The 57,671-nt window shown below is 42.7% G+C and carries 57 protein-coding genes and 1 other RNA gene (2 of these 58 cut by a window edge); 14 read left to right on the top strand and 44 right to left on the bottom strand.

Annotation, left to right across the window (positions count from 1 at the left end):
- A protein-coding gene (locus NSQ26_RS00595; protein ID WP_499718776.1) for a 3-hydroxyacyl-CoA dehydrogenase/enoyl-CoA hydratase family protein crosses the window boundary here: on the bottom strand, positions 1 to 202 show its start. It extends 2,165 nt beyond the left edge of the window; 202 of the gene's 2,367 nt are visible here — the first part of the coding sequence; the start codon lies at positions 200 to 202; its stop codon lies off the left edge, out of view.
- A 243-nt stretch (positions 203 to 445) separates the two neighbouring features.
- Between NSQ26_RS00595 and NSQ26_RS00590 the strand changes: the two genes are divergently transcribed.
- Positions 446 to 727, top strand: coding sequence for a hypothetical protein (locus NSQ26_RS00590; RefSeq protein WP_499718775.1), 282 nt, complete (start codon positions 446 to 448; stop codon positions 725 to 727).
- A 16-nt stretch (positions 728 to 743) separates the two neighbouring features.
- Positions 744 to 1,070, top strand: coding sequence for a spore coat protein (locus NSQ26_RS00585; protein ID WP_499718774.1), 327 nt, complete (start codon positions 744 to 746; stop codon positions 1,068 to 1,070).
- A 160-nt stretch (positions 1,071 to 1,230) separates the two neighbouring features.
- Here NSQ26_RS00585 and NSQ26_RS00580 read toward each other — a convergent pair whose 3' ends face one another.
- The 5 genes from NSQ26_RS00580 to NSQ26_RS00560 all read right to left on the bottom strand — a co-directional run bounded on the left by NSQ26_RS00580 (position 1,231) and on the right by NSQ26_RS00560 (position 4,087).
- Positions 1,231 to 1,737: a ferritin gene (locus NSQ26_RS00580; RefSeq protein ID WP_090775178.1), complete on the bottom strand. Its 507-nt coding sequence runs from the start codon at positions 1,735 to 1,737 to the stop codon at positions 1,231 to 1,233.
- Positions 1,738 to 1,847: 110 nt separating this feature from the next.
- Positions 1,848 to 2,135 (bottom strand): RNA polymerase alpha subunit C-terminal domain-containing protein, encoded by a 288-nt coding sequence (locus NSQ26_RS00575; protein ID WP_499718773.1) that lies wholly within the window; start codon positions 2,133 to 2,135, stop codon positions 1,848 to 1,850.
- A 2-nt stretch (positions 2,136 to 2,137) separates the two neighbouring features.
- Positions 2,138 to 2,548, bottom strand: a complete 411-nt coding sequence (locus NSQ26_RS00570) for a nucleoside 2-deoxyribosyltransferase (protein WP_499718772.1) — start codon at positions 2,546 to 2,548, stop codon at positions 2,138 to 2,140.
- A gap of 16 nt (positions 2,549 to 2,564) precedes the next feature.
- Positions 2,565 to 3,494, bottom strand: coding sequence for a glutaminase A (gene glsA, locus NSQ26_RS00565; RefSeq protein WP_499718771.1), 930 nt, complete (start codon positions 3,492 to 3,494; stop codon positions 2,565 to 2,567).
- Between the two features lie 104 nt (positions 3,495 to 3,598).
- A complete protein-coding gene (locus tag NSQ26_RS00560) occupies positions 3,599 to 4,087 on the bottom strand; it encodes a helix-turn-helix domain-containing protein (protein WP_499718770.1) in 489 nt (162 codons plus the stop codon).
- Positions 4,088 to 4,216: 129 nt separating this feature from the next.
- On the opposite strand from NSQ26_RS00560, the gene NSQ26_RS00555 reads away from it, so the two are divergent.
- Positions 4,217 to 4,675 carry an NUDIX hydrolase gene (locus NSQ26_RS00555; RefSeq protein ID WP_499718769.1) on the top strand — a complete coding sequence of 153 codons (459 nt, stop codon included), beginning with the start codon at positions 4,217 to 4,219 and terminating at the stop codon, positions 4,673 to 4,675.
- Positions 4,676 to 4,695: 20 nt separating this feature from the next.
- On the opposite strand, the gene NSQ26_RS00550 is transcribed toward NSQ26_RS00555, so the two are convergent.
- From NSQ26_RS00550 to NSQ26_RS00540, 3 genes are all read right to left on the bottom strand, one after another.
- Positions 4,696 to 5,601, bottom strand: coding sequence for a nucleotidyltransferase family protein (locus NSQ26_RS00550; RefSeq protein WP_499718768.1), 906 nt, complete (start codon positions 5,599 to 5,601; stop codon positions 4,696 to 4,698).
- 134 nt (positions 5,602 to 5,735) lie between these two features.
- A complete protein-coding gene (locus tag NSQ26_RS00545; RefSeq protein ID WP_499718767.1) occupies positions 5,736 to 8,861 on the bottom strand; it encodes an MMPL family transporter in 3,126 nt (1,041 codons plus the stop codon).
- A gap of 28 nt (positions 8,862 to 8,889) precedes the next feature.
- On the bottom strand, positions 8,890 to 9,450 hold the full coding sequence (locus tag NSQ26_RS00540; RefSeq protein WP_245701087.1) for a TetR/AcrR family transcriptional regulator: 561 nt from the start codon (positions 9,448 to 9,450) through the stop codon (positions 8,890 to 8,892).
- Positions 9,451 to 9,674: 224 nt separating this feature from the next.
- Between NSQ26_RS00540 and NSQ26_RS00535 the strand changes: the two genes are divergently transcribed.
- Complete coding sequence (locus NSQ26_RS00535) at positions 9,675 to 12,362, top strand: collagenase (protein ID WP_499718766.1); 2,688 nt, start codon at positions 9,675 to 9,677, stop codon at positions 12,360 to 12,362.
- 124 nt (positions 12,363 to 12,486) lie between these two features.
- Here the strand turns inward: NSQ26_RS00535 and NSQ26_RS00530 are convergent, their stop codons facing one another.
- Together NSQ26_RS00530 and NSQ26_RS00525 are read right to left on the bottom strand one after the other, a co-directional pair.
- Entirely contained in the window at positions 12,487 to 12,903 is a 417-nt protein-coding gene (locus tag NSQ26_RS00530) for a putative glycolipid-binding domain-containing protein (protein WP_499718765.1), read from the bottom strand.
- Positions 12,904 to 13,117: 214 nt separating this feature from the next.
- Positions 13,118 to 14,938: a DNA ligase D gene (locus NSQ26_RS00525; protein WP_499718764.1), complete on the bottom strand. Its 1,821-nt coding sequence runs from the start codon at positions 14,936 to 14,938 to the stop codon at positions 13,118 to 13,120.
- 105 nt (positions 14,939 to 15,043) lie between these two features.
- Here NSQ26_RS00525 and ku point away from each other — a divergent pair, with 105 nt between their 5' ends.
- The 3 genes from ku (at position 15,044) to NSQ26_RS00510 (ending at position 18,131) form a co-directional block, all read left to right on the top strand.
- Positions 15,044 to 15,862 carry a non-homologous end joining protein Ku gene (gene ku, locus NSQ26_RS00520; RefSeq protein WP_499718763.1) on the top strand — a complete coding sequence of 273 codons (819 nt, stop codon included), beginning with the start codon at positions 15,044 to 15,046 and terminating at the stop codon, positions 15,860 to 15,862.
- Positions 15,863 to 16,084: 222 nt separating this feature from the next.
- Positions 16,085 to 17,749, top strand: coding sequence for a SulP family inorganic anion transporter (locus NSQ26_RS00515; protein ID WP_499718762.1), 1,665 nt, complete (start codon positions 16,085 to 16,087; stop codon positions 17,747 to 17,749).
- 37 nt (positions 17,750 to 17,786) lie between these two features.
- Positions 17,787 to 18,131, top strand: coding sequence for an ArsR/SmtB family transcription factor (locus NSQ26_RS00510; protein WP_499718761.1), 345 nt, complete (start codon positions 17,787 to 17,789; stop codon positions 18,129 to 18,131).
- Positions 18,132 to 18,211: 80 nt separating this feature from the next.
- On the opposite strand, the gene ssrA is transcribed toward NSQ26_RS00510, so the two are convergent.
- The 7 genes from ssrA to NSQ26_RS00475 form a co-directional block, all read right to left on the bottom strand.
- Positions 18,212 to 18,566, bottom strand: a transfer-messenger RNA (tmRNA) gene (gene ssrA, locus NSQ26_RS00505).
- Between the two features lie 74 nt (positions 18,567 to 18,640).
- Positions 18,641 to 19,108, bottom strand: a complete 468-nt coding sequence (smpB, locus tag NSQ26_RS00500) for an SsrA-binding protein SmpB (protein WP_499718760.1) — start codon at positions 19,106 to 19,108, stop codon at positions 18,641 to 18,643.
- Positions 19,109 to 19,284: 176 nt separating this feature from the next.
- The gene (gene rnr / locus NSQ26_RS00495; RefSeq protein WP_499718759.1) at positions 19,285 to 21,615 is read right to left on the bottom strand and encodes a ribonuclease R; all 2,331 of its coding nucleotides are present in this window, start codon (positions 21,613 to 21,615) and stop codon (positions 19,285 to 19,287) included.
- Between the two features lie 83 nt (positions 21,616 to 21,698).
- Positions 21,699 to 22,445, bottom strand: coding sequence for an alpha/beta hydrolase (locus tag NSQ26_RS00490; protein WP_499718758.1), 747 nt, complete (start codon positions 22,443 to 22,445; stop codon positions 21,699 to 21,701).
- Between the two features lie 79 nt (positions 22,446 to 22,524).
- The gene (secG, locus tag NSQ26_RS00485) at positions 22,525 to 22,755 is read right to left on the bottom strand and encodes a preprotein translocase subunit SecG (protein WP_499718757.1); all 231 of its coding nucleotides are present in this window, start codon (positions 22,753 to 22,755) and stop codon (positions 22,525 to 22,527) included.
- Positions 22,756 to 22,810: 55 nt separating this feature from the next.
- A complete protein-coding gene (locus NSQ26_RS00480; RefSeq protein WP_499718756.1) occupies positions 22,811 to 23,251 on the bottom strand; it encodes a hypothetical protein in 441 nt (146 codons plus the stop codon).
- Positions 23,252 to 23,253: 2 nt separating this feature from the next.
- A complete protein-coding gene (locus NSQ26_RS00475) occupies positions 23,254 to 23,835 on the bottom strand; it encodes a UbiX family flavin prenyltransferase (RefSeq protein WP_499718755.1) in 582 nt (193 codons plus the stop codon).
- 393 nt (positions 23,836 to 24,228) lie between these two features.
- Here NSQ26_RS00475 and NSQ26_RS00470 point away from each other — a divergent pair, with 393 nt between their 5' ends.
- Positions 24,229 to 25,434: an IS110 family RNA-guided transposase gene (locus NSQ26_RS00470; protein WP_499720090.1), complete on the top strand. Its 1,206-nt coding sequence runs from the start codon at positions 24,229 to 24,231 to the stop codon at positions 25,432 to 25,434.
- Between the two features lie 254 nt (positions 25,435 to 25,688).
- Here NSQ26_RS00470 and NSQ26_RS00465 read toward each other — a convergent pair whose 3' ends face one another.
- The 19 genes from NSQ26_RS00465 to NSQ26_RS00375 form a co-directional block, all read right to left on the bottom strand.
- On the bottom strand, positions 25,689 to 28,844 hold the full coding sequence (locus tag NSQ26_RS00465; RefSeq protein WP_499718754.1) for a lantibiotic dehydratase: 3,156 nt from the start codon (positions 28,842 to 28,844) through the stop codon (positions 25,689 to 25,691).
- 23 nt (positions 28,845 to 28,867) lie between these two features.
- Positions 28,868 to 30,100, bottom strand: a complete 1,233-nt coding sequence (locus NSQ26_RS00460) for an MFS transporter (RefSeq protein ID WP_499718753.1) — start codon at positions 30,098 to 30,100, stop codon at positions 28,868 to 28,870.
- Positions 30,084 to 31,214 carry a SagB family peptide dehydrogenase gene (locus tag NSQ26_RS00455; RefSeq protein ID WP_499718752.1) on the bottom strand — a complete coding sequence of 377 codons (1,131 nt, stop codon included), beginning with the start codon at positions 31,212 to 31,214 and terminating at the stop codon, positions 30,084 to 30,086. Before NSQ26_RS00455 ends, NSQ26_RS00460 begins: the two co-directional genes overlap by 17 nt.
- Positions 31,215 to 31,815: 601 nt before the next feature.
- Positions 31,816 to 33,012, bottom strand: a complete 1,197-nt coding sequence (locus tag NSQ26_RS00450) for a cytochrome P450 (RefSeq protein WP_499718751.1) — start codon at positions 33,010 to 33,012, stop codon at positions 31,816 to 31,818.
- A 52-nt stretch (positions 33,013 to 33,064) separates the two neighbouring features.
- Positions 33,065 to 34,084: a biotin synthase BioB gene (bioB, locus tag NSQ26_RS00445; RefSeq protein WP_499718750.1), complete on the bottom strand. Its 1,020-nt coding sequence runs from the start codon at positions 34,082 to 34,084 to the stop codon at positions 33,065 to 33,067.
- Positions 34,081 to 34,782: a dethiobiotin synthase gene (gene bioD, locus NSQ26_RS00440; RefSeq protein WP_499718749.1), complete on the bottom strand. Its 702-nt coding sequence runs from the start codon at positions 34,780 to 34,782 to the stop codon at positions 34,081 to 34,083. Before bioD ends, bioB begins: the two co-directional genes overlap by 4 nt.
- Positions 34,779 to 35,954 carry an 8-amino-7-oxononanoate synthase gene (gene bioF, locus NSQ26_RS00435; RefSeq protein ID WP_499718748.1) on the bottom strand — a complete coding sequence of 392 codons (1,176 nt, stop codon included), beginning with the start codon at positions 35,952 to 35,954 and terminating at the stop codon, positions 34,779 to 34,781. Before bioF ends, bioD begins: the two co-directional genes overlap by 4 nt.
- Positions 35,941 to 37,299 (bottom strand): adenosylmethionine--8-amino-7-oxononanoate transaminase, encoded by a 1,359-nt coding sequence (gene bioA / locus NSQ26_RS00430; protein ID WP_499718747.1) that lies wholly within the window; start codon positions 37,297 to 37,299, stop codon positions 35,941 to 35,943. The genes bioF and bioA overlap by 14 nt, the downstream gene beginning before the upstream one ends.
- Positions 37,280 to 38,065 carry a 6-carboxyhexanoate--CoA ligase gene (gene bioW, locus NSQ26_RS00425; protein WP_499718746.1) on the bottom strand — a complete coding sequence of 262 codons (786 nt, stop codon included), beginning with the start codon at positions 38,063 to 38,065 and terminating at the stop codon, positions 37,280 to 37,282. Before bioW ends, bioA begins: the two co-directional genes overlap by 20 nt.
- Positions 38,066 to 38,272: 207 nt before the next feature.
- Complete coding sequence (locus NSQ26_RS00420; protein WP_499718745.1) at positions 38,273 to 38,599, bottom strand: hypothetical protein; 327 nt, start codon at positions 38,597 to 38,599, stop codon at positions 38,273 to 38,275.
- 79 nt (positions 38,600 to 38,678) lie between these two features.
- Positions 38,679 to 38,963 (bottom strand): hypothetical protein, encoded by a 285-nt coding sequence (locus NSQ26_RS00415; protein WP_499718744.1) that lies wholly within the window; start codon positions 38,961 to 38,963, stop codon positions 38,679 to 38,681.
- Between the two features lie 87 nt (positions 38,964 to 39,050).
- Positions 39,051 to 39,365, bottom strand: coding sequence for a YciI family protein (locus NSQ26_RS00410; RefSeq protein ID WP_499718743.1), 315 nt, complete (start codon positions 39,363 to 39,365; stop codon positions 39,051 to 39,053).
- Positions 39,366 to 39,445: 80 nt separating this feature from the next.
- Positions 39,446 to 39,796 carry a DUF2200 domain-containing protein gene (locus tag NSQ26_RS00405; protein ID WP_499718742.1) on the bottom strand — a complete coding sequence of 117 codons (351 nt, stop codon included), beginning with the start codon at positions 39,794 to 39,796 and terminating at the stop codon, positions 39,446 to 39,448.
- An 85-nt stretch (positions 39,797 to 39,881) separates the two neighbouring features.
- Entirely contained in the window at positions 39,882 to 41,171 is a 1,290-nt protein-coding gene (eno, locus tag NSQ26_RS00400; RefSeq protein ID WP_090775294.1) for a phosphopyruvate hydratase, read from the bottom strand.
- Entirely contained in the window at positions 41,172 to 42,722 is a 1,551-nt protein-coding gene (gene gpmI / locus NSQ26_RS00395; RefSeq protein WP_499718741.1) for a 2,3-bisphosphoglycerate-independent phosphoglycerate mutase, read from the bottom strand. It lies immediately after the preceding gene.
- A complete protein-coding gene (gene tpiA / locus NSQ26_RS00390) occupies positions 42,719 to 43,474 on the bottom strand; it encodes a triose-phosphate isomerase (RefSeq protein WP_499718740.1) in 756 nt (251 codons plus the stop codon). Before tpiA ends, gpmI begins: the two co-directional genes overlap by 4 nt.
- Positions 43,475 to 43,485: 11 nt before the next feature.
- The gene (locus NSQ26_RS00385) at positions 43,486 to 44,670 is read right to left on the bottom strand and encodes a phosphoglycerate kinase (protein WP_499718739.1); all 1,185 of its coding nucleotides are present in this window, start codon (positions 44,668 to 44,670) and stop codon (positions 43,486 to 43,488) included.
- A gap of 66 nt (positions 44,671 to 44,736) precedes the next feature.
- On the bottom strand, positions 44,737 to 45,744 hold the full coding sequence (gene gap / locus NSQ26_RS00380; RefSeq protein ID WP_499718738.1) for a type I glyceraldehyde-3-phosphate dehydrogenase: 1,008 nt from the start codon (positions 45,742 to 45,744) through the stop codon (positions 44,737 to 44,739).
- Positions 45,745 to 45,804: 60 nt separating this feature from the next.
- On the bottom strand, positions 45,805 to 46,830 hold the full coding sequence (locus NSQ26_RS00375; RefSeq protein ID WP_090775299.1) for a sugar-binding transcriptional regulator: 1,026 nt from the start codon (positions 46,828 to 46,830) through the stop codon (positions 45,805 to 45,807).
- Positions 46,831 to 47,140: 310 nt separating this feature from the next.
- On the opposite strand from NSQ26_RS00375, the gene NSQ26_RS00370 reads away from it, so the two are divergent.
- Positions 47,141 to 47,584, top strand: a complete 444-nt coding sequence (locus tag NSQ26_RS00370; protein WP_090775300.1) for a GNAT family N-acetyltransferase — start codon at positions 47,141 to 47,143, stop codon at positions 47,582 to 47,584.
- Between the two features lie 463 nt (positions 47,585 to 48,047).
- Here NSQ26_RS00370 and NSQ26_RS00365 read toward each other — a convergent pair whose 3' ends face one another.
- The gene (locus NSQ26_RS00365; protein ID WP_499718737.1) at positions 48,048 to 48,287 is read right to left on the bottom strand and encodes a glutaredoxin family protein; all 240 of its coding nucleotides are present in this window, start codon (positions 48,285 to 48,287) and stop codon (positions 48,048 to 48,050) included.
- Positions 48,284 to 49,606, bottom strand: coding sequence for an RNA polymerase factor sigma-54 (gene rpoN / locus NSQ26_RS00360; RefSeq protein WP_499718736.1), 1,323 nt, complete (start codon positions 49,604 to 49,606; stop codon positions 48,284 to 48,286). The genes NSQ26_RS00365 and rpoN overlap by 4 nt, the downstream gene beginning before the upstream one ends.
- A gap of 257 nt (positions 49,607 to 49,863) precedes the next feature.
- Between rpoN and clpP the strand changes: the two genes are divergently transcribed.
- A complete protein-coding gene (gene clpP / locus NSQ26_RS00355; RefSeq protein WP_499718735.1) occupies positions 49,864 to 50,448 on the top strand; it encodes an ATP-dependent Clp endopeptidase proteolytic subunit ClpP in 585 nt (194 codons plus the stop codon).
- 94 nt (positions 50,449 to 50,542) lie between these two features.
- Positions 50,543 to 51,193 carry a hypothetical protein gene (locus NSQ26_RS00350; RefSeq protein WP_499718734.1) on the top strand — a complete coding sequence of 217 codons (651 nt, stop codon included), beginning with the start codon at positions 50,543 to 50,545 and terminating at the stop codon, positions 51,191 to 51,193.
- 34 nt (positions 51,194 to 51,227) lie between these two features.
- Here NSQ26_RS00350 and NSQ26_RS00345 read toward each other — a convergent pair whose 3' ends face one another.
- Genes NSQ26_RS00345 through NSQ26_RS00325 form a run of 5 tightly spaced genes read right to left on the bottom strand, consistent with a single transcriptional unit; the run spans position 51,228 to position 54,815 of the window.
- Entirely contained in the window at positions 51,228 to 51,488 is a 261-nt protein-coding gene (locus NSQ26_RS00345) for an HPr family phosphocarrier protein (protein WP_090775382.1), read from the bottom strand.
- A gap of 5 nt (positions 51,489 to 51,493) precedes the next feature.
- Positions 51,494 to 52,453: a DNA-binding protein WhiA gene (whiA, locus tag NSQ26_RS00340; RefSeq protein ID WP_499718733.1), complete on the bottom strand. Its 960-nt coding sequence runs from the start codon at positions 52,451 to 52,453 to the stop codon at positions 51,494 to 51,496.
- Positions 52,454 to 52,484: 31 nt separating this feature from the next.
- Complete coding sequence (gene mgfK, locus NSQ26_RS00335; protein WP_499720089.1) at positions 52,485 to 53,444, bottom strand: gluconeogenesis morphogenetic factor MgfK; 960 nt, start codon at positions 53,442 to 53,444, stop codon at positions 52,485 to 52,487.
- The gene (gene rapZ, locus NSQ26_RS00330; protein ID WP_499718732.1) at positions 53,444 to 54,334 is read right to left on the bottom strand and encodes an RNase adapter RapZ; all 891 of its coding nucleotides are present in this window, start codon (positions 54,332 to 54,334) and stop codon (positions 53,444 to 53,446) included. Before rapZ ends, mgfK begins: the two co-directional genes overlap by 1 nt.
- The gene (locus tag NSQ26_RS00325; protein WP_499718731.1) at positions 54,321 to 54,815 is read right to left on the bottom strand and encodes an NUDIX hydrolase; all 495 of its coding nucleotides are present in this window, start codon (positions 54,813 to 54,815) and stop codon (positions 54,321 to 54,323) included. Before NSQ26_RS00325 ends, rapZ begins: the two co-directional genes overlap by 14 nt.
- A gap of 187 nt (positions 54,816 to 55,002) precedes the next feature.
- Here NSQ26_RS00325 and NSQ26_RS00320 point away from each other — a divergent pair, with 187 nt between their 5' ends.
- The 3 genes from NSQ26_RS00320 to NSQ26_RS00310 all read left to right on the top strand — a co-directional run.
- Positions 55,003 to 56,034, top strand: coding sequence for a tetratricopeptide repeat protein (locus NSQ26_RS00320; RefSeq protein WP_499718730.1), 1,032 nt, complete (start codon positions 55,003 to 55,005; stop codon positions 56,032 to 56,034).
- A gap of 92 nt (positions 56,035 to 56,126) precedes the next feature.
- A complete protein-coding gene (gene trxB / locus NSQ26_RS00315; RefSeq protein ID WP_499718729.1) occupies positions 56,127 to 57,071 on the top strand; it encodes a thioredoxin-disulfide reductase in 945 nt (314 codons plus the stop codon).
- Between the two features lie 281 nt (positions 57,072 to 57,352).
- Positions 57,353 to 57,671, top strand: partial view of a C40 family peptidase gene (locus NSQ26_RS00310; protein WP_499718728.1) — the 5' end (the start) only. It continues 506 nt past the right edge of the window; only the first 319 of its 825 coding nucleotides appear in the window; its start codon is at positions 57,353 to 57,355; its stop codon lies off the right edge, out of view.

Genomic DNA, 57,671 nt, shown 5'->3' with positions numbered 1-57,671 from the left:
ATTTCGCAATCGCACTGTCAACTAAAGCATTACGAGACTTTGCTTTCGTGACCGTTGCCGCACCTCCACCATTGCCCTCTACATCTTTAGGCACCATGTCTAACAAAAGAACGGGTACACCTGCGTTTGCCAAATGTGCAGCAATGCCTGAACCCATCACGCCTGCCCCGATTACGGCTGCTTTTCGAATATGTCGGGTCATTGTACTCCTCCTCTCGAGAATCAAAAAACGAATGAACACTCATTCATTTTATTTGTAATAAAAAAGCGCTTTCTTTAAGCTCCCCTTAACTATATCGAAAATTGATACCGTTTGCAAGAAAAATTTTTCGTTTTTCTTTTTAAATTATGCTTGTATATATCGCTTTGCCACGCATAAAAATACACCTCCTGCTTTACACTATCACCTGTAGCAACAAGATCACAGAAAGAAGGTGCAAAACAATTGAATGAACAACCTATGCAGCAATCTAACATGAGCGGACAACAAGCACAAACAATGCCTGAGCCCCCAGCGATCATGACAGGGAAAGATTTAAATTACATGAACGACATGCTCGCTTGGAACTTAAATGCAATGAAAAAGGCCCATTTTTTTGCGCGCCACTGTCAAGATGCTGATATTAAACAAGCAATTGAAGACGCAGGACACATGCATCAACACCATTACGAGCAACTACTTACCCACTTACACGGACATACGCAAGACGGGCAATACCACCAATAGAAAGGAGCCAGAGATCATGAGCAAAAAAATTCAAAACCCAGCGATTCCGATCCCTGACACATCAAATATGACCGATCGCGATTTCATTACCGACATGTTAACGACGGAAAAATATATTACTGTCTCTTATGCGATTGCTGAACACGAAGCGAGTCACACTTCTTTATATGAAACGATCCACCAAATTAGCAACGAATCCAATCAAATGCAACGTCGCCTGTACGAGTGCATGTTTCAAAAGGGTTTGTACCCACTTGAAGCGGCGGATACGAGTAAAATTCAGGAGAGTTATACACAGCATGTGGGGTATGAGAGCCAGTTTCCCTATGGGCAGGGGAATTAAAAAAGAGACCAGCGTGGGTCTCTTTTTTCCGGAGACATACTGTATGTTCCTATTACAGCAATAATATATGGAACCTTAAGGGTGGACAGCACACTCCTTTCTGAAAGGAGGTGTTGCTATGAGCGTCTTCCAGTCACTCGTACTAATAAAGATTTGACACCTACGCTTCCTCTTCCGTAAACTCTCGCTGCCCTAACTCTCGCTCATATAAATAAAGGGCATTCGCATCCCCCTGAATTCGCTTCAAATAACCGATATGCGTGTCAAACATCGACTCTTCTTCCACTTGTTCATCTAAAAACCAATTGAGAAACGACATCGTTTGATAATCCCGCTCTTCTCTAACCAAATCGTACAAATCGTAATACTGCCTTGTCACTTCTTTCTCTTGTGCGAGTGCTGCTTCAAACGTGTCCAGTACAGTGTCAAAACCCGTCTTAGGGGCTTCGATCGCACCAAAGATTGCTTTTCTTCCACGGTCATTTAAAAAGGTGTAAATTTTCATGCCATGAAACCGTTCTTCTTTTGCTTGCTGAATGAAAAAGTCAGCAAAGCCATCGTAATTCAAATCGTGACAATGCGCCGCCATCGCCATATATTCATGCGCTGCTTGGAACTCCAAATTCATTTGTTTGTTCAGTGCCTCGGTGATTTTTTCTGATAACATTTGCACATCATCCTTTCATTTGGAAAATTCCTTCGTACTTCTATAACTATCATACCAGAACAAGCATTTGAATCGCAAACGATCTTATCTGCAACGAACATGCAAACTGTTCACTGCTTAAACGATAAGCCCGCTTCTTGCAACACTGTCCTTAATGTCGGCAAAGACGCTGGACCTAAACCATGGAGTGCTAAAACCTCTTTTTCACTGCAGCTGGCAAGTTGCGTTAAAGTCGTAATCCCATGGTGCTCTAGCGCCCGCCGCGCTGGCGCTGATAATAGAGAAAGAAAGCCCTCTTCCGGTGCGCGCGCCTTCTCACAAATTGGGCAAACAGGACAATCACTACTTTTGAAATACTCATGTCCCTTTTGACAAATCCTTTTTTCACGTACAGTCATTTTTAAACCCTCCCCGTTAGATTGAAAGCTTCACTCACAACGACTTGAACCAAATCATCCAGCGTCCCCGTGCAATGATAAATGCCCGGTAAATAATAGAACGTACTCGCAACTTCAGGAGCCAACGCTTCACCACCTGAAGAATACAAATAAATCGCTTTCTGTTCTGCAATCGCAAGCCCAAGTTCAACGTGACTCCCCTTGCCAGCCGGCAACAGAATGATCATAATGTCCGCTAAACGAACAGCTTTCATCTCTTTTTCACCAATCTCCTTTAATTGTGCCACCGTCGTTGCGCGCCCATGTTTCGTCCAATCATATGTACAAGAAAGACCTGCTTCTATGAGTGCATCACGTACAAATTGAACTTGCGTGCGATTGCGAAAACTAGACGCAATATAAAATGTTGTCATCCCTGTCTCTCCCCCGTTAAAACATACTCAACCCATACTTCTCTGACATCATCTCTAGCAACTTCATTCCGGCAATGCTGTTTCCCTTTTCATCTAGCGCCGGACCACAAACCCCGATCCCAAATTGATGCGGGAGCGCGCCCATAATGCCTCCAGCAACACCACTTTTCGCTGGAATACCGACTTTTATCGCAAACGCACCAGAAGCATTATACATCCCGCATGTGACCATAAATGTTTTACAAATCCGCGCCACACGTGCTGGTAGCAATTGCTCATTCGTCTTTGGATCGCGACCATCTAACGCCAACACACAACCGATACGGGCAAGGTCACGGCAATTCATTTCTATCGCACACTGCTTCGTATATAAGTCAATCAATTGTTCAATGTCTTCATCAATAACGTTGTGTTGTCTTAAAAAGAAACATAGTGAGCGATTCAAATCAGCTGTCTCAAATTCAGATCGCGCAATTTCTTCATTATAAAAAATCTCATTATTATCCGCTAACTGCCGCACAAATGCCAGCAAGCGTTCCAATCGTTCGTGAACAGTCCCACCGACAATCCGGTGTGTCACCGCTAGTGCGCCGGCATTAATCATTGGGTTTAACGGTTTCGATGGTTTGTTTGTCTCAAGCTTGGCAATGGAATTAAACGGATCACCGGTCGGCTCTTTTCCAACCCGAGAAAAAACATCCGCTTCGCCTCTATCCATCAGTACGAGCGCTAGCACCAATACTTTTGAAATGCTTTGTAACGTAAAATTTTCGTGAATATCACCAGCAGACGCGCATGTCCCGTCTGGATAATATACAGCGACCGAAAGTTTATCTGCATCAGCAAGCTGAAGCGCCGGGATATAATCAGCTACTTTCCCTTTTTTGGTATAAGATTTTGCTTGATCGACAAGTTGTTGCAACTCTTCGCTCGATTGACAATTCATCGCTTCTCCTCTTTCTATACAACGGGCGGTCTTCACTCATAGTTTTTCCTTACTGTCGTCATTCATACAAATAATGTAACAATCAACTCGCAAAACATTGCGGATTACCAACGCTCTTTTCTCTGTCGGTTCCATGTGAATACAGACTCAATACAATCATCTAAAAACACAATTGACATGACCCCAAGCACCATCAACAATATCGACACTTGACCGAAATCCAAAATAGCACCTATAACCATCATAATTAAACCGATAGCAAAGCCAACATCAACACCTATTCCTTCTTTTATGTCCCCTTCACGAACAACTTCACCGCGATCCCCCACTTCTGCCAACGCCATATCTTTTTCATCTTCCCAATCCTCCTGCTCACCTTCATGTGCAGCTACTTCCTGCTTTCCCTTTAATAATTCATCCACTGTCACTTGAAACAACTCGCTCAGTGCCATGAGATTAATTAAATCAGGATACCCTTTGTCCGTCTCCCATTTGTAGATCGCTTGCCGTGACACGTTTAACGACTGGGCCACATCTTCGCGCGACAACCCTTGTGATTCTCGCAATATCTTTAATGTCTCACCTAACTTCATTTTGCTCACCTCTCATATACCTGCATAATACTATATCCTCTCTAAAACTAGCAACAAACGCTTCGTCTTCTCGCACAAACGGAACGTTTACATGTATACTTAAAGTGACTCACTAGCAGGAGGAAAACGATGAACTACATCAAATGGTTACGCAACAAAGTTGGAACGGAAAAAGTATTTTTAAATTTCGCGTCTGGATGTATTCGCAATGATCGCGGAGAAATTTTGCTACAAAGAAGAAGCGACAAGAAGACATGGGGTTTCCCTGGGGGTGCGATCGAACTCGGTGAATCCGCTGAAGAAGCAGTCATTCGCGAAATAAAAGAAGAAACGGGACTAGATGTGCGCGTACATGCACTCATTGGTGTCTACACAAAATACGATGACCACTATCCATCAGGCGACAAAGCGCAAACCATCATAATCTTTTTTGAGCTTAAAAACATTGGTGGAAACTTATGTACAAACAGCCCGGAGACGCTTGAACTACAGTTTTTCGCAACCGACAACGTCCCACCGCTCGTAAATAAGCAACATGAAGATGCACTGTTGGATGTAAAATGTCATTTGCGCGGTGTGTACCGATAAATGAGCTCCTCACATACGATTTATCGTGGATTTGCACTCAAATGTTCATGCAACAATAGCCACGTATCGCCCACTTTTTCAAACACATTTGTCGCTCTGCCACTACCAGTTACGTACTCCCCATCTACAAAACCGCTGTAACGATACGTATATAAACAAACAGACTCACATAACCACACACGATCAATCGCCTCATAGTGCTCGTCGATAATATGTTGCCAAGCAGCGGTAAAATAAGCACCGATCTCCGCTTTTGTTTGACATGTTTTGTTTGAAAAATAATAAACCGATCGTTCATGCAACAGCCGTGCTACATGACGAAAATCATGGCTGTTTGTCGCGACGATATAGGCATCTAGTGCTTCCGCTGCCGTTTCGTGTACCGTGCGCAACTTTATCCAGTGCGCTGACCAATCCTTTTTAAGTAGTCTCTCGTGATAGCTATTCATTAAAGCGGGAGATTCCTTGAAAAAGGGCGTCGGCCGCACGATCAAATTGACGACATCTTCCAGTCCATGCGGTGCCATTAACTCTAACTCACCTTCTACCAATCTTACCGCAAGCGCCGTTGCTGTTTCGGGAAATTTTGCGACCGCATCCGTGGATGACAAGTACGGTGAAACCCCCTTTACTTCATGCATACGCGCTTGGTTTTTTACTGACCAAGACACATCTTCCATGCGCGCTCGTAATAGCGCTTCCAACGCTTTTTCTTTTTGCTCATCACAATTATCACGATCAAAGTAAATGACATCGACGTCTCGCAATATCGTCCGCGCATACCCATGCAAAACATCCCAAATTTTCGCGCGTACAAACCCGGCACATACCCAGCAGTCGGGTAGATTGAGCAACGCTACTTCTTTTAATACGGCCATCATCCATTCAACTTCGTAAATGAGTTGTTTGATTTGTTGTTCGTTCATTTTCCACAATCCTTCCACTATCAAGTTGCTCCAGTTCTTCTGATCATACTACATACCCCCAACACTTAGCAACATATGTTCGTTTTTATTAGCGTGCAGAAACAGAAAAAAAGCCCCACTAGGAGGCTTATTCCTTATCCTTTTTCACTAAAATCTCTCTTTCGCCCACTCCATTTCACCAATATTTGATCGAGTCTCATCAACCCCGGCAACATGACTGGTAACAGTAATACACTCAGCAATGCCAAACCAACGATGACAAGTGTCGCCACTTGAATGAGTGTAAGCACACCTGATGGATATAGCGCTGCAAATGTGCCACCAAGAATGATTGCCGCAGAAATGACGACACCGCCGATGTGTCGCGCCGCCTCTTTCATTGCTGTCAGCGGATCTCCGGGCAACTCATTATATCGCATCAATAAGAAAATACTATAGTCCACACCGATTGCGACAAGTAAAATGAAACCGAAAAACGGGACATTCCAACTGAGTGCTTCTACACCTAGTAAATACTTGCTTACAATCTCTGTGACTGCTAACGAAGTCACATAAGCAAACGCGAGTAAACCAATAATAAAGATTGGTAGTTTGACCGAACGGGTAATGATCACAAGGAAAATCCCGATACCAACAAGCATCAGCACTGCCGTCCGTAAGAAATCGCCACTCGCTACTTCGCGCAAATCTGCATTAATCGCTGATTGCCCACCAACTGCAACAGTCGCCTCATCGAGCACGGTTCCTTGCAATGCGGCGGCTGCCGTCTCATTCACTTCACTAATAACGTCCATCGCTTCAACCGTATACGGATTCGTTTCTAAGATGACCGTTAACTTCGTTGTCTCTCTATTCGGTGACATATACGCATCTAGACTTGCTTGGAATCGATCTCCCGTTAGCACATCATCAGGGACAAAAAACGTGTGCGTTGCCGCAGAACCACTCAAATCACCTAAAAACCCTTCCGCATCAGCTAAACCATCGCGCAACTCGTTAAGTCCTTCTGAACCTGCGTGCAAGCCATCTTGCAACGCACCCATCTGTTCACTTAACGTTGTGAGCGCTGTTTGTAGCGATGTTTGCCCTTCTTTAATCTGACCTAGCCCTGAAGCGAGTTGCGCTGTGTTCGTGGACAACTCTTTTGAACCTGACGCTCCTTCACTTAGTCCAGTTTGTAATGTGGCTGCACCTTCCTTTAATTCCTCAGCGCCATCTTTCATTTTTGTTAAACTGCTGTTCACTTCGGAAAGCGCCGCATTGGCTGTTCGGAATGACGTCATCGCTTCGTTATAGTCTTGTGAAGCTTGCGTAAGCTCACTTGATAATGCGTCAATATGCGCTTTTTTCTCTTTCACAGCAGCCAATGCGTCTTGTATTTGCGCATTGCTCCCGGCATTTGGCACTTGCGCCAACAGCTCATTTACAACACCAGACATGTCCTCCCAACCATCTAACGCAGAAGCAACCGTCTCAGATACAGTCGTCAGTTTCGTACCAAAGCCGCTTAATCCTTGTTCAAGCTCCGTATAACCGGCATGTAGTTCACTTGTTGCCCCTTGTAGCAACGCCAAGTTTTCCTCTAGTGAAGCCAAACCGTCTTTTAGTGTTTGTGCACCTTCCGCGCCTTCAGAGATGCCTGCAGCAAGTTGATCGACTGCCTTTCCCACCTCCGTCGCACCAGTTTGCGCTTTTCCTGTACCATCGATCAACGCCTGCACATGATCAGCGCCATTTTCATTACGGTCAGCTAATTTCTTTTCCGCCTCTGATAAGCCATCACCAATTTCAAACGCGCCTTCTCCAGCATCATGCAAACCATCTTGCAACTGACCCGTTTGCTCATCAATATATAACCGTTCAATTCGCTCACCAGTTGGGCGTGTTGCGGAATATACTTCAGACACCCCATCCACTTTACTTAAAGCCTCTGTTAGCTCATCTAGCACGCGCAGGGGCAGCTGTTCGTCTAAGCGATCCCCTGTATCAATGACTACTGTTGCCGGTGCAGCAAATCCACTTGAAAAGTGATCTTCAATGACGTTAATGCCTTGCTTTGACTCATAATGATCTGCCACTTCTAATAAGTCGTTGTAATGTACGTCACCACGATATTGCCATAAGAAAGGTACCGTCAACAACGCCACAAGCGCAATCGAAATAACTGGACGCAAAGCCGCATGGTGTGACAAGAACGCCCACATTTTGCTATCGCCATGCCCAGCAAAATGTTTACTCGGCCAAAACATTTTCTTTCCAAGTAGCGCCATAAAAAACGGATTGAGTGTTGTTAATACGAGCATAAGTATCCCGACACCAATCGCCACCGCTGACATCGCCTGGTACAATGTAAACTCGGCTAATGCTAAACTTACAAAACCAATAAACACCGCCAAACCACTGTATACAACTGTCTTTCCTGATGTCCGGATCGTTGCTTTTGCCGCTTGCCATGCATCATCCGTATGACTCAATTCTTCTTTAAAACGCGTATAAAGCAAGATGTTATAATCGGTTCCAACCCCAAACAAAATCACAATTAAAAACACTTGCGTGAAACTAGAAAATGGAAAGTCAACATGTAACACGGCATTGGCAATGATCGCCAATGACACAATATAAGATACACCGACTGTCAACAACGACACAAGGGGGACAATTGGCGAACGAAACACGAGCACAAGTACGACAATAATAAAAACGACCGCAATCATTTCTGTCTTCTTAATTCCATCCTCTGTTGTGCTCGCGAAATCCTCCGAAATCACTTTCGCACCGGTTAAATACACATCTACTTGCTCCGGGTCAATCACTTCTCTTAATTGCTCCCGTACTTCTGCAATCGTTCCTTTTGACTCGGCTACCGATAGTTGCGTCAACATTGTTGTTTCATCATCTGCCGTTAACTGAGCAGCAATGTCTTCGCTATCTAAATGTGTTGTCATTTTCGTGATCCCAAGCAGCTCTTCCTCGTTCTCAAGGTCTCGCACAATGCCATCTACTTCGTCACGTTGCGCTTTTGTTAATGCTGCGTTATTGCCACTATGCCAAACAACAACGACATCATATGTTTCATCGTTGTCATCATCCATATGTTGTAATAAATCTCTTGCCACAATGCTTTGCGCTGAATCAGGCAAACGAATGTCACCTTTATCTCGTGAAAGTTGCCCCATATCAGGAAGAGTAAGTACAGACACAACGGAAAGAACGACCCATAATAATAGTAATAATACTCTCCCATTAAAAACGCGCTTCATTTTTTCTAACCCCCATTAATCAGTACATCTATAAACTAACCGCACGCCAAAGGCTTTCTTCTACTTCTTGTAACAATCGCGGTGACGATTCAATTTCTCCATGCTGAATCGACTGTGCCAAATGAATAAATGCGCCATATACGATGGAAATCACTGCATTTGTCGGCAACGGACGAATCACTTCTTTTGCGACACCATTCTCAACAATTGCCCGAACAAAATCGAGAAATGCTTCGTAGTCAGCGACGCATGAATCATTCAAATGACGAACATTCGCATGCGAAACAATCATCATTAGTGCTGATAAATCTGTTTCTGAAAATCGAACAAGCTGATAAAACAAATGCCTAAACTGCGCCCGTGTCGACGCGCTTTCTGGAAAATCTGTTTGCAACGTCTTTGATAACAACTGCACATATCGGCTAAAAATAACATTCAGTAACGATTCTTTGTTCTCAAAATAACGGTAAATCGTTCCTGCACCAACATGTGCACGTTCCGCTATAAGCGGTACCGTTGTCCCGTCATAACCACGCTCCGCGAATAATATTAGCGCTGCCTCAATGATATCCTTCTCTTTTTCATTCATTTTTGTCACCTCACCCACGATCGGAATGAATATTCATTCCGTGTTCTCGATTTTAACGCATCTCTACATCAGATGCAACCCCTCCTTTCAAAAATATGACACAGCAACCACACTTCTTGCTCAAACTGCATAGCAAAATAACTGATGAACATTTCCTCATGCGCACTCATATAATTTATGACTCACGCTCTTCAGTTATCTCAATAAAAATTTGGAGGCATAAAATGAAAACCATATTAAAACTTTTCACCCTATGTGCACTGCTACTCCACGTACTCATTAATCCGTCAAGTATGGCTCAAGCTGGACCCGAACCAACATCATCCTTACACGGTTGGCCAACCAAACCGGCTGTCACAACGTTAGCAACAAAAGACACGTTGTTATCTGCACACAGTCCACCAGGACGCACAATGCCACAAGACGAGTTGGCACATGATACTCAGACATATGAAGTTCTTCCTTTCCAATCAAGAATGAAACTTGCTGACCTTTCTATCCAGCCCCCTTATGACGAGACATTATCTACCAGTCACATCACCCTCCCTACAGCATCGTATTCAATGGCTTACCTTAACACACTTGGCTATGACGCATTGGTACAATTACTGGTTACAATTCAGTGGTACGACATCCCTGATTTATTTGAGTTTAATTCAGATTCATTGAAATTTTATGAAGATGAATCCCGTGTTCAATTTATTATTGATGCATTAGAAAGCAGAGGACACACGTATACAACAGCCGACTCGCAAGGTATTGACACACTCGTAGAAGTGTTGCGTTCTGGTTTTTATCTAGGGTTTTACTATTCTGATCTTGCTTATCTTAATGAACAAGATTTCCATAACAAGTGTCTACCCGCTTTGAAAGCCATCGCTACAAATCCTGCCTTCTCACTTGGTACAGCTGAACAGGATAAAGTCGTCGACGCCTATGGAAAACTTATTGGGAACGCCTCGAGCAATGACGAAATCGTCACATTGACAACACCTATTTTGCAACAATTCAACGCTAATTTTGTCCCATACGCCAAATCGTATTCTAAAGGAAATGCACTATATAGCTTGCTTAGCGGGATTGATTACGACATTACAAGTTATTTGCGTAGTCATAATCTGCCACCAGCACAATCACCATGGTTCCAACAAATCGACTCATTCCTAAACGAACTACGCACCATCGCTTTGTACGGGGAAGTCACAAACGATACAGACTGGATCATTAACAACGGCATTTACTACATCAGTCGCCTCGGCGAGTTACACACGACTTCCTCCATAGGATTGCAAACCATTACAGAAGCATTAGACATTTACCCCTATTTAAGCGAAACGTACTACACAGCAGCACAACAAATCTCTACTGTTTATGATGGCATTGATTACAACGGAAACACGATTGACTATGCACAACTGATAGAAGATGGTAAAGACTACTATTTACCGAAAACAACGGTATTTGATGATGAGTCAATCGTGATGAAAACTGGAGAAGATGTCACAGACGAAAAAATTCTCCGTCTATACTGGGCCTCAAAAGAAGTTAAAGCACAATTTCATCGGGTTGTCGGATCAGATACCCCCGTTCATGACAGCGATCACGATGATACACTTACCATTGTCATTTACAATAGCCCGCAGGAATATCGCATGAACCGTTTATTATACGGATACGACACAAATAATGGCGGTATTTATATTGAAAGAGACGGGACTTTCTTTACGTATGAGCGCACACCAGAGCAAAGTATTTACAGTTTAGAAGATTTGTTCCGACACGAGATGACACACTATCTACAAGGACGGTACCTTATTCCTGAACTATTTGGCCAAGGACCTATTTATGCAAACGAACGTCTTACATGGTTTTCAGAAGGCGGCGCAGAATTCTTTGCAGGGTCAACCCGTACAGACCGTGTCGTGCCTCGAAAGACGATTATCAACAATTTTGCTACGCATCCACGCGATCGATATACGCTTGAACAAACATTATACGCAACTTACGGCACATGGGATTTTTACAACTATGCTTTTGCTTTGCAATCCTATATGTACACCCATCGATTTGACTTATTAGATGAGCTACATCAAACCATTCTTGCAAATAACGCACCTGCTTATGACCATTATCGAGAAACATTGAGTCGCAATAGCGCTGTAAAGTATGCATACCAACAATATATGCAACACCTCATCGACCGTAACAACAACCATATTGACCCTGCCGTGTCAGATGATTATTTACAACCACCTACACCAAAATCACTTGTGTCGGTCCAAAATGAAGTAACAGAAATCCTGCCATTAACAAATGTCGCGCTCACCGAACAAACATCCAATTCTTTTCAAACATTTTTACTGAAAGGAACCTATATCGGGGAAGAAACAGCAGGAGCCGAGCATGATTGGCAACAGCTGAACACTGTGCTTGATCATGCATTAGAAGAATTAGCCAAAAAACCGTGGAATGGCTACAAAACTGTAACCGCTTACTTTACTAATTATACGGTAAATGAACATAACCAAGTGGCGTGTGAGGTCGTCCTCCATGGCGTGGCAAGCAATATCGTCTCTTCCATTGAACCAAACGAATCCATTGACACAGCAACCCCTTTACCGCTCAACACCGGGTTTGTTGGGGGCTTTGATGAAAATAATGAGTTAGACATTTTTGCGATCGACGTGGACTCATCACCCTACGTCTCTATCGATGTTGAGAACACACAAAACATCGGCATGAACTGGGTTGTCTATTCAGAAACAGATCTCACCAATCCCGTTGCCTATGCGACCACATCTGGATTAGACTTGTCCGGCGCTTTCCAAGCTAATCCAGGAACGTATTATCTATATGTATACAGTTACGATTCACGTCCTGGCGAGTACTCTGGGATAACATTAACAGAATAGAAAATTCATTCAGATCAATGATTTGATCGTGTAAATGTAAAACGGCTCCGTAGGACAATACACAAAAGAGCTTGAAGTGTATCATGTCTTCGGAGTCTTTTTAAATCAATCACTACAGTCATCATTATCTCACGCAAAACACACCCGGATACTCAACAACAAACCCCGCTTCATCCACCGTAATCATTGTCTCATATGACCTACACTGATAACGAAAATACCGTAAACCCTTCTCTTCACGAACATATTCATAATGCTGTGTCACTTTCTGTATTTCTAAATGAGGGACAGCGATGTACACCATTTGAAATTCCCTACACTGATTTTTTTCCCATGTTAATCTACGAATTGGCAACGAATTAGAAAACGGTGTGATCGAAATGTCAACATCGATTGCGCCTCTTAATGATTTTATCTCTTGACCCTCATCATGAAACCATTTTCCCTCGCCATTACTTTTGAGGACTAACTGTTTCGAGCGGTCGATTTCTAGTTTCACTTCTTTTGTTAACCCGTTTCCATCCAAAGACACTTCGTACACAACAAGAAATGCTTCCTTATCTTAATAAATGATCACTCCCCTCGCAATCATTCCATCTAATTGTGCATCTAAAGTAACATATTCACTGCCGAAGTGCTCCATATGTTTCCATATCCTTTTATGGTTCATAAATACCCTCCCACTCAATCCACATGTATCTCTACTTATATCAAATCATCACTTGTTTACAGTGTCAATAGGCTAGCAAACCTTTTCAGAGTTTTTTCAGCTCGTCCAATACTTTGTTAAAAGCCTGCTTCTCGCCTACCTCTCTAAAGTCGCGAAAAGGGTTTCCGACTGTATACATGCGGTCTAATACTGTCGGCATTGTAAACGCCTCTGGACGCAATCGTTCGTTCACTTCGTCCCAATGTAGAGGCGCTGCAATGAGCCCATTTTCATTCCCTCGCGGTGAGAATGGCGCAATGATTGTTTTCCCTCCTTTATGTTGGACATAATCTAAATACAATTTGTTCCCACGGTTCTTCTTTAACCGCTCTATTGTAAAGCAATTACGATTCTTCTCTACTAAAAATTTGCATACAAACTGTGTAAAAATCGCTGTCTCTTCATATGAAAACGTATCATATGGTAATGGGATGTATAGCTGTATACCTTTGCCACCAGAAGTTTTCACAAACGACGTCAACTGAAACTGGTCAAAAATGGCTTTAAACTGTAACGCCGCATCAATCGCAAGATGAAATTCGTTTACTGACGGCGGATCAAGATCAAAGACAATTTCTGTCGGTTTCTCCGTTTTAATTGGTTGGAAAGGAACATGAAACTCGAGTGCCAATTGGTTCCCTAACCAAAGGAGCGTTTCAATATTGTTACAAAGAATGAAGTTGGTTTCATCGTGTAATTCAGTAGACACAAAATGAGGGACATTTTTAGGACTACTTTTTTGGTAAAAGTGCTCTCCTGGTACACCGTGAGGATAACGAATGACTGTTAATAAACGGTCTTGCAAAAAAGGCAACATGTAACCAGCTATCGTTTGTAAATATAGCAAATAATCATTTTTTGTTTGATTGATTGCTGGAAATACAGGCTTGTCAGGATGTGTCATTGTCACATCTTTCGGTAGGGGGTTTAACTGCCGCTGCATATGACGCCAGTGACAAGCCTCCGGTGACTGATCAAAGCGAAAAGCATAGAACCTTGGCTCTCTTAACTTTCCATCAAATCCAATACAAGCAATATCTACGCAAATGCACGGCGTTAATTTCCATATTTCGTTTTTTCTCTCTCCATTTGTTTGAATAAACTTGACCAACGTTTTTCGTTCGTCATCTGTCATCCCATGCTTAAAAACGACAATGTCCATCAATTGATCTTGCTGATACACCGATCCCCCAAAATAACCATTCTCAGCATTATAATCCGTTATAATGACCGTCACATACCGCCAATTTTTCACCTTTAACCAATGCTTTGTTCTCACACCGGTCGCCCATTGGCTCGTTCTTTTTTTTGCCACGATCCCTTCTCCATTATAAGCTTGAATTGTGTGCCACAGTGACTGATACTGTCCTTGGCTCTCAATTGCCTGTAACCGTCGCACGTCCTGATCATCCACTTTTACAGGTAGGTTTAATGCCTGAAATAGTTTTGAAAGCAGTTGTTTCCGTATCACCAAGTCAAGACTCACTTGTGCTTGTCCCTTATAGGTTAATACATCAAATAGGATCAAGTGGCACGGAAAAGATGCTGCATGAGCAGCGATGACATCTTTATCCTTCATTTTACTTCTTCTTTGAACCATGGAGAATTCGCTTTTTTTGCTATTTGATAAATACACCAATTCCCCATCTAATGTGAGTGGTAAAAAAGGTTTAACGTTGTCATGTAACTTATGACAAAAGTCAATAATCTCCGGAAACATGGCGTTTAACTTATGACCATTTCTGGCAATCAACATTGGCTGCTCTTCCCAAACGAACATACACCTAAAGCCGTCGTATTTCGCTTCATACATCCATTCTTTTCCGGTGGGCGCTTCAATCGCTTCTGTTAAAAGCATGGGCTTCATCCAGAACACCTCCTTCACTTTCTCGTTAGTGTTTGGTGATTTCCATTTAACATACATAAAAATGTTTAAACGATCGCATAGTATAAAAAAAAGAGGTGACACCACATGCATACGGTTTGGAAAGGCAGTATTTCTTTTGGTCTTGTCAATATTCCAGTTAAATTACATGCGGCAACAGAAAATAAAGACATCAAATTAAGACAACTACATAAAACATGTCATACCCCTATTAGTTATAAAAAAGTATGTGAAGGATGTCAGAAAGAAGTGAAAGACGAAGACATCGTGAAAGCATACGAATACGCAAAAAATAAGTTTGTTGTTTTAGATCGCGAAGACCTTGAAAACTTACGGAAAGAAAGTCAAAACAAAACGGTAGAAATAATTGATTTTGTGCAGCTAACTGAAATCGATCCTATTTACTTTGAACGCACCTACTTCTTGTCTCCCGACGCAACCGGTGCCAAAGCATACACATTGTTACGCCACACCCTAGAACAATCGGGAAAAATTGGTGTAGCAAAAATTACAATTCGCTCAACGGAGCAACTGGCAATTGTTAGAGTCTATCAACATGCGCTTGTGATGGAGACAATCCATTACCCTGACGAAGTCCGCAATGTGCGCGATGTACCTAATATTCCAGAGGAGGATACAGTCGGTCCAAAAGAGTTAAAAACAGCACTTATGCTTGTAGACCAATTAACGACAGAATTTAAACCTGAAAAATACACGGACGATTATCGAACTGCTTTAATGGCACTAATTGAAGCCAAGAAGTCAAATCGTACTGTCACGCCAAATGAAAAACATGCTCCTCCAGATAATGTCACTGATTTAATGTCTGCCCTTCAAGCATCACTAGATAAGACGAAAAAACCTGCACCAAGAAAGCGGGCGAGCAAAGCGAAGAAGAATGCTTGAGGTTTTGACCGGTAGTATATAAGAACACAATGACAATACTACATTTTGTTTCAAAACACCTCTTTGCATGCAAATATATCAGGGATGGTGTGTTCGAAAATTCATCAAAATAATAGACCGACGTTGACATTTCCATAAAAAGTACATATAATACTCACTATATATTCATATAATCAAATATACAATGATACGAATAACAAATTTCTTAAACGAGGAGTGTATATGAAACAAAGATGGCTTTTCTCTGGTCGATACAATGAATATTCATGGAAAAGTTTTAAGAATGATCTTTTTGCTGGTCTCATCGTCGGTGTCATTGCGATTCCCTTAGGAATGGCTTTTGCCATTGCTGCTGGGGTCAAACCCGAATACGGTCTCTATACAACCATCATTGCCGGCATCCTCATTTCATTATTTGGTGGTTCAAAATACCAGATTGGTGGACCTACTGGGGCATTTATCCCCGTTTTATTCGGGATTGTTGTGGCTTATGGGTACGACAACTTATTAGTTGCCGGATTTTTAGCTGGATTGATTTTACTGCTTATGGGTATGTTCAAACTCGGTTCACTCATCAAATTTATTCCAAGACCAGTGATTTTAGGATTTACAGCAGGAATAGCGATCATTATTTTCACCGGCCAAATCGCTTATTTTTTAGGTTTAAAAGATGTAGAACGACATGAATCATTTTTCAGTAACATCCAAGAAATCATCACCCATATCCAGTCCATTAACCTGTATAGTGTGTTAACCGCTGTGATATGTCTGATGGCACTCCTGCTGGTTCCAAAATTGTTTCCTAAGATTCCAGGATCACTTGTAGGATTACTCCTCTCTACAGTCATAGCGAATCTCTTTTATCCTAGTCAAATCGCAACCATTGGCACAACTTTTGGTGAAATCTCAAGTTCTTTGCCTGAATTTGCAATTCCTGAAATTACATTTCAACAGCTACAGCAACTCATCGGACCTGCCTTCGTGATCGCCATGCTTGGAAGCATTGAATCGTTATTATCTGCCGTTGTCGCTGATGGTATGACCCGTGAGAAACATCACAGTAATCGTGAACTCATTGGGCAAGGCATGGCTAATATCGTCACTCCTTTATTTGGTGGAATTCCCGCTACAGGAGCAATCGCGCGCACTGCCACAAACATTAAAAACGGTGCGGTCTCTCCCTTCTCTGGCGTCATACACAGTATCACCGTTTTGGTCGTGTTAATCTTGCTTGCCCCCTACGCCTCTACCATTCCATTAGCAAGCATGGCACCGATATTGATGGCAGTCGCGTGGAATATGAGCGAGAAACATCACTTTTATCATCTACTCAAAACAAAAACATCTGATTCTCTTGTTCTTATCGTTACTTTCCTACTCACGATTTTTGTAAATTTAACCGTTGCAGTTGAAGTCGGGCTTTTACTCGCAATCGTTTTTTTCATCAAGCATATGAGTGGTATAATGATTTCAACAAAAGTCTTCGCTCGCCTGAATATCGAACATGAACAACGAACCATTCGTATGATTGAAACCTGTCGTAACCATGAACAAATGAGCATTTATCATGTCGAAGGACCGTTATTTTTTGGTGCTGCCCAAACGTTCGAACGTTCCTTAGAGAATGCAATCATCCATAAACCACAGATTCTTCTCTTAGAAATGCAGTCTGTTCCTTTCATAGATACAACAGGAGAATATTATTTATCTCGCATGATCACGGATTTTTCCAAAGACGGTGTTGTGCTTATCTCTGGGCTGAAACAACAACCTAAAAACATGCTGTCTAAAACGGGGTTAGCCAACATCATAGGAGAAAGTCACTTTTTTCAACATACCAGTGATGCCATTGATTTTGCCCTTTCTCGTTTAAAAAAATCCGTGTAAAATTTATCATTGCTACACCGAGAAGGAGATGGACGAAGTGAATCTGGAAATGCAACAATTTAAAGCCGAATTTTTTAAAGCCCTTTCTCATCCCCTTAGAATTAAAATTCTCGAATTGTTAGCTGATGGCGACAAAAATGTCAATGAGATTCAATGCCTTATTGGTAGCGAGGGTTCTGCCGTCTCCCAACAGTTGATGGTGCTTAGATCAAAAAATATTGTCATTAGTACCAAAGATGGCAATCGTGTTATTTATTCTTTGAGAGATCCGATGATTATTGAACTACTCGATGTTGCTAAAAAAATCTTTAATAATCACCTGATCGATACGATTACAATCCTGCATAAATTTAATGAAGACACACCTTCGCCAATCGAGTAAGGATTAAAACAGAAAACCCTTGGGATTGCTGATATATCAGCAATCCCAAGGGTTTTCAATCTAACGTTACGACATGATACAAATGGAGACGGTGGGAATTGAACCCACGTCCAGAAATAACGACACTTACGCTTCTACAAGCATAGTCTTTGTATTATCGTTTCGCTAACACATCCGCCCAAAGACAGGCTTCCATGTAGCTAGTCTGATTGGTCTCTTCCCGCTCCCTCAGACGGCGAGGGCAAGGCGTATCCCACTAAAGTTGAGCTTCAACCACACCACATGGGCGATGGTGAGGAGAAGCCGCTTAGCTTATGCAGCTAAAGCGAAGTTGTTTTCTTCTTTGCCAGTTATTGGCTAGTGCGTTTTAACGAGGTCGACCCCTCGACTTGCCACGCAAGCTCGACCTATTCCTGTCGAATCCAAAACGTCCCCCTGTTTTGGTTAAAGCACCAGAATCTTTTATTCTGGATCTCTTATTTTATCATAAAACAAACGTTTGAACAAGACTACCCTTTCAATCGTTCCTTTAACGCCCGCTCGACTTCGCGTTTGGCGTCTTTTTTCCGTAACGTATCACGCTTATCATAGTTCTTTTTCCCTTTTGCCACACCTAGCAATACTTTGGCAAAGCCACTTTTGATATACACTTTGAGCGGCACAAGCGCATATCCTTGTTGCTGGATCTTGCCAACAAGCATATTAATTTGCTTGCGGTGTAGCAATAATTTGCGCGCCCGCACCGGATCATGATTATAGCGATTTCCTTGTTCATACTCGCTAATATGCGCATTATGCAAAAATACTTCCCCAGCCCTCACACGCGCAAATGAATCTTTCAAATTCATTTTTCCAGCGCGAATAGATTTAATTTCTGTGCCTGTTAACACAATGCCCGCTTCAAACGTTTCTTCTATAAAATAATCATGCCGCGCTTTTTTATTTTGCGCGACGGCTTTTCCTTCTGTTTGTGACATACAGCCCACCTACCACTTATCTTTCACCTTATCGTATCAAGGGAACGAAAATTCGTCAATGGGTAGGTGAAGAAAATGAGATCGCATGTGATGCACGCTACATCAAATGTTAAACAAACATTTGTTTAAACCTTGCGTACCATTTGTAGTGAAGCATTCTCTACAAATGGTACGCTCTACCGCTTCTTCCGCTTCCCTTTCTTCCGTTTCACACTCGGAGCATTTTCATAAAATGGTTTCTTCTTGCTTTTTACTCCTTTTTTTCCGTTGCCATCACGCTTTGGATCGCCTGTCAAAGAAGCTTTTGGCTTTTTCGTGCCTTTACGCTTACCGCCATCGATCACTTTTGGACGCTCGGGTGATTTGCGCGATTTGCGTTGTTTCATCCCGACAATTTCAAAATCGATCGTTGATTCTTCGACATGAACAGCGGCCACACGCACTTCTAACTCATCACCGATCCGAAAAACGGTTCCGCTTCGCTCGCCAATCATCGCATAATGTTTTTCATCATAACGGTAGTAATCGTCCGTTAAATAGCTGACGTGGACAAGACCTTCAATTGTATTATCCAACTCGACAAACAAACCAAAATTGGTGACACCACTGATGATGCCCGTAAACGTTTCGCCAACTTTGTCTTCCATGAACTGCGCTTTCTTCACATTATCCGTATCACGCTCAGCATCCACTGCCCTCCGTTCCATCTCTGACGCGTGAGCAGTTAAACTTGGTAACGCTGCTTGCCATTTGGCAGTCGCCTTTTTATCCGTTTTTCCTTCAAGTAAGTACGTGCGGATTAAGCGATGAACGAGCAAATCGGGATAGCGACGGATTGGTGACGTAAAGTGGGTATAAAATTCTGTTGCCAATCCAAAGTGACCGATGGAGTGAACATCGTATTTCGCCTGCTTCATCGACCGGAGCATCACTTTACTAATGACGGCTTCTTCTGGTTCTCCAGACACTTCTTCTAACAATTGTTGTAATGAGCGCGGATGGACCGTATTTGCTGAACCTCGGACAACGTAACCAAACCCGGTAATAAACGCTAAAAATGATTCGAGTTTTGTTTCGTCAGGGTCTTCATGAATCCGGTACACAAATGGATACTTTAACCAATGAAAGTGCTCTGCAACCGTTTCATTCGCTGCAAGCATAAATTCCTCGATCAATTTCTCTGCGACAGATCGCTCACGTAACACAACATCTTTTGCTTTCCCGTCTTCATCGACAAGCACTTTTGCTTCCTTGAAATCAAAATCAATCGCCCCACGGTCAAAACGTTTTTTCCGTAAAATCGCTGCCAGCGTTTCCATTTCTTCAAGCATCGGGACAAGCTGAGTATAACGCTCACGTAAGGGCTCATCTTTTTCCACCAGCATTTGATTCACATCGGTATACGTCATCCGTTCTGTTGTCTTAATGACACTTTGGAAAATATCATGCTGGACAACGGTACCGTTTTCATCGATTTCCATCTCGCATGACAATGTCAACCGATCGACTTGTGGGTTTAAACTACAAATGCCATTTGATAAACGGTGTGGGATCATTGGAATGACGCGATCGACAAGGTATACACTCGTCGCCCGCTCAGATGCTTCCTTATCGATTGGCGAGCCTTCTTTCACATAATGACTGACATCAGCAATGTGAACACCAAGCAAATAATTGCCGTTATCAAGTTTTTTCACATGAACCGCGTCATCCAAGTCTTTCGCGTCAGCACCGTCAATCGTTATGAGCATTTCTTCGCGCAAATCCCGACGGCCATGTAAATCCGCTTCCGCAATTTTATCCGGCACTGCTTCCGCTTGTGCCAACGTTTCCTCAGAAAACGCTTGCTTAATGCCATGTTTATGAATAATCGACAAAATATCCATCCCCGGGTCATTTTTATGCCCGAGCACTTCTTTCACTTCTGCCTCGCCACCAAAGCGTCCTTCTGGATATTTTGTAATCATTGCAATGACTTTATGTCCATCAACAGCCCCTTTTTCTTTGCCACTCTCAACAAAAAAATCCGCACTAATTCGTTTATCATCAGCAACAACCATCGACCGCGACGCGTAAGCTTTATATTCACCAACAAACTCAGTCATGTGACGCGCAATCACGCGAATAACTTTTCCTTCTGCACGTGCGCCTTCTGCCCGCTCATCAATCCGCACTAAAACAGTGTCGCCATTCATTGCACTCGCCAAGTTGTCTGCTGAAACATACACATCCCCTTCACCTTCATCCGGTAAAATAAAGGCAAACCCTTTTGCATGTCCTTGAACACGACCGCGCACAAGGTTCATCCTTTCCGGTGTACCGTAACGATTCGTACGCGAACGAACGACTTGTCCCGTTTCTTCGAGCTCATTTAAAATTTTAATCAATTGTTTAAAACGTTCACCTGTATCAATGTCAAGCGCCTCTTCCAGTTCTTCAAATTTCATTGGCTTTGTTGCTTCTTCATGTAAAAACGCGAGCACATCCTCCTTTAATAACTCCTTCAATCCGTTCACTCCCTTAACGATCCGGCCTTTTATTATATAAGGCATCAATCAACCTTATAAAACCTTTCATTCCTTGTATATAACTAGTTTGACCAATCCAGTCTATTTAAAAACGCCAATATATCCTCGTGCAAATCCTCTTTTGCTTCACTTAATGTAATGACGTGCGTTCCGTGTTCATACCAGTTGAGCATCTTATCATCGGTCCCTAATTCTTCATAAATGATTTCTGCACTATTCGCATCAATCATTTCATCCTCTCGTGACTGTACAACGAGTGTTGGGGCCTCAATCATATAAAGTTGTTCTCTCACTTCCGTCATCAATACGCGCAACTGTTGTAATGGCGGAGCGACTTTTTCTGAAAACGCCGCTATTTCCTCTTCAATGAGCACTTCCTTTTTTTTTTCTCGTTTCTTATATTCTTTCGCGTACGCAAGCATTCCTACCTGCATCGCTGTTTCTGTCCGTGGCCGCATTGGCGCGCACATCGGAATGACACCCTTCACCGATAATGCCGCACCCACTTTTAAGGAGAACACACCACCTAAAGATAAACCACATACGGCGATTTCTTCATATCCTTGCTCCAACAGGGCATTGTAACCTTCCTTCACATCTGCCCACCACTCAACTGGGCTATACGTCACCAATTCCTCTGGCGGCACGCCATGCCCTCTATACAATGGTGCGTGCGTCGTATACCCATGTTTTTGTAAAAAACGCCCTAGCATCCGCACATCCGCCGTTGTTCCGGTAAACCCATGCAACAACAGTACCGCACGCGCCCCTCCTGTAAATGTGAATGGCTTCGGGGCTACTAATTTCATCTTTCACGCTTCCTTTCTTATGTCAATCTTGCTCATAACAATACAAAAAACACCTGGTAGGTACCTAGGTGTCTTTACACTACAAAAAGTATGCATTTAAAATCGTCAGACCAAAAAACAGAACCGCGAGCACAATCGTCGCGCGATGCAACACTGCTTCTACGCCACGCGCTTTTTGTTTCCCTAAAAGCTGTTCGGCTCCACCAGATATAGCGCCAGATAATCCTGAACTACGTCCCGGCTGCAATAACACAGACAATATTAGTAGGATAGATACAATCACAAGTAAAACCATTAATAACATTTGCATCCTATGACACCTCCATCTTCGCACTCGTTTCTTTAGTGTACCACACATTAAAACACTAGCACAAGCGCATTTGTGTAACGATTCGCTCCCAACGCGTCATTATTTCCTCTGGCTCATGTAATGTATAGCGCACACCTGATTCCAACACCGCATACGGTGCTTCGTCCGCTTTCACGGAAATGACTTTCCCTGAAAATAACGTTAACTGCTCAAACGACTGAATACGTTCTAACTGTAACTGAATATCATACGCGACTTGTCTCCAAACCAACATTAATGTCGCTTTTTTGAAAGCTAGCGCATTCTTTTCAGACTGCGTCCCTGTCCAAATCGCAATTCGTAACGTCGAATCATCACATGCAACCACTTCACCAACACTAAGCATCGCTTTATACGGGAAGTGATCCGCCCCAACGGTCACAAACAACATTGCATCATGTTGCTTCTTGTATAACGCTTCCCCATTTAAAAAATCCCGTACAGGTGCTGGTAACACCGTCAATCCTCCCCCTTTTCCTCACGAGACAGTCCATGCCAACGTTTTGCCTCAGGTAACACAATCCCGAATTGGTCAAGCGCCCGATATACAATATGATCAACCATATCATCTAACGTCCCCGGTCGGTTGTAAAAAGCGGGCATCGGCGGGAAAATGGTGACACCCATTTGTGAAAGTGCCGTCATATTTTCAAGATGGATCGTCGATAACGGCATCTCTCTCGTCATGAGCAACAACGGTTTTCGCTCTTTTAACATGACATCCGCCGCACGTGTCACGAGCTGATCTGCTAATCCTACTCGAATCGACGCCAATGTTTTCATCGAACACGGGGCAACAATCATGCCATCCATTCGCATCGATCCACTTGAAATACACGCTGCTTGGTCATGAGGCGCATACGTGTAGTCGGCCAGTGCGGTCACATCTTTTGCTGTGTACGCCGTTTCATGCGCGACTGTTACACTCGCCCATTTTGACATAATTAAATGCGTCTCTACACCTGTATCTCGCAATTTTTCTAACAACCGAATACCAAAAATAGCCCCAGTGGCACCGGTCATTGCTACAATTAGTTTCATTGATTTATTCGCTCCTATTTCATTAAACAGCGCTCATTACCGCATCAAATTCACTTCTTCAGTTCATTGTAGCATAAATCATGAGGAACAAGCTCAAATTCATCTTATCACATTCACTTTTATTTGAACTACTCCTCCTCGTATATTGTTATTAACTAGTATTTTTACTAGTCGTTATACCATTTCACGGTATAATGTATTTAACCAGATAGAGGTTGTCGTTATCCTCCTTGAAGCATTGACTTCGTCACGAAGACTGACACCTCTTTCTTTATAGAACGATTCGAATGAGCTGGATGACACCCCGTTGTCGTATATCTAACGAGGTTGAATATCTATAAAGATAAGAGGATCCCTCCATCTGTTACATCATCAATTTGGGGCGGTGTTTCCATGTTTTATATTGGTATTGATATTGGCAAGCGTCATCATGAAGTCGGAGTCATTGATGATAAAGGTAATCATGTTGGGAAACCCCTTCGCTTCGCCAATTCAAAGGCCGGCAGTGAAAAGTTACTCAAGTTTATCAACCAGTACCATTTGACGACAGATAACGCGGTTGTTGGTGTTGAAGCCACTGGACACTACTGGTTATCTGTTTTTTCTTTTCTTCATAAGTTAGGGTTTAAAACAACCGTTTTTAATCCTCTACAATCTGATGCTTTGCGCCATTTTTATATCCGAAAGACAAAAACAGATGCAAGTGACGCTTACCTTATTGCTCAAGTCATCCGAATTGATTCACCTGACGAAACGCCTTTTTTGGAAGAAGACCGTCTTCAACTAAAGAATCTTGAGCGCTTACGTTACTCTTTTGTAGATCAAGCATCTGATTTGAAACGCAAAATCATTTCCTTGTTGGATCAGGTATTTCCTGAATATGAGCAGATTTTCTCAGATGTTTTTGGTAAATCTTCCACCGAAGTCTTACTACATTCCCCTTTACCAGAAGATTTGCTTGAAATTGACACAGAAGAGTTAGCCTCTTTATTAAACCGTGTAAGCAAAGGGCGTCTGGGTGAGTCAAGAGCTCTTCAAAAGGCGGATCAAATTCGAAAAAGCGCTTCGCACACATTTGGTATCTCGATCGGGACAGATGCGTTTAAGTTACAGATTCAACTTCTTTTAGAGCAAATTCAGTTGATTGAACAGCACTTGGAACGAGTTGAAAACGCAATGATTGAGCTATCAAATCGTCAAGAGCATTTTTTGACCACCATTACAGGCATTAGCGATGTTACTGCGTGTGTTATTTTAGGTGAAATCGGATCGATCAATCGTTTTGAACGCCCTGAACAACTTGTTGCTTTTGCTGGATTAGATGCGTCGGTCCACCAATCAGGCGACTTTAATCGTAGTAGTACTCGGCTTTCTAAACGAGGATCCCCTTACCTAAGACGCGCTATATGGCAAGCTGCTTTCGTTGCAAGCTTTCATGATCCTGCTCTTTCTTCACACTATCAACGATTAAGGAAGCGTGGTAAAGCTCATGGAACAGCTGTTGGTGCCGTCGCTCGCAAATTGACGCACATCATCTTTGCCATCCTTAGAGATAACAAGCCCTATGAGCCGAGACCTCAGACAATTGAAGATCATTAATCCTCACACTAATTTTCAAAAAAACCTTTAGTGGGGTTTATTTAGCATGCCTATAAATAGATTGAACCGTTATTTGGACGATCCCTAATTTTTTTTAATTACCCCCTTGACTTTTTATAGCTGGTCTTACCGCCCTATCGGCCGCTTGAAGAAGGAGATTCCTACGAACACCAAAGTATCCGCCCGCAACGTCTCAACCAAACGTCACGAGCAATGTTTGTAGCGCACGAAATCCAATCAGCCGTCGCCAACTACTACCTGAAAAATTTTAGATTGTGCAATGTGTGCCTGGCCAGTGTTAGTATTTTCTTCTCACGAGATCCATCTATACCGATTAATCTATTCAAACTCATGTGTATAAAACTTTTCAGAATAACTTCAGATGGATTTGATTCTGTTAATCCAGCTATATAATTACTAATCTTCTTTTCTCTCGAATAAAACATATTGTAGACTCTCTTTCCTAATTCGCCTGATGACCTTAGATTGAACGAATCGTTATCATTATCACCAAAATATAACAAATCCTTCTTTATTGCTCTGAACTCTTTCAGATATGATTTATAATCAACTTTTTTGTTTAACCAATCTAGTTGCTCTTTAAACGAGTACCCAAAGCTGCCCAACCAGTTTAAAACATTTAGCACCCCAAAAAACTCAATGTCAAACTTTCTAGCCATATTATCTCGAAAAAATTTACAGATAATCAAACTATCTTCTTCAAAAACATCCTCCGCTAACAATGTCAAACTCTCACCGCCATACCTCTCTAACTCTGGGGTATATGTGTCTACCATAATATAGCTAACGAGACCCTTTTTTCTATTATTTTGACCCCATTCATTTATATTTCGCATCCCTAAGCTATTTAATAGAGAAGGATCTCCCTTAAACCTTATTCTTAAATGCGGTGTTGGATCTTTATAACGTATAAAGAAAAACCTTTCTCCCCAACGCTTTCTTTTTGCCGAATAAAATAAATCTAACAACTCTCGGCCAAGCAATTCTTCCATCTGACTATTCCCACCATATAGTTTTATATATAACCAGTCACCACCAGGGAAATTTTTCTTCTGTGTGTTTAGATCAACAACTTTTCGATCTAGGGATCGATCATTCGATTTCGATCTACTTCTACACCTATTAATTAACGGAAAAACGAACTCTCCTACATACCTACCTTGAGGACTTTCAATCCAAGTTTCATCTTGTAGGCTATAACCCGGTTCTACTAATGTTAACGATTCATTTGTATTAAGCTTATTAAAATCTCTCTCTAAAATATCAAGATGTGCGTTGCATTCTAGATCTAGAAAAATTCTTTTATCTGCTTTGGTTAGATATAAAAAACGGGGGATCATCCAATCCTTACGGTATCCCTGAATTTTACTCCCCCAATCAAATTCTTCATTATAATCTCTTAATATCAATTTACTTAGTTTCCATTCTGCCGGCTTTAAAATAATTTTTTCATACCTTAGGCTTGGCAAAAAAGGCGCATTCTTAAGTTGCCCCCAATTAAAACGACTCCAGTTTCTGAATCTATAAGAAGACACTTCTCTAATAAACCGATATACATCTGGTCCGTGTTTAGCACTTAATCGATGTCCTGTCGAAGCAACTATTTCCTTGTTTAAGGAGATTGATTTCAGATAAAGATTTTTTTCGGTTGCTCCAACTACTATATCAGACAGAGGGATCGTAAAATCACATTTCTTAGATGAATTGGTATTAACGACTAATTCATAAGCACGGTTGTGTTCTAAGACTGCAACATTTGCCTTCCTACCGTGAGAAGGAGCATATACGATTTCAGCAAATAGTACTTCTGGATAAAGATTTTGCTCAGAATCACAAACATTTTTCAACTCTCTATTTAACCCTTCATCGAAAAGATCAGAGAACCTGCCAAAAGTTCTTCCTGCCCCTGAAGAACCAGGGTTTGGACCAATAACTATAGTGTATTTACCATTAGATAAATCTTGAGATGAGGTGGCACCTATAGCACAATACAATTCCATCGATGGTGGGAGTTCTTTATCAGAACAATCATTATGCCCTAATAAATGAATTAGTTCATCAGTCAATTCTACTTCTCTTTTTTTATTTTTAACAGCTGTAAACACCAATTTCTGAAGCTCCTGTTCCTTTTGCATCTCTATCCCATCAACATATGACCTCTTTCCTTGCTCTTTCATCTTTTGGTACTCAATAGGTCGTCCTAAACCGATATCTTCATCTAACAGCTGTAAAATCGGGATTTCTCTATATAACCCAAAGTTCCTTATAAACTTTCTGCGATACTCTTCTAGATAAGAAAATTCGTTACCGTGTTCTTTTGGTGACAGTCTCCATAAAATATCTGCTGCCTTTTCAATATCTCCCTTTATTATTTTCGGTAGGTGTACATTTGTCGCTTCTGTAGAGAGGTCAACTTGTAATGGAGTATTTACAATGGCCAATTCTTTCATACCGTTCACTGTAGAAAGATATAAATCCCTACCCTCGCCTATTGCTAGATTATTAAGCGTGCTAATTTGCTTTTTTATTGAAAACAATCTATTTTGGAGAAGTTCAATCCCTGTCAGCCTCTCGGTTTGCTCTATTATATATTCAAACGGATTTTTAACTGTGAGTGGAAAGCGCAAATCACTCAAAAGAAAATCTTTTTTCAATAGTTCGCAAATACTCTTCAACACCTCTTCATAACTTGAAGAGGGATTTAGATACCTCACTTCACTTATTACATTCTTGACACCCTTTTCTTCTTTTGCGGTCAATAAAATATCCTTATCGACTTTGCTTGCTTTTAAACTTAATTGATGAGGACCATTTTTATTTTGACCGTAGTTAGTAAAGTAGTGCAGTTTGACATAATCTCCTCGTGTATAAACAGCTGCATTCACTTTTATATTTAATTGCTCAACCACTTTCGGTTGCGATTCTAAGAGCATTACTATTTTCAAGAGCCACTCCATATCCGGTCTAGCTCTTTTTACAAAATCACTTATTGAGGGTAAAGATATAGATGATTTTTTTCCTATTTGTCCATAAGATACCCCAGAGCATAAACCGAAGGGAGTTGAGCGTGTACTCATCCTTATTAAATATCGAAAGAGGGAATTTAGTATCTGTCGTTGTTTCTTACCTTTATTCTCACTAACAATAGAGTTATATAAACTTTCACTCGAGACCGCTATGCTTTCTTTTATATCGGTTCGTTCAAATAAGTTCAATATTTCCTTCAGACATCCTTCATGAACACAGTCATCCGAAGAGAGTTCTCTAAAAAATATTTCTATGGGTAATAAAGGACTTCTGAGCATAAAAAAATCCAGTGCCCGATACTTTGTTGGGTTATAGCTATGACTTCTATTAAGATTATCCCCGTTCCCTATCAAATGATTCATTTCAAATTACCACCTTTGTCTTCTTAATTGTGTAACGTGTGTTTCTCACATGAATCTACTTTCTTTCTTTCTCTAATAGGAATATAAAGGCCTAGAACTAACAAAAGCGAGATCACCCCTAGAGCACTAATTAAAAAATTAAACCCTATAAGATCAAGGAAGAAGCCAATAAAAAGCATTGACACTTGAATGATTGTGCGATCAATCATCAATTTAAACGAAAAAAATCTGCCATGAAATTCGGAAGGAATGTTACTTTGCAATAACGTGTTAGACAGCGGGCTAAAAATTGCATATGAAAACCCAAACAAACAAAATGCCATTATAGAAATTACGGGTATTTGGCCAAAGAAAAGAGAGAGCTGTGCAATACCAATAAAGAGAGCGACGATCACCAATGTCACTAATGGCTTTTTATTTTTCGTAAACCTCTTTATGAATAGGCTAGTTAACACAACAGTGATACCTTCTAACGCGTAAATGACTCCTTTAATTCCGTCATTTCCCTGTGACTCACTAATTTGAAGAACGAACAAATTAAAGCCCGAAATAAATATTAGAGGGATGAACGATAAAATAATGATGTTCTTTGCTAATGACGGCCCTTTAAGAAGTGGCAACATTGCCTTGAATGATACTTTAGCCCTATTTTTTCTTTCAATTTTCCCTACGTTCAATTTTGTATCCTTAGTGAAGAAAAACGTCAGCGAAAACACCAAAGTATAGGCTAAGAAAGCCATTAAATACAAATAATACAAGTTTGAAATCGTTACTAGTATTCCCCCCAGCATTGTACCGAATATCCTCGCCGATGTAACAATGTTTAAATTAATCGCATTGACTGTTACTAGTTTATCCTTACTCGTTACCCTAGGAATAACCGTCTGCACAGAGGGTTCAAAAAAAGAAGCTGATATACCCACCAATATTCCGTATACTAATAACCACCATACAGAGTTCACTAACAACGCGATAAGCATCGCACACACTGAAATGATTCGTAGTAAACCAACCCATTTAAAAACAGACGTCGCATGAAACTGATCAATTATTTTCCCAGCATATGGGCTAATAAAAACGGACGCTACACTACTTGAAACAAGAAAAATAGCTTGCATAAAACTTGAATCAACATTTTGTTGAAGGAACTGGAGATTGCCAATCAAACCCACCCACAAAGATATTTGCGAAAGTAACTGGCTAGTAAGAACGATATTTAAATCTCTGTTTTGGAATACATTAAGTTTGATTTTCATTTAACTCTCCTAATAGCCTTAAGTTTCTCCCATGCTCGATGGACTCAGCACTTAAATGGCCAATTCCTGATAATCCTAAAACCACCTCATTACTGTGGTCGAGATGTAACTTTTCTTCCACCAATTCATCTTTTAGATGCGCTGTAAAGAAAGCTCCTAACCCCATCCAATTAGCTGTTAAATACAACGTCTGACTCAAATGACCTAAATCCATCATTATAACCCTATACGCTCTAGGACTAAGATACTTCCACATGGTTCTCTCCAAATAAGCTGTGTAAAAAAATAAAACGGAAGCATTTTTTATATATTCCTGGTGTGCAGCCATATCTACATATTTGTCATTCAAAATTCCATTATCAATTAACTCTAGAGAATGTTCTTCAACGTTATAGTGATAAATTCCTGATTCTATCCCTTCGACATTGATCACGCAAGGATAGACTTCTACAGGGTGTCGTGATCCCCCTGAAGGGCTTGTTTTAAAAATAAAGTGGTCTACTCCAATATTACGTTTGCACGCTTGAGCACCATATACTAAAAAGAGAATAGTGGATAGTTCCTGTAAGGTTAGTGATTTAGAGTTATCTAACTCTCTTATTGTTTGCCTATCTAAAAGTGTATATAAAAAGTCTTTCTTGTTCCTAAAGTCAGGTACCGGGAGATCGATTCTTTTTACTCCTTCAATGCTCTTAAATAAACTTGGTTGTGGATTTATCCCTTTTCTTTCCTTTAACCTTTTATACTGTTGCTCTTTGTTGTTAAATTTATCATTTTTTATAAGGCGTGTACTACAGTGAAAGTATTTAAAAGAGGTTCCCCATACATTCCAACTCGAAATTTTTTTCTCAAATTCATGCGCAGGGGAATTTCTTTTTATCAAAACATTACATTCTATAAGCGCATCAATTGCGTATGTTAAAAATTCTCGAGAATTTCCTTTTTCATTAGTCAGTTCATACACTAGATCTTTGTCTTTCCATTCAGAGAAAAATTGTATGATGGGTGCGACAGAAGGGTTTAAGCTTTTCTGAATATGATCCAAATAGTTGTCGCAAATATAATGCCCATCCTTATAAAAAAAGACGACACACTCTGAAACTTTTATATCCATAAACATCACCCCTTATAAAAATCTAGAGTGGACTAGTATATACTAGTCCACCGTTCAAACTTTCTGGTTATTTCGCTGGAGCTGTTTCAGTGTATTCTTCATCTACTCTGTTAGCGTACTCGCTATCGAAATCAACAAATACTTCCTTCATACTATATCCCCTCCTTTCAATTAATAATCAAATTATAGACTATCAATTATACAATGTCAATACAAAATCAATAATATATTGATAACACCTAACAAAAAAAGTGTCTCTCCACCATTTTCTGCAGGAACAGACAGAAACAAACCAACGTTCATAGTTTATCGTCTTTATAAACCGATAGGTAGAAAATGACCTTACCCCCTGGGAGTGTCGCAACTTAGACATCGACGGCTCCCTTGTTTTTTATCTAAAAGTGACTTCGTATGAGTAAAATACTGGAAGAGCATGCTGCACTTTTCGACAAAGTCTTGGTTAACGTCTAAAAACCGCAAAAAAGAGCATGCCCACTATGAGAATAGCATTCCACTAATATATTGTCAAACTTATTAAATCTTTTTGTGATTATATTTCCAAACAGCATATGAACCAAAAATAACAACAGCCCAGCACACTTCACGAAAATGTAACGGGCAACTCCGCAAGCGCACGGAAACCAATGAGCCGGCGCCATTTCAATTCAGTTGTAGCAAGCTGAAGATGTGGCAAACGCGCAAATAAAACGCTAATCGCAATTTCCGCTTCCACCCTCGCCAACGTCGCACCAATACAAAAGTGACTGCCGTAACCGAATGCAAGGTGATGGTTTGGCGTGCGCGCGATATCAAATTGGTGAGGAGATGCAAATTTTGCTGGATCGCGATTGACAGCGCCAAGCAATACATACACTTGCGCGTCTTTTTTCATGTGGACACCATTCACTTCAATATCACTCGCCGTAATCCGTGCCACCATCTGTGTCGGACTCTCATACCGTAACGTTTCTTCAATGCCACCGCGAATCAACGTCGGGTTCTTCTTCAATAACAACAGTTGCGACTCATGTTGCAATAAAGACAGCACCGCATTGCTAATAAGGTTGACCGTCGTCTCGTGTCCAGCAATGACGAGCAATATGCATGTTGCGAGTAATTCCTCGTCCGATATCTCTTCTCCATCTATGAGCCTGCTAATGAGGTCATCTTGTGGCGCTCGCCTTTTCGCTGCGATCAACGACCGAAAATAGTGCCCCAGCAACACGGCTTGTTTGTTTCCTTGCACCATATCCTCACGAGAACGGGTTAAATCAATCGTTTGAATAAAACACATAGACCAAGCACGAAATTTCTCTTGGTCTTTTCCTGGTACCCCAAGTATTTTCGCAATGACGAGGCTTGCTAACGGGAATGCGAAATCCATCACAACATCCATTTGTTTCTTACTGTTTATTTCATCTAATAACTCATGAACCGTTTCTTCGATATACGGGCGGTATTGTTCAATCATCTGCCCATTAAAAGCTTTTCCTACTAAACCACGCAAACGTTTATGATCATACTCGTTTTTAAATAACATCATCTCTTGTTGTAGCTTTCTTAGCCGCTCGTAACGTTTCGTCGTCTCTGGTAACGGCATGCGATTTTGGAAACCCGTTTTATTTTTAAAAATCGCCATCGCTTCTTCATATCCCGTCACGTACCAACCAGGGTATTTAAACGCTGTTCCCTTGTATATCGGGCTCTCTGCACGCAACTGCTCATATAATGGGTATGGGTTTTGAAAAAATGCCGGAGAAGCAAATGCATGTGAAAATTGTTGTGTATTTGTTGCCATGTCTTCCCCCCATTTCGAGTGTAGAAAAAGGAGCCGTTGCTCCTTTTCTTCCTTACTGCGCTGCTCCCTGCTCACTCACTAAACTTGCTTTCATTTCCTCGACCGATTCAACTTCAAAACCTAGATCAGCCAGCATCGCATGATCGGCCGTTTCTTCTTGCCCAGCCGTTGTTAAGTAGTCACCAACAAAAATCGAATTCGCCGCATACAGTGCGAGCGGCTGCAAAGAACGAAGGTTCACTTCACGCCCCCCGGAAACACGAATTTCTTTTGTTGGATTAATAAAACGGAACAACGCCAACACTTTCAAGCAATATAACGGATGTAATTCGTTCGTTCCCTCTAGTGGTGTCCCGTCAATCGCATGTAAAAAGTTGACTGGAATGGAATCCGCATCAAGCGCTTTTAAACTATTTGCCATGTCAACGACATCTTGTCTTGACTCCCGCATCCCGACAATGACGCCAGAACATGGGGACATACCCACATCTTTGACCGTCTCTACTGTTCCGACACGGTCATCATATGTATGTGACGTCGTAATATTGTCATGGTTCCGTGCCGATGTATTGAGGTTATGGTTATAGCGATCGACTTGCGCTTCTTTTAACCGCTCTGCTTGCTCTGGTTTTAAAATCCCCAGGCACGCACACACTTTTAAACCATAGTTTTGTTTAATTTCCTTCACGGCATCAACAACGTGATCAACTTCCCAGTTGGCCGGACCGCGACCGCTCGCAACGATACAATACGTCCCGACATTTAAATCATGAGCCCGTTTCGCACCAGCGACAATCGTGTCTTTATCAAGCATGCGATATTTCTCGATTGGTGCTGTTGACACGGACGATTGTGAGCAGTACCCACAGTTTTCCGGACAGAGACCGGACTTCGTATTAATAATCATATTGAGCTTCACTTTGTTTCCGTAATAGCGCTTACGAATTTGATAAGCGGCGTGCATCAGCAACAACACATCTTCATCTGGACAATCTAAAATCGACAACGCCTCTTCATTTGTGATTTCTTTCTCGGCCAATACTTTTTCTGCTAGATTCATCCACTTGTTCATGTCATTTCCTCCAGTTGGTTAAAAAGTAAATTGAGATCAATCGATTGCTCGATCATTGTTTTCAAATTCTCTTCTGTCACTTCTTTTAGTTGCGGCGTGACGCCTAAAATTGGTACATCACACCATTCTTCCAGCAGTTTTGGATTCGTTTGTTCTGCTAAACTAGGCGCCGCGCTCATGCCATTGATGATCACGCCGGCGACATGAATGCCTAGTTGTTTGGCATACTGAACCGTGAGCAACGTATGATTGACAGTGCCGAGATCCGGACGGGCGACAATGACAATGGGTAGTTTTAATGCACAAACCAAATCACTGACGAGAAAACGCTCTCCTAAAGGAACAGCCAGCCCTCCTGCTCCTTCAACAATAAAACAGTCATGCTTCTCTTTCATACGCGCCCAATGCGCCAACACCTCGGCCACCTCGACTCGTTGGCCGTGAAGGGCTGCTGCCATATAAGGGGCAAGTGGTTCGTGAAATTGAAATGGCGTAATTTCCTCATGAGAAAGGGAGGTACCTGACATTTGCTTTAATAAACTTGTATCACTTTCCGGATGTTCTCTTGCAATCCCGCTCAATAACGGTTTGAACACCCCGACATCAATCCCACGCGCTTTCAATACAGCTGCTAACCCGCTCGCAATGATTGTTTTGCCGACATCTGTATCTGTTCCCGTGACAAAAAAACCATTCATAAAGGTTGCCTCAATTCTGTACCAATCTCTTGAAATGTCGTTATTAAATGAGCGATATGCGCGTCACAGTGGTCGGCGGTGACGGTTAAACGAATCCGACTTTCCCCGTCTGGAACGGTCGGCGGACGAATCGCTGGTGCATAAATGCCAGCATCTTGTAATTGCTTCGCCACGCGCACCGCTTGATCCGTTGCTCCAATGATGACTGGGATAATCGGCGTATTATCGCCATATACGGTGTAACCGAGCGCTTGCAGGCGCGCTCTAATTTTACGAGCGTTTTCAGCCAGTCGGCACCGCTTCTCCTCATCATGTGCAATGATTTCGAGTGCGGCGTCGGCTGCGGCGCAAATGGCTGGCGGGAGCGATGTTTGGAAAATGAACGAACGAGCATGGTTCCGTAAGAAATCAATGAGTGCGCGACTCCCAGCCACATACCCGCCCTCTGCTCCAACCGCTTTACTCAATGTGCCAATCAAGACATGCGGCTTCACTTGAAAGTACGCACATGTCCCACGTCCATGTTCCCCTAACACACCTGTCCCGTGAGCATCGTCGACAATAACAAACGCATCGTACCGTTCGGCTAGTTGCATGATCTGATCAAGCGGTGTAATCGTCCCGTCCATGCTAAAAACACCGTCTGTGACAATAAAACGTCGCTCATATGTTGTAGCCTGCGCTAATTTCTCCTCAAGATCATCCATATCAACGTGCCGATATACAACTGTCTTCGCCTTTGATAGGCGGCAACCGTCAATAATGCTCGCGTGGTTGAATTGATCACTAAAAATCACATCTTGTTGCGTAGGTAATGATGACAGCACACCGATATTTGCTAAATAACCGCTTGAGAATAGCAACGCCGCTTCTGTTTGCTTAAATGTCGCCAATGTCTCTTCTAACTTTTTGTGCCACGTCGTGTGTCCGGTCGTTAACCGCGAACCGCTACTTCCAATGCCGAATTCACGGAGCGCTGTTTCTGCCGCGGCAATCAATCGACTATCCCCGGCTAATCCAAGGTAATTATTCGCTGAAAAGACAAGCTGACGCCTCCCCTCCACCACCATTTCCGGCTGTGGTGCACCATGCATCGTGCGACATTCACGATACAACCCCGCTTCTTTTGTTTCCGTTAAGCGCTGCTGTAACCAATCATTAAACGCCGACATGTCCTACCTCGCTCGTGACAATGTCAATTGCTTCTTTCATAATCGCCACCATTGCTTGCACATCTGCTTTCGTGCTGACAAGCGGTGGCATAAAGACGATCACGTTTCCGAGCGGGCGCGTGATCATCCCGAGTTCGCGCATTTTTAATGACACACGGTAACCAATGCGCTGTTCAAAGGCAAACGGCGTTTTCGTCTCTTTATCTTGGACAAGCTCAATTCCACACATTAACCCAAGTTGGCGTACATCGCCCACATGCGGAAGTGCGTATAACTCATTTAATTGCGCGCTCACATACGTAGACATCTCGGCCACGTGATCCACAATGCGCTCCGACTCAAATAAACGTAAATTCTCAAGTGCAACCGCACAACCTAATTGATTGCCAGTGTACGAATGCCCATGAAAAAGGGTCTTCATGTTTTCATAGTCGTCATAGAAAGCGTCATAGATTTTTTCTGTCGTTAACGTCGCGGCAATCGGCAAATAACCCCCAGTGATCCCTTTCCCGACCGCCATTAAATCAGGCTGCACGTGTTCGTGCTCACACGCGAACATTTTGCCTGTCCGTCCAAATCCGGTTGCGACCTCATCAACAATCATGAGCACATCATACTTCGTACACAGATTGCGCACCCCGGCTAAAAATCCTTCCGGCATGACAATCATCCCTGCTGCTCCTTGTACGAGTGATTCAATCGTCAGTGCAGCCACTTCGTGATGTTTTTCTTGTAACAGTTGTTCAAGTTTATGTAAACATTGATCACGACACGCTGCTGGATCATCTGTTTCTGAACGATACACATACGGAATCGGCGCTTGATAACTTTCAAACATTAACGGACCATACACTTGGTGAAACAAGCCAATCGAGCCTACACTGACCGCACCAATCGTATCGCCATGATAACCATTTTTCATCGCCACAAATTTTTGTTTTTCCGGTCTGCCGATGTTCGCCCAATATTGAAACGCCATCTTGAGCGCAATTTCCATTGCTTCTGCGCCGCTGTCTGAATAAAACACACGGGTTAAATGATCGGGGCTAATCTCGACCAACTTCTCAGCCAGTTCTGTTGCAGGAACATTCGTCATCCCTAACAACGTGGAATGAGCGATTTTTTCAAGTTGTTTCTTAATCGCTTCGTCTAACTCTTTTTTTCGGTGCCCGTGTACATTGAGCCAGACAGAGGAAAAACCATCGTAGTATTCTTTGCCATCTATATCTTTCACTTTAATGCCTGCACCACTCTCGATAATGAGTGGATCTGCATCGTAATCTTTCATTTGCGTAAATGGCAGCCATAAGTGCTTTTTGCTTTTTTCAATCAAATCGTTTGTCATCGTCTGCCTCCCACTGAATGAGTATCGGCTGTTCTTCTAAATAATCAATGTAATCATCCACATCGTTCGCACCGTCAATGAAAAAAATCCGACACCCTCGTTCATCGCCGTATTCTTTTAATTTCGTAATCCGCTCGTAACCAGAATCTTTACTTGCCACATAACCAGTTACATAATCCGGATCATCAGACCAACACCATTCCGCGATCGTCGCTGGATGATGGCTTACTTTTGCGGCGAGCGTAAGGGCTTCTTTGATCCGCGGATTGTGCGGAACGTCATGCGCATCCGCCCACTTGGAGAAGTTGGCTTCACGCCAATCCATTTTTGAGACACGTACACCTCGTTCTTTCTCTAGATCCAACCGTTTCCCCGTGCGCGCATCAACGATCAATGCGCCTCTCATCGACGGCTGTACCATTGCTTGCTCATGAACTTGCTCGATCACTTCTTTTTTGATGCCGATGTGGTGTAGGCAGGCCCGTGCGAACGCTTGGCCAGCTTCAACGCTAACGACTTCGTTTGTTGTGAGCGGCAGTGGGGGCGTTTGCTGGACAGGTCTATTTACCATCTCAATCTGCACTTGCATAAAATCAGGCTTTCCGCGCGAATGAGATAACCCTTTTTCCACTAACGCATTGACCGCCTGTTGAATCTGATCATACGTTGTGAGTTGCTCACCACCAGATATGTGTTTTCCTCCCAGTTCATGAGCGGACCCTTGGGCTGCGCGCATGCGAATGTTAAAATATGTGTTTTGGTGCATTGTGTCCTCCTGCGCATGTCAAAAATGTAAACATAAATTAAATTACAGTTTACAATATTGATGATAGAGCTCATCAATCACTTTGTCAACCTAATATAACGTGTTTATAAACTTCTTAGTGGTTGCTCATAACATTAGAGAGGCAAACTGCACCTTTTTCCTCCTTCACGTTAAAAACAAAAAGCGACTTGATTCCCTATTTAGGTTTCAAGTCACTTTTTGTGTACTGTTAATCCAATATTTCTTACTTAAATGATGAAAAGCAAGAGCTAGTATGGCTGCAATAACCACTAATAATATTGATTTAGACACGGCCGCGGAAAGAATAATGATACTCGTTGTTGTATTGATCATGATCCATTTTAACTTTTCGTCACCTTTATCCAGCCAGTATTGTCTCATTAAGTCTTGCCATAAAAATGCTACGAAAAACGCCCCAGCAATCCATAATACAGATTTAAACATGATGAATGCTGCGAGAACAATGAGCGTCGCAATACTATTAATAACGATGATCTTTGCCATCCTACTCATAATGACACATCCCCTCTACCGTTAAATTGACTTTACCATCAAACCATCCAATCCGTCAACATTGTGCTCGCTACAGCCTTCACCGCCACCTGCCTATGCGCCAAGATAACGGAATCCAGACATCTTCCACCCACGTTGCCAATCGCTCTTCTGCTTCTTCTGATGTTTCGACTGTAAATAAGAATATCCCTCTTTCTGGATCCTTCTTATAATCTGCAGACAAAAGCGCTTGTATTTGATACTTATCAGCAAACTCATCAAAGTCGTCAAAATAAACATCCCAGCTTCTTTGTTCATTTCGGTACGCTAATGCCTGCATATCCCTTTCATCAGGAAGGTCGCAATGAATCAACATCTCATCCATTTCCTCTTCATATACGTCTCAACAAGCCTTTTATTATCTGAAGCTTTTTTGGAATGAAACGTGATTCCACAATTACCGTTGTCTCAACTATATCTTCCCCAGCCCAGCTAAAACCTTTTCCAAAAAGAAACCATTCTCTTCATTCGCTTCCTCAATCTCAACAATTCTCCGCTCTTTATAATAGTCAACCTCTGAGAAAGGATCGCCTTCCACTAATTCTTTTGCTTTTTCTAATGATGGCGCATCAATGATCATCACTGCTGTACCGTCTGTACACGGTCCACAGAAAAGCAATACCCCTTTTTCTTTTAAAGCTTTTAAATAAGCCACGTGACCTTTAATCAATTCTGCTAACATCAAATTTCTTTGCTTGTCCGAAAGGATAACAACAAACTTTTTCATTAAAATCTCCCCCTGTCCGTGAACACGTTCAATCTATCAGTATGGAAAGTTTGAAATTACATCACACGGTCATCAAAAAATCATCCCCGCAAAATCTTCTCCATCGCTTTCCCCTTTGCCAACTCATCGATCAGCTTATCCAAATAACGAATTTCCCTCATTGTTGGCTCTTCAATGTCCTCCACCCGGACACCACAAACCACTCCTTTAACGAGTGTACGCGCAGGATTCAGTTGCGGTGCTTCGGCAAAGAACGTCTCAAAGTCTTTCTCCTGCTCCAAAATTGCCGCTAACGCTTCTTCATCGTATCCTGTCAGCCAGCAAATAATCTCATCAACCTCTGCTTTTGACCGCCCTTTTTTCTCCGCTTTCGCAACATAAAAAGGGTAAACTTTTGCAAAGCTCATCGTGTAAATATGATGTTTAGCCACCGAACATCCCTCGCTTGTTTTTCTTTTATTATATCATGAGAAATCCCCCACCGCCTAAACGGTGAGGGATTGCTTCAGCTCAAGCCTACTTTCGCAAGTTATAAAACGTCTGTAGTCCTTTGTACTCCGCTAAATCCGCTAATTCATCTTCAATGCGCAACAACTGGTTATATTTTGCAACACGGTCCGTCCGTGATGGTGCACCGGTTTTAATTTGCCCTGCGTTTGTAGCAACCGCGATATCAGCAATTGTCGCATCTTCTGTTTCACCCGAGCGATGCGAGATCACTGCTGTGTAGCCGGCGCGCTTCGCCATTTCAATTGCATCAAATGTTTCCGTCAGTGTCCCAATTTGGTTCACTTTAATGAGGATCGAGTTGCTGATGCCTTTTTCGATTCCTTCTGCAAGCTTCTTCGTATTCGTGACAAACAAATCATCACCAACAAGTTGAATCTTGTCACCAAGACGCTCTGTTAACAACTTGTGACCAGCCCAGTCGTTTTCATCTAAGCCATCTTCAATTGAAATGATTGGGTATTTTTCCACGAGTGATGCATAGAAATCAACCATTTCTTCTGACGTCAGCACTTTGCCTTCGCCTGCCAAATGGTATTTGCCGTCTTCTTTGTTGTAAATCTCTGAAGCAGCAACATCCATCGCCAATTGCACTTCTGCGCCAGGCTTGTACCCGGCTTTTTCAATTGCTTCGATAATCGTTGACAACGCTTCTTCATTCGAAGACAAGTTCGGGGCAAAACCACCCTCGTCACCAACAGCCGTATTGTAGCCTTTTGATTTCAATACCGCTTTTAGGTTATGAAAAATTTCTGCACCCATACGCAGTGCTTCTTGGAAGTTTTCCGCGCCGACAGGCATGACCATAAATTCTTGGATGTCAACATTATTATCGGCATGTTCGCCGCCATTAATGATGTTCATCATCGGGACTGGTAGTTGCTTCGCGTTGAAGCCACCGAGATAGACGTATAGTGGCAAGTCTAGCGCGTTCGCCGCCGCATGGGCAACAGCCATCGATACACCAAGGATCGCGTTGGCACCGAGATTCCCTTTGTTTTCCGTCCCATCGAGGTCCATCATGAGACGATCAATACCAATTTGATCGAGCACGTTTTCACCAATGAGTGTTGGACCAATTTTTTCATTGACGTTTTCAACCGCTTGTAAGACACCTTTCCCCATGTAACGAGCACCGCCGTCGCGTAATTCAACCGCTTCATACTCTCCAGTAGAGGCACCACTTGGAACGAGTGCGCGTCCCATTACGCCAGACTCAAGATGTACTTCTACTTCCACCGTTGGATTGCCACGGGAATCGAGCACTTCACGTCCATACACATCTGAAATTAACATCATTTATTCATCTCCTCGGGTATCATGTTCAATTAATGTGTTGCCAGTCATTTCTGATGGTTTTTGACCACCTAATACGTCGAGCATCGTTGGCGCCAGATCTGCTAAAATGCCGCCTTCACGTAGGGAAAGTCCTGCTTTCGTGATAATGAACGGGACACGATTCGTCGTATGCGCCGTCATTGGCTTCCCTTCTAATGTGACGACTTCATCGGCATTGCCATGATCGGCTGTAATGAGCGCCACGCCACCTTTTTCAACAATGAGGTCGACAATTTTGCCTAAACATTCATCTACAGCTTCAACCGCTTTAATCGTTGGTTCTAGCATTCCTGAATGACCAACCATATCTGGATTGGCAAAGTTTAAAATGATCGCATCATGCTTATCTGCCTGAATATCCGCAAGCAACGCGTCCGTCACTTCATATGCACTCATCTCTGGCTTCAAATCATATGTCGCGACTTTTGGTGAATCAATTAAAATACGCTCTTCACCAGGAAAAGGATCTTCGCGACCGCCACTAAAGAAAAACGTCACATGTGGATACTTCTCTGTTTCAGCAATCCGTAATTGTTTATACCCTTGTTGCGACAACACTTCACCAAGCGTATTATCAAGGTTCGTCGGTTTAAAAGCAACAAACCCTTGCACCGACTCACTAAACTTTGTCAAACACACAAAATGAAGATTGTGGGGAAATTTTTCTCCCCGATCAAATCCACGAAAGTCTTCGTTTGTAAATACTTGTGACAACTGAATCGCTCTGTCAGGCCGGAAGTTACAGAAGATGACCGCGTCATTGTCTTGCACCGTCGCAACGGGAGAACCGTCGTCTTTTGTGATGACCGATGGAATGACAAACTCATCTGTAATGCCATTTTCGTAACTGTCATTGATCGCCTCGATGCCCGTGCGATACGTTGGACCATCACCATACACCATCGCACAATACGATTTATTGACACGTTCCCAGCGTTTGTCACGGTCCATCGCATAATAACGTCCGTGAACGGTTGCCAACTCGCCAACGCCGACTTCAGCAAACTTTGCTTCTAAGCCTTCTAAAAATTGCTGTGCTGATTTTGGTCCAACATCACGTCCATCGAGGAAGCCGTGGACATACACGCGTTCAACTTGCTGCTTTTGCGCGAGTTCAAGGAGCGCATAAATGTGATCAATATGACTATGAATACCACCATCAGACAACAAACCGTAAATATGCAAGGCAGACTTTTTTTCTTTCACATGATTCATCGCGGCGAGAAATGTTTCATTCTCAAAAAAATCTCCTTCGCGAATGGATAGGTTCACACGGGTTAAACTTTGGTACACAATTCTTCCGGCACCAATATTTAAATGACCGACTTCAGAATTCCCCATTTGTCCTGCTGGTAAGCCGACCGCTTCCCCGTCTGCTTTTAATGTTGCATGTGGATACGAAGACCAGTAACGGTCAAAGTTTGGCTTATTCGCTTGCGCAACAGCATTTCCTTTTGTCTCGTCGCGCACACCAAAACCATCAAGAATGATTAATGCAACAGGCTTCTTCATTTTGCAGCTCCCAATAACGCCACAAACGAATCAGGTTCTAAGCTCGCACCACCAACAAGTGCACCATCAATGTCTGTTTGCGCCATGTAATCAGCAATATTTGCTGGCTTGACACTGCCGCCATACTGGATGCGGACAGCTTCAGCAGCTGCTTGTGAGCATTGCTTAGCAACAACGCGACGTACGTGGCTACACGCCTCATTCGCATCTTGCGCCGTTGATGATTTGCCTGTTCCAATCGCCCAAATCGGCTCATATGCGATCACCATTTCGCTCACTTGCGCCTCAGTTAACCCTGCTAAACCTTTTTCCACTTGGGACGTGATGATATCCATTGTCTTGCCCGCTTCACGTTCCTCATCGGTTTCTCCGCAACACATGATCGGTGTTAAGTTGTACTGAAAAGCAGCATGGACTTTTTTATTGACCGTCTCATCCGTTTCTGCAAACATCTCCCGTCGTTCCGAGTGTCCGATGATCACGTAACGCACATCAAGATCTTGCAAAGCACGTGGGCTAATTTCGCCAGTGAACGCACCACTTTCTGCAAAATGCATCGTTTGCGCGCCAATCGCTAGTTCCGTACTCGTTGTCGCTGCAACAAGACGCTCTAAAAATAACGCTGGTGCACAAATGACTGCATCGACATCCGCGCTTGATGGAATTTGATGCTGCACTGTCTCCACAAACGTCGTAGCTTCTGATAACGTTTTATTCATCTTCCAGTTTCCTGCAATAATTGGCTTCCGCATGCTTTTCACCTCTACTTATCTGCTAATGCCTCCACACCTGGCAAAGCTTTTCCTTCCATAAACTCTAGACTTGCGCCACCACCTGTAGAAATGTGACTCATTTGATCGGCAAGACCAAACTTTTCTACCGCTGCCGCAGAATCGCCGCCACCAATAATTGAGTAGGTGTCTGGTGCGGCCGCAAGTGCTTCGGCAATCGCTTTTGTGCCACCTGAAAAAGCTTTTAATTCGAATACACCCATTGGCCCATTCCAAACGACAAGCTTCGAAGCTTGTAACACGCTTGCATAAGTATCACGTGTCTTCGGACCAATATCGAGTGCTTCCCAGTCGGAGGGGATTTCATCAATCGAAACTTCTTTCGTATTTGCATCTTCACCGAATTTATCCGCCACAATCGCGTCTTCTGGCAGGTGAAGTTTCACCCCTTTTTCTTTCGCTTTCGCCATGAAACTGTTTGCCAAATCAATTTTGTCTTCTTCTAGCAAGGACTTTCCAATCTCATGCCCTTGGGCTTTGACAAATGTATATGCCAAGCCACCACCAATTAATAAATGGTCAACTTTATCAAGCAAGTGGTCAATAACACCAATTTTGTCTTTCACTTTTGCGCCGCCAATGACAGCCGTAAATGGACGCTCCGGGTGCTCCAACGCTTTACCGAGTACGGCTAGTTCTTTTTCCATTAAAAAGCCGGCAGCCGACGGTAATAGATGGGCAATCCCTTCCGTTGATGCGTGCGCCCGGTGTGCTGCGCCGAATGCGTCATTTACATAAATGTCAGCTAAGTCGGCAAACGCTTGAGCGAGCTCACGGTCATTTTTTTCTTCGCCTGGATAGAAACGCACATTTTCTAATAACGCAATATCGCCATCACGTAGGGCGTCTGCTGCTTTTTTCGCTACGGGACCATGCGCTTCAGGAATTGCGGTCACGTCTTTTTGTAGTAGCTCGCTGAGACGCTTGGCAACAGGTGACAACCTTAATTCCTCTACAACTTCGCCTTTCGGCCGCCCTAAATGACTTGCAAGCAAAACCCTGGCACCAGCTGTCCTTAAATACTCAATCGTTGGCAACGCCGCACGAATACGCGTCTCATCTGTAATGACACCGTCTTTCATTGGCACATTAAAATCGACACGCACAAACACAACTTTGCCTTTAAAATCATAATCATGAAGCGTTTTTTTCTTCATCAGGTAAGCCTCCTCAAGTGTAAAGGAGGGAAACGATCGTGCCCCTCCACCTACACTTATTATAACTTAAAGACCTTTGTTTGCGATATATTCAACAAGGTCAACCACACGATGTGAGTACCCTGATTCATTGTCATACCAAGAGATCACTTTCACCATATTACCTTCCATGACCATTGTGGACAATCCGTCAACCGTTGATGAGTGCGGGTTACCATTGTAGTCTTTTGAGACGAGTGGTGCTTCTGAGTACGCGAGAATCCCTTTTAGATCTCCCTCAGCTGCTTGTTTCAAGGCACCGTTCACTTCTTCAGCAGTTACATCTTTGTCCAATTCCACTACAAGGTCAACTAAAGACACGTTTGGTGTCGGTACACGCATTGCGCCACCATTCAATTTCCCTTTTAACTCTGGTAAAACAAGCGCAACCGCTTTGGCAGCACCTGTAGATGTTGGAATGATGTTCTCTGCTGCAGCCCGCGCACGACGGTAATCCTTATGCGGCAAGTCTAAAATTTGCTGGTCATTTGTATAAGAATGAACTGTCGTCATCATCCCGCGGCGAATGCCAAACTGGTCGTTTAGTACTTTCGCAAATGGGGCAAGACAGTTCGTTGTACAAGAAGCGTTCGAAATGACTTCATGCGCGCTTGCATCATATTTGTCTTCGTTCACACCCATGACCACTGTAATGTCTTCATCTGTTGCTGGTGCAGAGATAATGACTTTCTTTGCGCCTGCTTCTAAATGTTTTGCTGCATCAGCACGTTTTGTAAAGAAGCCCGTTGATTCTACAACCACTTCTACACCATGTTTGCTCCAACCAATGTTTGCTGGGTCACGCTCGGCAGAGACATGAACTTCTTGTCCATCGACAATCAACATGTTGTCTTTTGCTTCAATTTCAACATCAAGTACACCATGAACAGTGTCATATTTAAGTAAATGTGCAAGCATATTTGCATCCGTTAAATCATTGATCGCCACAATCTCTACTTGATCATTTTGTAATGCTGCCCGGAAAACATTCCGTCCAATTCTTCCAAAACCATTAATCCCAATTTTCGTTGCCATGTTTATTGCCTCCTAAAGAATCGTAAATGATATTGCCTCGTGACTATACTTCCACTATTGTTATTCCTTTACTCGATCTAAGATCGCTTTGGCAGCTGCTTCATCCGTAATGAGCACATCACTTGGACGATGCTTCATATACGCTAAAATTGCCGCTGCCTTTGACTGCCCTCCAGCAATAGAAATGACATGCTTCCCCTGGAGTTCATCCAATTGCAAACCAATCGTGCGTTGCTTATGAACAATTTGCCCTTCAGCATTAAAGAAATATCCGAATGCCTCTGCAATGGCTTGCTTCCGACTCAGTTCATTCGTAAATATATCGAGTGATCCGCGGCGCTGCGCCATATGGGTTGCATCACCAATGCCGTGCATCACAACCGCTGCAGATGTAATCAGTTGTAGAATATCCCTTACTGACGGTTCTAATACAAGTGACTCATGCGCTTCTGCACTTAAGTGCTCTGGCACATGCAACAATCGGTACGCGGCCCCTGTTCGCCTCGCACATTCAGCACTAATCGTACTTGCTTGAATCTCTACTTTCTCGCCAAGTCCTCCACGTGCGGGCACAAACGTCGTCCCAGCGAAAACATCATCTCTTGACATCATACGAGCGACAGCGGCTAAGGTTGTCCCACCCATTACCGCTAAAACGTCTCCAGCTTTGACGATCGACTTCAACTCATTTACACACGCTTTTCCGAAAGAATGCTTTACCCAGTCTTCTGTGTCACTATCGCCAGCAACAACAATCACGCGTGATACACCAAGCGTCTGTGCCAAGTCATCGCCAAGTTTTCGTAACCCGAGTAACTCAACCATCATTTCTTCTAACTGTAAAAATACAGTCTCCCCGACATCAGTGACACTCATACCAGCCTTCGCAAAGGTAATCAGCCCTTGATCTTTTAACAATGTCACTTCTCCCCGGATGATCCGCTCAGACGATTGCAGCTCGCTTGCCAAATTCCTTCTCCCAATAGGTTGCTTCAACCGAATATACTGCAGCAATCGGTATCGCTTTACCATTGTCTCTAATAAATCTGGCACCAAGTGTGATTGTAATTGCACAAGTGTACGCATCGCATCGCTCCTTTAGATAAATGATACAAACAAACGGGATGATAACCTGCAAGCCAATAGGGACAAACTAAGTCCCTATATGACATATTATGTCCCAATTGGAGCAAAAAAATTCCTTTCACTATTCATTGTACCAGATGAGAAGATATTCGACAAGATTTTTAGCAGCAACATAAGTGTGACAATCTACCGACATTCCTAACAGTTTTGCACTAAATCGAGGAAAAACAAGAAAAAAGCACCTGTTTGACGATGCATTCAAAAACCATTATGATAGTAACCTCCACCTTATTCGAAAGGAAGGAAGCCCATGGAAACGAAAAAAGTCACCCAAGAATCGGATTTACAAATTGCACTTAGTATGAGGAAAGAAGTATTCATCAACGAACAAGGAGTCCCTCCAGAGGAAGAAATTGATGCGTTTGACACATTGAATGACCAATGTGAACACGTATTGGTTTATGAAAACAATCAAGCCATTGGCACTGGAAGAATGCGCATTGTTAACAATATAGGCAAGTTGGAAAGAATCTGTGTGCGTGCCCCTTATCGACAGTTAGGCGCTGGGAAAGTCATCATCGAAGCTTTAGAAGACATTGCCAGAGAGAAGGAATTGTCTCAAGTGAAATTAGACGCACAAACACATGCGGAAGGGTTTTATCAAAAACTCGGCTATCAAGTCATCTCTAATGACATATTTATGGATGCTGGCATCCCTCACATTTCAATGACAAAACAGTTATCAAACATATAAGCAAAACGTACGCTATTGTTTGATGATTCAATGAGAAATGCGTTATGATCAACTTAGTAGGAACGCAGACTTGTAATACGGTGGGTCGACACTTCCCTGTGGAGGGAGGTGTTGCGTCATGATAGATGAAGTGAAATCGTGGATTGAGGTTATGCTCAAAGTTGCGAAGTTCGTTTTTGAAGTCGTGAAGTTCAAGAAGAATGACAAATCCCACCGCTAGAGTTACCCGCTCGACTCGGTGGGATTGTTGTAACCGATACAGGGCGATCCTCTCACGAGTCGCTACCTACGAAGGCCGCCGGTGTCTTGATCTCACCTGCGGTCTTTTTAGTTTATGCATAATTTATTTTCATTATACAAATGATACGACCACAAAGTCAAGCAATGTCCCACGTTAATTGTCATCATTTTCATCCTACGTAGCGCGCCCTGATCAAGTGACTTTCGGTTCTCTTCGTGCGGATTACAACATCGGTTTCATCCGTTCTTCTAACTCCGGCATCGACAGTCGCCCAAATCCAAGTTCTTGCCCATCTAAAACCACAACAGGTATCTTCAACTGATAAGCTTCCAAATATATTTCCTGCTCATAAATATCAATGACTTCCAATTCAAGAGCGTAACGCTCAGCCAATATTTTGACAGGCACCAGCCCTTCATCACATAACGGACACTCTTCTTTTGTAAAAAATTGCAGCTTCATTGTACCAGCCTTTCCGCATAGCGTCTCCGTTTCGCTGACGAGAGAATCCCTAACTCCGTTCGATACTTTGCAACGACCCGACGGGATAACGTCATCCCTCTTTCTTCTTGTAACAACTCCGTGAGACTTTGGTCAGACAGAGGTTGATAACGATCCTCTTTTGCGATCGTCTCTCGTAACCATTGTTTTACTGATTGTTGTGTCACCATACCGCTCGTTTTATTAATGTTAGATGTAAAGAAATGCTTCAACCAAAATGTCCCTCGCGGTGTTTGTACCACTTTATTTGCTGTGGCACGACTCACAGTCGATTCATGAAGATCAAGCGCTTCGGCGACATTAGCTAACGTTAACGGACGCAATTGACCTTGTGGATGTAATAAGTAATGACGTTGATGACGCGCAATCATTTCTACGACTCGCTCAATTGTTTGCGTGCGATACGTCAGACTTTTTTTCAACCACTCAATATGTTGCGCTTTTTCTTTTGCATACGCTTTCGTTTCCCCGTTTGTAAATAACAATCGCCGATATTCTTCTTGGATACGAACAGTAGGGAGCACTGTCTGATTCATGGCGACGAGCAATTCATTCTCTTCTTTCATAATATACACATCTGGCACAGTATACACAGTTGGCTCTGTCGCAAAACATGCGCCCGGTTTCGGATGAAGTGTTTTCACACAATCATAGATTGTTTGAATGCGGTCGATATCAACAGAGAACTGTTGTGCCAACTGGCGCCACTTCCGCTCTGCCAAGCACTCCAAATGGATGCGTACAATTTCAGGCGCCAACGGATCGCAATCAGGTATACGAACCAATTGTAACGCCAAACACTCGCCAAGTGAGCGCGCACCAACACCAGCTGGTTCTAGCGATTGAATGAGCGCAAGCAGATGCTCACCGTCCACTAAAGTTAAACCACGCTTCTCACAAATATCTGCTAAATCATCCCTGAAATAACCATCTTCTTGAAGACAATCAATCAAATAATGCAGGTGTTTTTTTTCTTCTTTTGTTACACCGGCGAGGTCTAAAACTTGAAAACGCAATGCTTCATATAATGTTGTATAAGAACGGGCAGTGTTTTCTAGCGCCGCATGTTTTTGGTCACTCGAAACGGTCACTTGCCCGATGTAATCATCTCGTTTCGTTTCTTTTAGGGGCACTACTTCCAACAACGGATTTTCCAGCGCCTGTTCTTCTAGATAAGCCATCACATCAGTCGCACTATATTGCAATAAATGAATTGCTTGCTTCAGCGACTGCGTCATCACTAAACTCATCTTTTGTTGTTGAAAAAGACCGAGCTCCATATGCCACCCCTCCTACCCGTATCATAGCACAAAAGTGTACATGTGGGGAGGAAAAATAATAGGAAAAGAAAATGTAGTAAGGCCACTTTGCTCCATAAAAAACAAAAAGCAGGATCCTCCCCCTTAAACCTCGAATACAACAATAACAAAATACGCAAGACAAATCATTTGACCTTTCTTGACCTTTGCGTTATCATACTACATACAAACTGCATTTCGGCTTCTTCTGTCCGCAGTGCATACAAGGAGGATCTCACATGAATTTAATTCCAACAGTAATTGAACAAACGAACCGTGGCGAGCGTGCATACGACATTTACTCTCGTCTATTAAAAGACCGGATTATTATGCTCGGGAGCGCGATTGACGACAATGTCGCCAACTCTATTGTTGCGCAACTTCTCTTTTTACAAGCAGAAGATCCTGAAAAAGACATCTCGCTTTACATTAACTCTCCAGGTGGATCCATTTCAGCTGGCATGGCCATTTATGACACGATGCAGTTCATCAAGCCAGACGTATCGACGATTTGTATCGGCATGGCTGCGTCAATGGGTGCATTTTTACTTACAGCCGGGGCAAACGGAAAGCGGCTCGCTCTCCCGAACAGTGAAGTAATGATTCACCAACCACTTGGTGGCATGCAAGGGCAAGCATCAGATATGGAAATTCACGCTAAACGTATTTTGGAAATGCGTAAAAAGCTAAATGAAATTATGGCAGAGCGCACAGGTCAAACTTATCGGACGATCGCTAAAGACACAGACCGCGATAACTTCATGACCGCAGAGCAAGCAAAAACGTACGGCTTGATTGACGACGTGATCTCTTCAACGAAGTAACTGAAAAACCTCCCTGTCGCTATCGAAATTGCGGGGAGGTTTTTCCCCTTCTACATATCCATGACATTATAACACGAGAAAGGAGTCGTCACTAATGGATACGGCTGTTTCTGACTATATTTACAACTTCATTGACGAAGTTACACAAGCTACAACCTCGCTACCGTCTCATTATACTGAACAAAAACGAATTGCCCTTACAAAAGAGCTGCAAGCATTTGCGCGACAATCTCTGGAAAAAACAACATCTGAAGCCACAATTACCTTACTGCAATATGAATTTCCTACACCAAACAAAATTGCGGCTGAATGGCAGAGCCAGTATCAAGAGCATCAAATCCTTACTCAAGCAAACTGGCCAAATTTTTATGTCTACCTTATTATCAGCGGTTTTGGGTCACTATTATTTACGCTCATTACTGGGACGTTTGATATTTCTGTCTCCTTCATATGGATCCTTGGATCGCTTATCGGTGTCGTTTTACTAAACACGACCAAAAAACCGTTAGACGTTGCCTCACTACGGTTGCTAAAACGTATTTTTATTCCAGCCTCATTTGGTGCTGCTGCTATTTCTCTACTACTGAATCACTTTATTTATCAAAATATCCGATCAGGGTTAATCTTTTTTGGTTTTTATATCATTATATCCTTGGCCTTACACCTCAACGTTCACTATCTATTAAAAAAGCGCACACGACATGAGTCATCTTCTCAAAAACAGCGCCTGGAAATTACTCGGTAATCTCTAGGCGCGATGTCCATGCATACACTTTTCTTCAAACCTCTCCGCCCTCCACGTATTCAGAAAGCGTAGCTACAGCTTCCTCTGCGTCTGTACCCGTTGCTGCCAATGTCACTGTTGTCCCTTGGTGAAGCGCCAAACTCATCAATCCCATGATGCTTTTTGCATCGACGGTTGTCGTTCCTTTTACTAGAGATATGTCTGCCACAAAACGATTCGCTTGTTGCACGAACACGGCTGCTGGCCGCGCTTGTAAACCGGTTTTAAGACCAATTGTTACCTTTTTCTCAATCATCATGATCACCCCCGATGTTTCTCTTCATAGATGCCGTTTCTTAGTTTTTCTGCGAGCTCGTCTAATTTTCGCAAGCGATGATTCACACCAGACTTGCTCACCTTCGTTCCTTGCACCATTTCTCCCAACTCTTTTAAGGTCACGTCTTGATGCTTCACACGCAAAGACGCGATTTCTTGTAACTTTGGATCCAAATTTTCTAAGCCCAACATCCGTTCAATATAACGAATATTTTCCACTTGTCGTAACGCTGCGCCGACGGTTTTATTTAAATTGGCCGTCTCACAATTGACGAGCCGGTTCACGGAGTTACGCATATCCTTCATAATCCGCACATCTTCAAAGTAAAGCAATGCTTGATGTGCACCAATGACATTCAAAAACTCGGTAATCTTCTCACTTTCTTTAATGTAAGTGATAAAGCCTTTTTTTCGTTCTAGCGTTTTCGCAGAAAGATCAAACGTATTCATTTGTTGACACAGAGACACACTATGCTCCTCATAAAAAGAAAAAATTTCTAAATGGTAAGAAGACGTTTCTGGATGATTGATAGAGCCTCCCGCAAGAAATGCACCACGTAAATATGCACGTGCACAACATGTATCGCGAACGATCTCGGGTGAAATTGCTCGAATAAAGTGAAACGACTCACCTAAAATGTACAACTCCTCGAGCAATTCCTTAGCGCCTTCACGCAGCCGAACTAAATACACATTGTTTTTTTTCAAACGCATCTTTTTACGCACAAGCAGCTCAATATGAATGGATGGAAATAACCGTTTGATCAACGTATATATCCGCCGCGCAATCGCGGCATTTTCCGTTGTCACATCTAATCCAAGCACTTGCCCACCAAGAGATAGCGCACCATTCATACGAATAAGTGCCGAGAGCTCTGCACGTGCGCAACATGATGCAATTTCCAACTGAGTCAACTCTTTTTTCACTTTAGCGGCAAAGGACATTGCGCACCACCCCTCTACAAAAACAATCCATTTACACTTGATTTGATGTGCGAAGCAAGCTGAGTAACGCTTCGGATACACGCATTGCATCGTGACGGATCTTTTTCTCCCTTTCCACCACAAAGCGATCACACAAAATCGTGACACCGAACGTTTTAAGTGCATCATGATTATAGACAACGGGTGTAGCCTCTTCAGCTTCGTAACGGGCCAATACCGTTGGTGACAAGTTCTCATCATTTACCAACACGTGCGAAATTAGTCCGTCTCCGCAATGATCAACAAGCGCCTGGACATGCTCGGAGGCTGTATATTGATCCGTCTCACCCGGTTGTGTCATGACATTACAAATATACACCTTTTTCGCCGCTGATGCGCGTACCGTCTCACTAATACCGGGTACAAGTAGATTAGGTAATACACTCGTATAAAGCGATCCGGGTCCAAGCACAATGAGATCTGCTCTCGAAAGGGCAGAAAGTGCTTCTGAAGATGCCTTCACATGTGGGGGGGTCAAAAACGTCCGAGCAATTCGTTTACGTGCAAGCGGAATTTTTGACTCTCCGGAAACCACCGTGCCGTCTGTCATTTCTGCATGCAATTCTACACTTTCATTCGCTGCAGGCAACACACGCCCGCGCACATTTAACACTCTACTTATTTCTGCAATCCCTTGTTGAAAATCACCTGTAATCGATGTCATTGCTGCCAACAACAAATTGCCAAGTGAATGACCACTCAATCCACTGCCACTGGAAAAGCGGTGCTGGAATAATTCCTCCACCAATGGCTCTACTTCAGCAAGTGCAACAAGTACATTTCGTACATCACCTGGTGGTGGAATGTTTAATTCTTTACGTAAAATTCCCGAACTCCCGCCATCATCAGCAACCGTCACAATTGCCGTAATGTCGATCGGAAATGTCTTTAATCCTCGTAAAATCACAGATAATCCGGTACCGCCGCCAATGACAACGACTCTTTTTCTCATCAAGATAGCTGGGCCTTTCGTTTTGAAATATCACGATGACTAACGTAAGTACGCCACGCTTCTTCAAAATATGCGCCAAAGTGTTCCGCTAATGTGACGGAGCGGTGTTGTCCCCCTGTACAGCCAATGGCAATGACAACTTGACTTTTTCCTTCTCTTTTGTAATGAGGAAGCATGAATGAAAATAAATCAGTCAACTTGTGAACAAACTGCTGTGTATCTTGCCATTTCAATACATACGACGATACTTCTTGCTCCAAACCTGTTTTCGGTTGCAATTCAGCAATATAGTGAGGATTAGGCAAAAAGCGCACATCAAATACTAAATCGGCATCAATTGGAATCCCATACTTAAACCCAAATGATAGAAAATGCACAGTAAAGACAGGACGTTCTTTTGTACCGAATCTTTTTTGAATCTTTTCACGTAACGCGCGCGGTTTTAAATCCGTTGTATCAACAATTTGTTGCGCCCGCCCTTTCATTTCTTCCAGCAATTGACGTTCCTTTTGAATACCTTCTAACAATAAACCATCCATTGCTAGTGGATGAGTACGGCGTGTCTCTTTATATCGTTGAACAAGCGCAGCATCCTTGGCATCAAGAAATAAAATTTGCATCCGTAACCACGCTGGTGCGGATGCACTTAATTCATCCAACGCTTGAAATAATTCATCAAAAAATGATTGTCCACGCAAATCCATGACAAGCGCAATTTTCGTTACTTTATCTGCCCCTACCTCAATAAGTTCAACAAACTTACCAAGCAATGCTGGCGGTAAATTGTCAACACAATAAAACCCTAAGTCTTCAAAGCTCTGCACAGCAACGGTTTTACCCGCACCAGACATGCCTGTAATGATTACAATATCAACATCAGCGTGACTCATTTGCTTCTCCCTCTTCCATCATAGGCTTTGGATCAAGCCGAAAATCGATCAGTTCATAATCACGTGTATAATAAAAAGTCCCATACATGAGCCCTTCGCCCTTTAACAAATGTGCAAACAAATATTGATCCCCGTTTGCCATTGGTAAATGTCCGCATTTGTCCGCACTCACCCACTCCAAATTCCCTTCCGGAGATTGTTGTATCATCTTCCCTTTATATTGCGTTGCAAGAAACGTAAACATCATCCATTCGCTCACAACTTCATCATGATCCATCATCACAGTCGTTGTAATCGCTCGCAGCATAGGCTTAACGAGCATCAATCCCGTCTCCTCGCAAAACTCACGCACAACAGCTTCCTTAATTGATTCTCCAGATTCCATTTTCCCGCCTGGCGCAACCCACCAACCACGGCTTGGTTTTTGCAGCAATAAACATTGCTCACGGTCTCTCAACAGACAATTTGTGATTCTTTGCACAAAATCACCTCACGTTCTTAATAGTACAGTATACAATATAAGTACACTGCAACACAATGATTGTGCGCACGCCATTTGAACACTTTCCAAGCTTTCTTCTACCCCTATATTTGAAAACACCGGCTGTCAGCAAGTCTATATTCGTGTATACTAGACATAATGAAACGCATTTGGAGGCATCGCGTACATGAGCGACAGATATCATTCAAAACAAACATCTAATATTGTTGTACCCTTCCACCGAAGCGGAGACTACTTTTTCCATAAAGGCTTGACGGCATTTAAGAAAAAAAACTTGCATCAAGCGGTAAAACAGTTCGAGCGAGCCATCAAACGTAGTGATAACGAGCCGGCTTTCCAAGTCCAACTCGCTATTGTGCTCACAGAATTAGGTGAATACGAACGAGCAAATGAGATTTTACAAAATGTCCTTTACCAAGGGGAAGAACAACAAGAAATTTGCCACTTCCTCATTGCTAGCAATGCTGCCTATTTAGGCTACTTCTCCCAAGCAAAACACCATGCAGAGCGTTACTTACAACTTGAGCCAGAAGGAGAATGTGCCGAAGAAGCGCAACGCTTAATTGACGTATGCGACAATGACTTACTTTTTACTTCTTCATATCAAGAGGAAGACGAACATCTACTTGACTTGCATGCCCAAGCGCTCGAATATATGGAAACATCTAAGCTCGACCACGCAATGAGGATTTTAGAAGACATTACAAATACGTATCCAGCTTACTGGGCTGCACAAAACCACCTTGCGGAAGTGGTTTTTCGAAAAGGAGAATATGCACGTGCTTTTTCACTATGTGAAACCATCTTAAAAGCACATCCTAATAACCTACTAACACATTGTAATTTAGCATTATTCCATGACAAACTTGGGCATGCTACAAAGGTCGCCCAATACAAACAGCTCCTTCCAACGATCCTTCCAATGGATATTGATCATGCGATCCGACTAGTTGAAGTGCTGTGCACATTAGGACAATATAGAGAAGTAATGAAACGACCGTTACTCGCTTTTACTCACGGCGAAGACCATGTACAATTGCTGCGTTGCTACGGTGTAGCTGCTTATCATACGGGTGACCGTGCACGTGCAACATCACTATTAAAAAAAGCAGCTGAACGCGGTTGTCATATGTCTAGCGCACAACTAAATGCCATCAAGCAGCAGCAAAGTCAACAAATTACCTTCTCTCCTTTCTAGTCGCGCGCTTGTGAGCAGAACATTGGACATCACGATTACAGATCCGCTACGATAATGATATACACGAAAGACATAATTTAGGAGTGTGAAACATGGAAGAGACAATCTATGACGTCATTATCGCTGGTGCTGGTCCAGCCGGCATGACAGCAGCCGTCTATACATCTCGTGCAAACTTACGCACATTAATGATTGAGCGTGGTATTCCTGGTGGACAAATGGCCAACACGGAAGATGTTGAAAACTATCCAGGATTCGATCACATTTTAGGGCCGGAATTGTCAAATAAAATGTTTGAACACGCCAAGAAGTTTGGCGCCGAGTATGCTTATGGTGATATTAAAGAAATCATTGATGATGGCAATACAAAACGCATCATTGCTGGGAACAAAACATACACCACGCGTGCCGTCATTGTAACTACAGGTGCCCAATATAAAAAATTAGGCATTCCCGGCGAGCAAGAATTGAGCGGGCGTGGCGTGTCTTATTGTGCGGTGTGTGACGGTGCTTTCTTTAAAGATAAGGAGCTATTCGTCATTGGCGGCGGTGACTCTGCCGTAGAAGAAGCCGTTTACTTGACTCGTTTTGCTTCTAAAGTGACCATCGTCCATCGACGCGATGAACTGCGGGCACAAAAGATTTTACAAGATAGAGCCTTTCAAAACGAAAAAATCTCCTTTATGTGGAACAAAGTTGCCGAAGAAATTCACGAAAAAGACGGCAAAGTCGGCAGCTTAACTTTAAAAGACACACAAACCGGGGAACGTGAAACGCATAAAACTGACGGTGTGTTTATCTACATTGGCATGATGCCATTAAGTGATTGTGTAAAAAATTTGGACATCACAAATGATGAAGGCTACATCGTCACCAACGCAGAGATGGAAACGAACGTTCCAGGCATTTATGCTGCTGGTGATATTCGTGAGAAAACATTACGGCAAATTGTCACTGCCACAGGTGATGGCTCTCTCGCTGCGCAAAACGTTCAGCACTACCTAGAGCATCTGCCAGAAACGGAGAGCGCCAAATAGTCATAAGCTTTTAATCAAGTTGTAACCTTTTCGCAATCGCTGCATTTTATAATAGAGACATGTGATTTGACCCCCTTTTCAAATATAGTTCGACTTCCCGTGGACCAAGTGTCCACGGCTTTTTTTTTGCAAAAAATCTAATGTGAGTATTCCTATCCCCTACGAGAGTCGCACATCTAACTGTTTTAGAATTGTTATGTCTTCGTAATCGACCAATAAACGTTTTGTCATGTCCATACGTTACATTAATAACAAGGACGATTATTCAAGGAGGCATTTTCGTGAAAAACATCCAAACGCGCACAACATCGCTCACATGGAAACAATGGGTACTTCGCTCAGCTGCTACAGTAGGACTTGCAACCACAGCCCTGTTCGCTTTAAACGGCGAAGCGTCCGCAAGTGTTGACATGACTAAAGTTAATGAGACCTCGCCACAAACGACAACAACCGAGGCAAGTACACCCGTCACAGTAAAAACTGTTCGCCTAGGGGACCGGAACGATATTGTAAAACAAGTACAAGAAAAAGTAGGCACAAATGTTGATGGCATTTTTGGTCCTAAAACAGAGGACGCTGTCAAAGACTTTCAAGCAGCGA

It is taken from the genome of Bacillus sp. FSL W7-1360 (assembly GCF_038592975.1).
Taxonomy (GTDB): Bacteria; Bacillota; Bacilli; order Bacillales; family Bacillaceae_D; genus Shouchella; species Shouchella lonarensis.
Note: the sequence above shows the minus strand (reverse complement) of the source record. Positions and strands in the feature narration are given on the sequence as shown.

Bases quoted from the DNA above. Each gene is read 5' to 3' on its own strand.
- NSQ26_RS00350 (WP_499718734.1), top strand. From the start codon at position 50,543: ATGGATACGGCTGTTTCTGACTATATTTACAACTTCATTGACGAAGTT.
- eno (WP_090775294.1), bottom strand. From the start codon at position 41,171: ATGATGTTAATTTCAGATGTGTATGGACGTGAAGTGCTCGATTCCCGT.
- NSQ26_RS00570 (WP_499718772.1), bottom strand. From the start codon at position 2,548: ATGACAACATTTTATATTGCGTCTAGTTTTCGCAATCGCACGCAAGTT.
- rpoN (WP_499718736.1), bottom strand. From the start codon at position 49,606: ATGGAGCTCGGTCTTTTTCAACAACAAAAGATGAGTTTAGTGATGACG.
- NSQ26_RS00540 (WP_245701087.1), bottom strand. From the start codon at position 9,450: ATGAATGAAAAAGAGAAGGATATCATTGAGGCAGCGCTAATATTATTC.
- NSQ26_RS00490 (WP_499718758.1), bottom strand. From the start codon at position 22,445: ATGAAATTAGTAGCCCCGAAGCCATTCACATTTACAGGAGGGGCGCGT.
- NSQ26_RS00410 (WP_499718743.1), bottom strand. From the start codon at position 39,365: ATGAAAAAGTTTGTTGTTATCCTTTCGGACAAGCAAAGAAATTTGATG.
- tpiA (WP_499718740.1), bottom strand. From the start codon at position 43,474: ATGCGGAAGCCAATTATTGCAGGAAACTGGAAGATGAATAAAACGTTA.
- whiA (WP_499718733.1), bottom strand. From the start codon at position 52,453: ATGTCCTTTGCCGCTAAAGTGAAAAAAGAGTTGACTCAGTTGGAAATT.
- NSQ26_RS00525 (WP_499718764.1), bottom strand. From the start codon at position 14,938: ATGAAGCCCATGCTTTTAACAGAAGCGATTGAAGCGCCCACCGGAAAA.
- NSQ26_RS00465 (WP_499718754.1), bottom strand. From the start codon at position 28,844: ATGAATCATTTGATAGGGAACGGGGATAATCTTAATAGAAGTCATAGC.
- NSQ26_RS00415 (WP_499718744.1), bottom strand. From the start codon at position 38,963: ATGGATGAGATGTTGATTCATTGCGACCTTCCTGATGAAAGGGATATG.
- gpmI (WP_499718741.1), bottom strand. From the start codon at position 42,722: ATGAAGAAGCCTGTTGCATTAATCATTCTTGATGGTTTTGGTGTGCGC.
- NSQ26_RS00475 (WP_499718755.1), bottom strand. From the start codon at position 23,835: ATGAAACTAATTGTAGCAATGACCGGTGCCACTGGGGCTATTTTTGGT.
- NSQ26_RS00470 (WP_499720090.1), top strand. From the start codon at position 24,229: ATGTTTTATATTGGTATTGATATTGGCAAGCGTCATCATGAAGTCGGA.
- trxB (WP_499718729.1), top strand. From the start codon at position 56,127: ATGGAAGAGACAATCTATGACGTCATTATCGCTGGTGCTGGTCCAGCC.
- clpP (WP_499718735.1), top strand. From the start codon at position 49,864: ATGAATTTAATTCCAACAGTAATTGAACAAACGAACCGTGGCGAGCGT.
- NSQ26_RS00450 (WP_499718751.1), bottom strand. From the start codon at position 33,012: ATGGCAACAAATACACAACAATTTTCACATGCATTTGCTTCTCCGGCA.
- bioD (WP_499718749.1), bottom strand. From the start codon at position 34,782: ATGAATGGTTTTTTTGTCACGGGAACAGATACAGATGTCGGCAAAACA.
- NSQ26_RS00420 (WP_499718745.1), bottom strand. From the start codon at position 38,599: ATGAGTAGGATGGCAAAGATCATCGTTATTAATAGTATTGCGACGCTC.
- glsA (WP_499718771.1), bottom strand. From the start codon at position 3,494: ATGAATTGTCAATCGAGCGAAGAGTTGCAACAACTTGTCGATCAAGCA.
- NSQ26_RS00550 (WP_499718768.1), bottom strand. From the start codon at position 5,601: ATGAACGAACAACAAATCAAACAACTCATTTACGAAGTTGAATGGATG.
- secG (WP_499718757.1), bottom strand. From the start codon at position 22,755: ATGCAAATGTTATTAATGGTTTTACTTGTGATTGTATCTATCCTACTA.
- gap (WP_499718738.1), bottom strand. From the start codon at position 45,744: ATGGCAACGAAAATTGGGATTAATGGTTTTGGAAGAATTGGACGGAAT.
- NSQ26_RS00370 (WP_090775300.1), top strand. From the start codon at position 47,141: ATGGAAACGAAAAAAGTCACCCAAGAATCGGATTTACAAATTGCACTT.
- NSQ26_RS00545 (WP_499718767.1), bottom strand. From the start codon at position 8,861: ATGAAGCGCGTTTTTAATGGGAGAGTATTATTACTATTATTATGGGTC.
- NSQ26_RS00585 (WP_499718774.1), top strand. From the start codon at position 744: ATGAGCAAAAAAATTCAAAACCCAGCGATTCCGATCCCTGACACATCA.
- NSQ26_RS00515 (WP_499718762.1), top strand. From the start codon at position 16,085: ATGAAACAAAGATGGCTTTTCTCTGGTCGATACAATGAATATTCATGG.
- NSQ26_RS00555 (WP_499718769.1), top strand. From the start codon at position 4,217: ATGAACTACATCAAATGGTTACGCAACAAAGTTGGAACGGAAAAAGTA.
- NSQ26_RS00580 (WP_090775178.1), bottom strand. From the start codon at position 1,737: ATGTTATCAGAAAAAATCACCGAGGCACTGAACAAACAAATGAATTTG.
- bioA (WP_499718747.1), bottom strand. From the start codon at position 37,299: ATGACAAACGATTTGATTGAAAAAAGCAAAAAGCACTTATGGCTGCCA.
- bioB (WP_499718750.1), bottom strand. From the start codon at position 34,084: ATGAACAAGTGGATGAATCTAGCAGAAAAAGTATTGGCCGAGAAAGAA.
- NSQ26_RS00320 (WP_499718730.1), top strand. From the start codon at position 55,003: ATGAGCGACAGATATCATTCAAAACAAACATCTAATATTGTTGTACCC.
- bioF (WP_499718748.1), bottom strand. From the start codon at position 35,954: ATGTCGGCGTTTAATGATTGGTTACAGCAGCGCTTAACGGAAACAAAA.
- NSQ26_RS00455 (WP_499718752.1), bottom strand. From the start codon at position 31,214: ATGGATATAAAAGTTTCAGAGTGTGTCGTCTTTTTTTATAAGGATGGG.
- NSQ26_RS00575 (WP_499718773.1), bottom strand. From the start codon at position 2,135: ATGACTGTACGTGAAAAAAGGATTTGTCAAAAGGGACATGAGTATTTC.
- NSQ26_RS00460 (WP_499718753.1), bottom strand. From the start codon at position 30,100: ATGAAAATCAAACTTAATGTATTCCAAAACAGAGATTTAAATATCGTT.
- smpB (WP_499718760.1), bottom strand. From the start codon at position 19,108: ATGTCACAAACAGAAGGAAAAGCCGTCGCGCAAAATAAAAAAGCGCGG.
- NSQ26_RS00385 (WP_499718739.1), bottom strand. From the start codon at position 44,670: ATGAAGAAAAAAACGCTTCATGATTATGATTTTAAAGGCAAAGTTGTG.
- NSQ26_RS00535 (WP_499718766.1), top strand. From the start codon at position 9,675: ATGAAAACCATATTAAAACTTTTCACCCTATGTGCACTGCTACTCCAC.
- NSQ26_RS00365 (WP_499718737.1), bottom strand. From the start codon at position 48,287: ATGAAGCTGCAATTTTTTACAAAAGAAGAGTGTCCGTTATGTGATGAA.
- NSQ26_RS00345 (WP_090775382.1), bottom strand. From the start codon at position 51,488: ATGATTGAGAAAAAGGTAACAATTGGTCTTAAAACCGGTTTACAAGCG.
- rapZ (WP_499718732.1), bottom strand. From the start codon at position 54,334: ATGAGTCACGCTGATGTTGATATTGTAATCATTACAGGCATGTCTGGT.
- bioW (WP_499718746.1), bottom strand. From the start codon at position 38,065: ATGCACCAAAACACATATTTTAACATTCGCATGCGCGCAGCCCAAGGG.
- mgfK (WP_499720089.1), bottom strand. From the start codon at position 53,444: ATGAGAAAAAGAGTCGTTGTCATTGGCGGCGGTACCGGATTATCTGTG.
- ku (WP_499718763.1), top strand. From the start codon at position 15,044: ATGCATACGGTTTGGAAAGGCAGTATTTCTTTTGGTCTTGTCAATATT.
- NSQ26_RS00375 (WP_090775299.1), bottom strand. From the start codon at position 46,830: ATGCGTACACTTGTGCAATTACAATCACACTTGGTGCCAGATTTATTA.
- NSQ26_RS00560 (WP_499718770.1), bottom strand. From the start codon at position 4,087: ATGAAGTTAGGTGAGACATTAAAGATATTGCGAGAATCACAAGGGTTG.